This window comes from Shewanella zhangzhouensis, from assembly GCF_019457615.1.
Taxonomy (GTDB): Bacteria; Pseudomonadota; Gammaproteobacteria; order Enterobacterales; family Shewanellaceae; genus Shewanella; species Shewanella zhangzhouensis.
This window is the reverse complement of sequence record NZ_CP080414.1, coordinates 223,015-265,000: the sequence shown is the minus strand read 5'-3', so window position 1 is coordinate 265,000 and position 41,986 is coordinate 223,015. Positions and strand designations below refer to the sequence as shown.

General features: G+C 51.9%; 53 protein-coding genes and 4 tRNA genes (2 of these 57 running past the window's edge). 9 read left to right on the top strand and 48 right to left on the bottom strand.

Annotated elements, in window-relative coordinates; translation table 11 throughout:
• On the bottom strand, positions 1-1,949 hold the 5' portion of the coding sequence (locus K0H63_RS01270) for a heme lyase CcmF/NrfE family subunit (protein WP_220066383.1). Its footprint begins 28 nt before the window's first position; the window shows 1,949 of its 1,977 coding nt (coding positions 1-1,949); its start codon is at positions 1,947-1,949; its stop codon lies off the left edge, out of view.
• A gap of 388 nt (positions 1,950-2,337) precedes the next feature.
• Between K0H63_RS01270 and ccmI the strand changes: the two genes are divergently transcribed.
• Entirely contained in the window at positions 2,338-3,591 is a 1,254-nt protein-coding gene (ccmI, locus tag K0H63_RS01265) for a c-type cytochrome biogenesis protein CcmI (protein ID WP_220066382.1), read from the top strand.
• 155 nt (positions 3,592-3,746) lie between these two features.
• Here ccmI and K0H63_RS01260 read toward each other — a convergent pair whose 3' ends face one another.
• Positions 3,747-4,040: a c-type cytochrome gene (locus tag K0H63_RS01260; RefSeq protein ID WP_011758367.1), complete on the bottom strand. Its 294-nt coding sequence runs from the start codon at positions 4,038-4,040 to the stop codon at positions 3,747-3,749.
• 310 nt (positions 4,041-4,350) lie between these two features.
• Here K0H63_RS01260 and ccmA point away from each other — a divergent pair, with 310 nt between their 5' ends.
• The 7 genes from ccmA to K0H63_RS01225 all read left to right on the top strand — a co-directional run bounded on the left by ccmA (position 4,351) and on the right by K0H63_RS01225 (position 8,188).
• Entirely contained in the window at positions 4,351-5,004 is a 654-nt protein-coding gene (gene ccmA / locus K0H63_RS01255; RefSeq protein WP_220066381.1) for a cytochrome c biogenesis heme-transporting ATPase CcmA, read from the top strand.
• An 11-nt stretch (positions 5,005-5,015) separates the two neighbouring features.
• A complete protein-coding gene (gene ccmB, locus K0H63_RS01250; protein ID WP_011758365.1) occupies positions 5,016-5,702 on the top strand; it encodes a heme exporter protein CcmB in 687 nt (228 codons plus the stop codon).
• Between the two features lies 1 nt (position 5,703).
• Positions 5,704-6,450 carry a heme ABC transporter permease gene (locus K0H63_RS01245; protein WP_220066380.1) on the top strand — a complete coding sequence of 249 codons (747 nt, stop codon included), beginning with the start codon at positions 5,704-5,706 and terminating at the stop codon, positions 6,448-6,450.
• A complete protein-coding gene (gene ccmD / locus K0H63_RS01240) occupies positions 6,450-6,650 on the top strand; it encodes a heme exporter protein CcmD (RefSeq protein WP_220066379.1) in 201 nt (66 codons plus the stop codon). Before K0H63_RS01245 ends, ccmD begins: the two co-directional genes overlap by 1 nt.
• Positions 6,647-7,135, top strand: a complete 489-nt coding sequence (gene ccmE, locus K0H63_RS01235) for a cytochrome c maturation protein CcmE (RefSeq protein WP_220066378.1) — start codon at positions 6,647-6,649, stop codon at positions 7,133-7,135. Before ccmD ends, ccmE begins: the two co-directional genes overlap by 4 nt.
• A gap of 81 nt (positions 7,136-7,216) precedes the next feature.
• Positions 7,217-7,411, top strand: coding sequence for a hypothetical protein (locus K0H63_RS01230; protein WP_220066377.1), 195 nt, complete (start codon positions 7,217-7,219; stop codon positions 7,409-7,411).
• Positions 7,412-7,630: 219 nt separating this feature from the next.
• Positions 7,631-8,188, top strand: a complete 558-nt coding sequence (locus K0H63_RS01225; RefSeq protein ID WP_220066376.1) for a type 1 periplasmic-binding domain-containing protein — start codon at positions 7,631-7,633, stop codon at positions 8,186-8,188.
• A 55-nt stretch (positions 8,189-8,243) separates the two neighbouring features.
• Here K0H63_RS01225 and rplQ read toward each other — a convergent pair whose 3' ends face one another.
• The 45 genes from rplQ to K0H63_RS01000 form a co-directional block, all read right to left on the bottom strand.
• Positions 8,244-8,639 carry a 50S ribosomal protein L17 gene (gene rplQ, locus K0H63_RS01220; RefSeq protein WP_220066375.1) on the bottom strand — a complete coding sequence of 132 codons (396 nt, stop codon included), beginning with the start codon at positions 8,637-8,639 and terminating at the stop codon, positions 8,244-8,246.
• A 39-nt stretch (positions 8,640-8,678) separates the two neighbouring features.
• Positions 8,679-9,668 (bottom strand): DNA-directed RNA polymerase subunit alpha, encoded by a 990-nt coding sequence (locus K0H63_RS01215; RefSeq protein WP_011758359.1) that lies wholly within the window; start codon positions 9,666-9,668, stop codon positions 8,679-8,681.
• A gap of 24 nt (positions 9,669-9,692) precedes the next feature.
• The gene (gene rpsD, locus K0H63_RS01210; protein ID WP_011758358.1) at positions 9,693-10,313 is read right to left on the bottom strand and encodes a 30S ribosomal protein S4; all 621 of its coding nucleotides are present in this window, start codon (positions 10,311-10,313) and stop codon (positions 9,693-9,695) included.
• A gap of 31 nt (positions 10,314-10,344) precedes the next feature.
• Positions 10,345-10,737, bottom strand: coding sequence for a 30S ribosomal protein S11 (gene rpsK / locus K0H63_RS01205; protein ID WP_011758357.1), 393 nt, complete (start codon positions 10,735-10,737; stop codon positions 10,345-10,347).
• Between the two features lie 14 nt (positions 10,738-10,751).
• Entirely contained in the window at positions 10,752-11,108 is a 357-nt protein-coding gene (rpsM, locus tag K0H63_RS01200) for a 30S ribosomal protein S13 (RefSeq protein WP_126169095.1), read from the bottom strand.
• A gap of 114 nt (positions 11,109-11,222) precedes the next feature.
• Positions 11,223-11,336: a 50S ribosomal protein L36 gene (gene rpmJ / locus K0H63_RS01195; RefSeq protein WP_011758355.1), complete on the bottom strand. Its 114-nt coding sequence runs from the start codon at positions 11,334-11,336 to the stop codon at positions 11,223-11,225.
• A 21-nt stretch (positions 11,337-11,357) separates the two neighbouring features.
• On the bottom strand, positions 11,358-12,698 hold the full coding sequence (gene secY, locus K0H63_RS01190) for a preprotein translocase subunit SecY (RefSeq protein WP_011758354.1): 1,341 nt from the start codon (positions 12,696-12,698) through the stop codon (positions 11,358-11,360).
• Between the two features lie 7 nt (positions 12,699-12,705).
• Positions 12,706-13,140, bottom strand: a complete 435-nt coding sequence (gene rplO / locus K0H63_RS01185) for a 50S ribosomal protein L15 (RefSeq protein WP_011758353.1) — start codon at positions 13,138-13,140, stop codon at positions 12,706-12,708.
• A gap of 2 nt (positions 13,141-13,142) precedes the next feature.
• Positions 13,143-13,322 carry a 50S ribosomal protein L30 gene (rpmD, locus tag K0H63_RS01180; protein WP_011758352.1) on the bottom strand — a complete coding sequence of 60 codons (180 nt, stop codon included), beginning with the start codon at positions 13,320-13,322 and terminating at the stop codon, positions 13,143-13,145.
• Positions 13,323-13,328: 6 nt separating this feature from the next.
• Positions 13,329-13,835 carry a 30S ribosomal protein S5 gene (gene rpsE, locus K0H63_RS01175; protein ID WP_203325704.1) on the bottom strand — a complete coding sequence of 169 codons (507 nt, stop codon included), beginning with the start codon at positions 13,833-13,835 and terminating at the stop codon, positions 13,329-13,331.
• Between the two features lie 13 nt (positions 13,836-13,848).
• Entirely contained in the window at positions 13,849-14,199 is a 351-nt protein-coding gene (gene rplR, locus K0H63_RS01170) for a 50S ribosomal protein L18 (protein WP_220066374.1), read from the bottom strand.
• Between the two features lie 9 nt (positions 14,200-14,208).
• Entirely contained in the window at positions 14,209-14,742 is a 534-nt protein-coding gene (rplF, locus tag K0H63_RS01165) for a 50S ribosomal protein L6 (RefSeq protein ID WP_011758349.1), read from the bottom strand.
• A gap of 10 nt (positions 14,743-14,752) precedes the next feature.
• The gene (gene rpsH, locus K0H63_RS01160) at positions 14,753-15,148 is read right to left on the bottom strand and encodes a 30S ribosomal protein S8 (RefSeq protein WP_011758348.1); all 396 of its coding nucleotides are present in this window, start codon (positions 15,146-15,148) and stop codon (positions 14,753-14,755) included.
• Positions 15,149-15,172: 24 nt separating this feature from the next.
• Positions 15,173-15,478, bottom strand: a complete 306-nt coding sequence (gene rpsN / locus K0H63_RS01155) for a 30S ribosomal protein S14 (RefSeq protein WP_011758347.1) — start codon at positions 15,476-15,478, stop codon at positions 15,173-15,175.
• A gap of 11 nt (positions 15,479-15,489) precedes the next feature.
• Positions 15,490-16,029, bottom strand: a complete 540-nt coding sequence (gene rplE, locus K0H63_RS01150; protein WP_011758346.1) for a 50S ribosomal protein L5 — start codon at positions 16,027-16,029, stop codon at positions 15,490-15,492.
• Between the two features lie 12 nt (positions 16,030-16,041).
• Entirely contained in the window at positions 16,042-16,356 is a 315-nt protein-coding gene (rplX, locus tag K0H63_RS01145; RefSeq protein ID WP_011758345.1) for a 50S ribosomal protein L24, read from the bottom strand.
• Between the two features lie 11 nt (positions 16,357-16,367).
• Positions 16,368-16,736 carry a 50S ribosomal protein L14 gene (rplN, locus tag K0H63_RS01140; protein WP_011758344.1) on the bottom strand — a complete coding sequence of 123 codons (369 nt, stop codon included), beginning with the start codon at positions 16,734-16,736 and terminating at the stop codon, positions 16,368-16,370.
• A 172-nt stretch (positions 16,737-16,908) separates the two neighbouring features.
• Complete coding sequence (gene rpsQ / locus K0H63_RS01135) at positions 16,909-17,157, bottom strand: 30S ribosomal protein S17 (RefSeq protein ID WP_220066373.1); 249 nt, start codon at positions 17,155-17,157, stop codon at positions 16,909-16,911.
• Positions 17,157-17,348 carry a 50S ribosomal protein L29 gene (rpmC, locus tag K0H63_RS01130; RefSeq protein WP_011758342.1) on the bottom strand — a complete coding sequence of 64 codons (192 nt, stop codon included), beginning with the start codon at positions 17,346-17,348 and terminating at the stop codon, positions 17,157-17,159. The genes rpsQ and rpmC overlap by 1 nt, the downstream gene beginning before the upstream one ends.
• Entirely contained in the window at positions 17,348-17,758 is a 411-nt protein-coding gene (gene rplP / locus K0H63_RS01125; protein WP_011758341.1) for a 50S ribosomal protein L16, read from the bottom strand. The genes rpmC and rplP overlap by 1 nt, the downstream gene beginning before the upstream one ends.
• An 11-nt stretch (positions 17,759-17,769) precedes the next feature.
• The gene (gene rpsC, locus K0H63_RS01120; RefSeq protein WP_011758340.1) at positions 17,770-18,462 is read right to left on the bottom strand and encodes a 30S ribosomal protein S3; all 693 of its coding nucleotides are present in this window, start codon (positions 18,460-18,462) and stop codon (positions 17,770-17,772) included.
• A 13-nt stretch (positions 18,463-18,475) separates the two neighbouring features.
• Entirely contained in the window at positions 18,476-18,808 is a 333-nt protein-coding gene (rplV, locus tag K0H63_RS01115) for a 50S ribosomal protein L22 (RefSeq protein ID WP_011758339.1), read from the bottom strand.
• A gap of 15 nt (positions 18,809-18,823) precedes the next feature.
• Positions 18,824-19,102, bottom strand: a complete 279-nt coding sequence (rpsS, locus tag K0H63_RS01110; protein WP_011758338.1) for a 30S ribosomal protein S19 — start codon at positions 19,100-19,102, stop codon at positions 18,824-18,826.
• 15 nt (positions 19,103-19,117) lie between these two features.
• The gene (rplB, locus tag K0H63_RS01105; RefSeq protein WP_220066372.1) at positions 19,118-19,942 is read right to left on the bottom strand and encodes a 50S ribosomal protein L2; all 825 of its coding nucleotides are present in this window, start codon (positions 19,940-19,942) and stop codon (positions 19,118-19,120) included.
• A gap of 11 nt (positions 19,943-19,953) precedes the next feature.
• On the bottom strand, positions 19,954-20,256 hold the full coding sequence (rplW, locus tag K0H63_RS01100) for a 50S ribosomal protein L23 (protein ID WP_011758336.1): 303 nt from the start codon (positions 20,254-20,256) through the stop codon (positions 19,954-19,956).
• Positions 20,253-20,858, bottom strand: a complete 606-nt coding sequence (rplD, locus tag K0H63_RS01095; RefSeq protein ID WP_011758335.1) for a 50S ribosomal protein L4 — start codon at positions 20,856-20,858, stop codon at positions 20,253-20,255. The genes rplW and rplD overlap by 4 nt, the downstream gene beginning before the upstream one ends.
• Positions 20,859-20,875: 17 nt before the next feature.
• The gene (gene rplC, locus K0H63_RS01090) at positions 20,876-21,514 is read right to left on the bottom strand and encodes a 50S ribosomal protein L3 (RefSeq protein ID WP_011758334.1); all 639 of its coding nucleotides are present in this window, start codon (positions 21,512-21,514) and stop codon (positions 20,876-20,878) included.
• A 28-nt stretch (positions 21,515-21,542) separates the two neighbouring features.
• Positions 21,543-21,854, bottom strand: a complete 312-nt coding sequence (gene rpsJ, locus K0H63_RS01085) for a 30S ribosomal protein S10 (RefSeq protein ID WP_011758333.1) — start codon at positions 21,852-21,854, stop codon at positions 21,543-21,545.
• Between the two features lie 363 nt (positions 21,855-22,217).
• Positions 22,218-23,402 carry an elongation factor Tu gene (gene tuf / locus K0H63_RS01080; protein WP_011758321.1) on the bottom strand — a complete coding sequence of 395 codons (1,185 nt, stop codon included), beginning with the start codon at positions 23,400-23,402 and terminating at the stop codon, positions 22,218-22,220.
• Positions 23,403-23,485: 83 nt separating this feature from the next.
• Complete coding sequence (gene fusA, locus K0H63_RS01075) at positions 23,486-25,582, bottom strand: elongation factor G (RefSeq protein ID WP_011758332.1); 2,097 nt, start codon at positions 25,580-25,582, stop codon at positions 23,486-23,488.
• Positions 25,583-25,663: 81 nt separating this feature from the next.
• Entirely contained in the window at positions 25,664-26,134 is a 471-nt protein-coding gene (gene rpsG, locus K0H63_RS01070) for a 30S ribosomal protein S7 (protein WP_220066371.1), read from the bottom strand.
• Between the two features lie 79 nt (positions 26,135-26,213).
• Complete coding sequence (rpsL, locus tag K0H63_RS01065) at positions 26,214-26,588, bottom strand: 30S ribosomal protein S12 (protein ID WP_126169079.1); 375 nt, start codon at positions 26,586-26,588, stop codon at positions 26,214-26,216.
• Between the two features lie 175 nt (positions 26,589-26,763).
• Positions 26,764-30,978 carry a DNA-directed RNA polymerase subunit beta' gene (gene rpoC, locus K0H63_RS01060; RefSeq protein ID WP_220066370.1) on the bottom strand — a complete coding sequence of 1,405 codons (4,215 nt, stop codon included), beginning with the start codon at positions 30,976-30,978 and terminating at the stop codon, positions 26,764-26,766.
• A gap of 84 nt (positions 30,979-31,062) precedes the next feature.
• On the bottom strand, positions 31,063-35,091 hold the full coding sequence (rpoB, locus tag K0H63_RS01055; protein WP_220066369.1) for a DNA-directed RNA polymerase subunit beta: 4,029 nt from the start codon (positions 35,089-35,091) through the stop codon (positions 31,063-31,065).
• A 241-nt stretch (positions 35,092-35,332) separates the two neighbouring features.
• On the bottom strand, positions 35,333-35,704 hold the full coding sequence (gene rplL, locus K0H63_RS01050) for a 50S ribosomal protein L7/L12 (RefSeq protein WP_011758327.1): 372 nt from the start codon (positions 35,702-35,704) through the stop codon (positions 35,333-35,335).
• Positions 35,705-35,758: 54 nt separating this feature from the next.
• Positions 35,759-36,259 carry a 50S ribosomal protein L10 gene (gene rplJ / locus K0H63_RS01045; RefSeq protein WP_203325696.1) on the bottom strand — a complete coding sequence of 167 codons (501 nt, stop codon included), beginning with the start codon at positions 36,257-36,259 and terminating at the stop codon, positions 35,759-35,761.
• 254 nt (positions 36,260-36,513) lie between these two features.
• Complete coding sequence (gene rplA, locus K0H63_RS01040) at positions 36,514-37,215, bottom strand: 50S ribosomal protein L1 (RefSeq protein ID WP_220066368.1); 702 nt, start codon at positions 37,213-37,215, stop codon at positions 36,514-36,516.
• A gap of 4 nt (positions 37,216-37,219) precedes the next feature.
• Positions 37,220-37,648, bottom strand: a complete 429-nt coding sequence (gene rplK, locus K0H63_RS01035; protein ID WP_011758324.1) for a 50S ribosomal protein L11 — start codon at positions 37,646-37,648, stop codon at positions 37,220-37,222.
• Positions 37,649-37,771: 123 nt separating this feature from the next.
• The gene (gene nusG / locus K0H63_RS01030; protein WP_011758323.1) at positions 37,772-38,323 is read right to left on the bottom strand and encodes a transcription termination/antitermination protein NusG; all 552 of its coding nucleotides are present in this window, start codon (positions 38,321-38,323) and stop codon (positions 37,772-37,774) included.
• A 4-nt stretch (positions 38,324-38,327) separates the two neighbouring features.
• Entirely contained in the window at positions 38,328-38,699 is a 372-nt protein-coding gene (gene secE / locus K0H63_RS01025) for a preprotein translocase subunit SecE (RefSeq protein WP_011758322.1), read from the bottom strand.
• Between the two features lie 244 nt (positions 38,700-38,943).
• The gene (tuf, locus tag K0H63_RS01020; protein WP_011758321.1) at positions 38,944-40,128 is read right to left on the bottom strand and encodes an elongation factor Tu; all 1,185 of its coding nucleotides are present in this window, start codon (positions 40,126-40,128) and stop codon (positions 38,944-38,946) included.
• 116 nt (positions 40,129-40,244) lie between these two features.
• Positions 40,245-40,320, bottom strand: a tRNA-Thr gene (locus tag K0H63_RS01015).
• Positions 40,321-40,333: 13 nt separating this feature from the next.
• Positions 40,334-40,407: transfer RNA gene (locus K0H63_RS01010), tRNA-Gly, on the bottom strand.
• A 35-nt stretch (positions 40,408-40,442) separates the two neighbouring features.
• Positions 40,443-40,527: transfer RNA gene (locus K0H63_RS01005), tRNA-Tyr, on the bottom strand.
• Positions 40,528-40,534: 7 nt separating this feature from the next.
• A tRNA-Thr gene (locus K0H63_RS01000) sits at positions 40,535-40,610 on the bottom strand.
• A gap of 212 nt (positions 40,611-40,822) precedes the next feature.
• Between K0H63_RS01000 and coaA the strand changes: the two genes are divergently transcribed.
• The gene (gene coaA, locus K0H63_RS00995) at positions 40,823-41,770 is read left to right on the top strand and encodes a type I pantothenate kinase (RefSeq protein WP_220066367.1); all 948 of its coding nucleotides are present in this window, start codon (positions 40,823-40,825) and stop codon (positions 41,768-41,770) included.
• 62 nt (positions 41,771-41,832) lie between these two features.
• Here the strand turns inward: coaA and birA are convergent, their stop codons facing one another.
• Positions 41,833-41,986: the final stretch of a bifunctional biotin--[acetyl-CoA-carboxylase] ligase/biotin operon repressor BirA gene (birA, locus tag K0H63_RS00990; protein ID WP_220066366.1), read on the bottom strand. Its footprint extends 800 nt past the window's final position; only the last 154 of its 954 coding nucleotides appear in the window; its start codon lies off the right edge, out of view — the gene reads right to left on this strand; the stop codon is at positions 41,833-41,835.

The following is a 41,986-nucleotide window of genomic DNA, read 5'->3' as shown; positions in this document are numbered from 1 at the left end:
GCTTCTTTGGCTTTGTCGGAAGCCGTTGCCTTTACGCGGTAACGTTTATCCGAGGCTGCAAAGAAACCACCTACCATCATAAAGATACCGCCGAACCATAACCAACGAACGAATGGCTTGTAGTTCAAACGCACCGCGTACTCGGTGGCACTGATAGGGTCACCCATGGTGACATACAGGTCGCGGAACAGGCCCCAGTCGATACCGGCTTCGGTCATATCCATGGTACGCACGTTGTACTGACGACGATCGGGCTTGAGCAGAGTCAGGAACTTGTCTCCCTTATACACCTCAATCTGACCTTGTTGTGCGGTGTAGTTGGGACCTACCACGTTTTTGGTTTCAGTAAACTTGAAGGTATAACCGGCCAGCTCATGGCTGATACCCGGGCCCATACGCACACTCTTCTCGATGGAGTAGTTGGACACCATGGTGCCACCCACGACCGAGACCGCAATACCCAGGTGAGCGATGATCATGCCCAACTGACTGCGTCCCATACGCGCAAGACTCAGGCCTTCGTTGGTCTTGATGATGTTATAGCCTGCACGAAGTGTAGCCAGAGTGATCCACACGGCTGCGCCGATACCCAAAGCCACCCAAGCGTTGAATGCGCCACCAGCGATGAAAGGCACAGCAATACCCACCACGGCAGATACGATAGCCGGGATCAGCAGCTGACGTTTTACTTCACCGTCTTTCGCCTTCTTCCAACGGATAATGGGGCCAATACCCATGAACACAAACATCACCAGGATGATGGGCACAAACACGGCATTAAAGTATGGTGGGCCAACAGAAATCTTACCCATGCCCAGCGCATCAATCAGCAGTGGATACAGGGTACCCAGCAGCACTGTGCCACAGGCAACGGTCAGCAGCAGGTTACATACCAGCAGCATGGTTTCTTTTGACCAGAGTTCAAACTTGGCCGGACTGCTCATTTCACTGGCACGGAACGCGAACAGTGTGAGTGAGCCACCAATGGCAAGGCCAAGCAGCAAGAGAATGAACATACCGCGGCTTGGATCGGCAGCGAATGAGTGCACCGATGTCAGAACGCCGGAACGCACAATAAAGGTACCGAGCAAACTGAGCGAGAAAGCGAAGATAGACAGCAGTACCGTCCAGTTACGGAAGGTGCCACGCTTCTCGGTCACAATCAGTGAGTGCACCAGTGCGGTACCAATCAGCCATGGCATAAAGGAGGCGTTTTCGACCGGATCCCAGAACCACCAGCCACCCCAGCCGAGCTCGTAGTAAGCCCACCAGGAACCCAGCGCGATACCGCCGGTCAGGAAAATCCACGCCGCCAGTGTCCAGGGACGGCTCCAGCGAGCCCAGGCAGAATCGAGACGGCCACTGAGCAGTGCAGCAATCGCGAAGGCAAAGCTGACAGAGAAGCCCACATAACCCAGATACAGCATGGGTGGGTGGAAGATAAGGCCTACGTCCTGCAGCATGGGGTTAAGGTCGCGACCTTCCATCGGCGCAGGGAACAGGCGCTCGAACGGGCTTGAAGTCAGCAGCATAAACAGGGTGAAGCCTACGGTAATCATACCAAGCACCGCCAGTACCCGGGCGGTAAAGACTTCTTCCAGTCCTTTGCTGAACTTGGCTACGGCTGCAGCCCATACAGACAAAGAAAATACCCAAAACAGCAGGGAGCCTTCGTGACCACCCCAAACAGCGGCTATTTTGAAGAAGCTCGGCAGCTGAGAATTGGAATGGTGTGCCACGTAAGCAACAGAAAAATCATCGACCGCGAAGCTGTACGCCAGAGTCACAACAGACAGTGCAATGAACAGAAACATACCGTAAGCCAATGGCCAGGCATAACGCACCAGATACTGATCTTTGCGCGCTACCCCGATGAGCGGCACGCAGCTGAGCAGTAAGGCAAACGCCAGTCCTGTTATCAGCGCAAAGTGTCCAAGTTCCGGGATCATGGGTACTCCTCAGTCTTATTAGTCCGGGTCGACAGCCTGACAACTACTATCGACGCACAACATGAATCACACATTAGTTTTTGCGAATTTGCGCCATTTTAGTAGTTGCTATAGTTCCTGTCTGCCATTTTCGCGCAAATCTGGGTGGCCAGTCTCATTCTTACAACATTGACGAATTTCGCACCCAACCACCCTTGGGCGTACATTCTGACCCCATTTTTGCCAATTGGTTGCGGTTAAATCAGCTTTCTGTGAACCAGTGCCCAACTCTGGCGTTTCGGCTTCGGGCTTAAGCTTATATTACTGTTCAATGAATATGCTTATCGTATAATCTGACCCGCAAACCCGGCGGTATCGCCATTCAAGGCAACCAAGGTAATATAAGATAATGACCACATTCTGGATTTTGATTGCATTTGTTGTGCTGATCGGCCTTATGCTGATCTGGGTGCCCCACTTCCGGCAGCAGCGTCTGTTAGAGGCCGAAGAAGCTGGCGTGCGTAAGCAAACCAACCTTGAACTCTTTAATGAACGTTTGGCGATTCTCGAAAAAGAACTGGCTGAAGATCTGTTGGATAATCAGGAATTCGAGGCGCTGAAGAAAGAACTCGAAATTAGCCTGCTGCAAGACATCAAACAGGGCAGTGATGAGTCACTGGTCAACACAGTGAAACCCAAAGGGTTGCTGTGGCCTGTGGTGATGTCCGTTACGCTGCTTGGGATTTCCGGCTACATGTATCAGCACCTTGGCCAATACGAGAATGTGGCTAACCCTCCCCGCGCCGCCAATCCCCATGAAGGTATGACCGCCGAACAAATTATGTCGCAGCGGGTACAAATGATGGAAATGGCAGTACAGGCCGAACCCGACAACAGCCAGGCCTGGTTTAACCTGGGTCATGCCTATATTTCCGCGAACCGTTTTGATGAAGCCGTCAGCGCTTTCGATAAGGTAATGGAACTGGTAGGTACCCATGCCGAGTTGCTGGGCCCTAAAGCCACCGCACTGTACTACAAGAACAATCAGCAGATGTCGGCCGAGATCCAGGCGTTAATCGATCAGTCTCTGGCGCTCGATCCTCAGGATCCATCTACTCTGCTGTTGGTGGGTATGGATTCTTTCTTTACCGCCAACTACCAAAAGGCTATCGACGCCTGGCAGAGTATTCTGGCTACCCAGCGTACCGATATCGATAGAACTGCACTGATGAACGCCATCGAAACCGCCCGTATGAAGATGGCGGCCGAGACAGGCGAGATGCCGCAGGACAGCGTGCACCAGCCTGTCGCCAAGGCCGTGCCAACGGTAACGGTTCAAATTTCGGTATCACCGGAGTTGGCTGCCAATGTCAGCGATTCCGACATGCTGTTTATCTTTGCTCGTGCGACCGAAGGCCCGAAAGTGCCACTGGCCGCCACCAAGATCAGCGCCAAAGCACTGCCTGCCACTATCACTCTGGACGACAGCACCAATATGGGCGGCGATGTAAAGCTCAGCAGCGCCAGACAAGTTGAGATCATCGCTGTATTATCGAAGCACGGCAGCGTGAAGCCTCAGTCAGGTGATCTTAAGGGCAGTCTCAATGAGGTCGCTGTGGGTGGCGAATCTGTGAACCTGGTGCTGGATACTCTGGTGCAATAAGCCCTGGACGACAGATACACATCTTCAATTAAGCCGGCTTAACGCCGGCTTTTTATTTGCCTGAGGTCAGCCTTGCAATCTGCATCGCGGTCAAATTACAAAAAACGGGCAATAAAAAACCGGCCAGAGGGCCGGTTCTTCGAACTACATTCCAATTACTTGGACATGAACTCGATGGCGTTCTTGTAGTCTTCATCGGTACAGTCGGTGCACATACCGCCTGGAGGCATTGCGTTCAGACCGCCTTTAACGCTGGTCAGCAGCGCATCGATACCTTTGGCCAGACGAGGTTCCCACTGGGCAGCATCGTGAGCCTTAGGGGCACCGGCTACGCCCATGCTGTGACATACCTGGCAAGCCTTGTTATATACAGCTTCACCTTCTTGGGCAGATACGCTGGCAGCCATAGTCAGAGCAGCTACTGCAGTCATTGCTAACAGTTTTTTCATGTTCAATGTTCCTAATGCAAATACTTACATGCTCAACGCTGCCCTCGAAGGCAGACTGGTTTTAGCGAGCTTAGGGTACTACAAACTTCAAAAGATCTCACCTTTTTGTGAGTTCTCTCCCAGCTTGTTTTAGAGGATGAGATTTACACCACAAATTCGGCAATATATTAGCAAATATTGAAAAAGTTCCGGCATCATTGCACTTATTGGAACTGCATCAAATTGCTGATACTTAGTCCACTTCATCGGTAAACCCCGGATTTCAAGTATGTTAGTATCAGCACAGGATTACGCGGTATTAGAGGTCTCAGTGACACTACCAACAAAAACAGCCTACTCACTGGTATCCGCCGAAAAGCTAACTTGTATTCGTGAAGAAAGGATCCTCTTTGACGAACTGAGTTTCAGCGTTAACGAAGGCGATATCATCCAAATTGAAGGCCCCAATGGCGCAGGCAAAACCAGCTTGCTGCGCATCCTTGCAGGCCTCTCTCGCCCTTACGCCGGCAGTGTGTTTTACCGCAACGAAGAAATTGGCCGTTGCCGCGATGAATTTAACGAAGACCTGCTCTATTTGGGCCATTTGGCTGGTGTCAAAAGCGAGCTGACGGCCGAAGAGAACCTTAACTTCAATTTAAGGCTAAGTGGCTATGATGATTTCGACACTGGCGATATCCTCGCCAAAGTCAATCTGAAGGGATTTGAAGAAGCGCTGGCCGGGCATTTATCTGCCGGGCAGCACAGACGCACCGCACTTGCAAGGCTTTGGCACAGTAACTGTAAAGTGTGGATCTTGGATGAGCCTTTTACTGCCATCGACAAACGCGGTGTTGCAGAGCTTGAACAACTGTTTCTCAAGCATGCCGATAACGGCGGCTGTGTGATCCTGACCACTCACCAGGATATGGGACTCATCAAAGATGAGCGGCTTCGCAAACTCAAGCTTGAGTACAGGTTCGTATAAGGTTGGCTCGCATGAAAAGAGGCATTAGTTTTACCCAGGCATTTGGCACTGTACTTAAGCGGGATTTAAAAATTGCCATCCGTCACCGCGGTGATATCTTCAATCCCTTGTTGTTTTTTGTGATGGTAGTGACCCTGTTCCCATTGGGAATTGGCCCTGAACCCCAGGTATTGACCCGCATTGCCCCCGGCATTATCTGGGTAGCTGCGCTGCTGGCGTCCATGTTATCGCTGGAGCGTTTATTCAAAGCCGACTTTGTAGACGGCTCGCTGGAGCAGATGCTGCTGAGTCCTCAGCCACTGTACATCACAGTACTGGCCAAGGTGCTGGCCCACTGGCTGTTAACCGGCGTGCCGCTGATTTTGGTGTCGCCGTTGCTGGCGGTATTGCTGCACCTGGAAGACAACAGCTATGGAGCCCTGATGTCGACTCTGGCGCTGGGTACGCCTGTGCTCAGTCTGCTTGGTGCCATAGGTGTGGCACTGACGGTAGGATTACGTAAAGGCGGCGTGCTACTGAGTCTGTTGATACTGCCGCTCTATATTCCGGTACTGATTTTTGCGACCAGTGCCATTGATGCAGCGGGAATGAATTTACCCTACGATGGCCAGCTCGCTATAATAGGAGCCATGCTGGTTGGGTCTTTAACACTGGCGCCTTTTGCCGTTGGCGCCTCTTTGAGAGTGAGTACTAACTAATATGTGGAAGTGGTTACATCCTTACGCCGATCCCGAGCGTGCTTACAAGTTATCAGACAAACTCTTACCCTGGTTTGCCTTTCTGGCGTTAGCCTTTATCGCCACCGGCACCACCTGGGGACTGCTGTTTGCGCCGACGGACTATCAACAGGGCGACAGCTATCGCATCATCTTTATTCACGTGCCGGCGGCATCCATGTCGATGGCAGCATACATGGGGATGGCCACCGCCGCCTTTATTGGTCTGGTATGGCAAATCAAAGCGGCTGATTGGACCGCTGCGGCTATTGCGCCAATCGGTGCCGTAGTGACCTTTATTGCCCTGTTCACCGGCGCTACCTGGGGTAAACCCATGTGGGGCACCTGGTGGGTGTGGGACGCGCGCCTGACCTCAGAGCTGGTGCTGCTGTTCCTGTATTTGGGTGTGATTGCGCTTTACGCGTCATTCGAAGACAAGGTACTGGCCGCCAGGGCCGCTGGCATCCTGGCGATTGTGGGTGTGATTAACATCCCCATCATTAAGTATTCAGTGGAATGGTGGAGCTCACTGCATCAGCCGTCCACGATTCGAATCACCGAAAAATCCACCATGTCCAGCGACATGTTATACCCTCTGCTCATTAACATTGTGGGCTTTGGCTTGATGATCGGTGCGTTGACCCTGATTCGATTCAAGGCCGAGATCCTGGCACGCAATGCAATGCGTCCCTGGGTGCGCGAGATGGCCCTGGCTCAAGGAGTTAAATAATGCAGTTTGAATCCTTTACAGACTTTATCAACATGGGAGGCTACGCCTTCTATGTGTGGCTGGCTTATGGGGTTACCTTCACCAGCCTCGCGACCCTCATCATTCTTAGCACGCGCCAAAAAAGCAAGGTGCTCACGGAAATCGCTAAGAAAATCGCTCGGGAAGAGCGCCTGAAAGAAAGCCGGAGCAACAAAGCATGAATCCAAGACGTAAGAAAAGACTGGCCCTTGTCGTGGGTCTGATTGGTGGCGTTGCAGCCGTGGCTTCTTTGCTGCTGTATGCACTGAACACCAACCTTAACCTGTTCTACACCCCAACCGAAATCGTCCACGGTAAAGCAGACACTGGTATCAGACCTGAAGTGGGCCAGCGTATTCGCGTGGGTGGTATGGTGACTGTTGGCTCCATGATACGTGACCCCGACAGCCTGCACGTTGAGTTTGCCGTGCACGATGCCGGCGGCGGTGAAGTGATTGTGACTTATGATGACCTGCTGCCGGATCTCTTCCGTGAAGGCCAGGGCATTGTAGCCCAGGGCGTACTGACCGAAGACGGTAAACTGCAGGCCAGTGAAGTGCTCGCCAAACACGATGAGAATTACATGCCGCCTGAAGTCGCTGAAGCCATGGGTAAAAACCATGAGAAGCTGGAATATACAGAGACACAGAAAGGCGGTTCACGCTAATCTCTTCGAAAGCCTCCACCCGGAGGCTTTCCTTTTAGTGGCACGACTATACTAGGAAGAGCAATTCACGGAGATGACATCATGTGCCGCTTCTTCATATTGCTCTGCAGCATTTTGCTCTCCCCGGCCTTTGCCGCTCGCGTCGCTATCATCGAAAGCTACCACGCCGACTACGCCTGGGACCAAGCATACGTTCACGGAATTCAAGATGTGCTGACCGGCCATCAGCTGGCTCGTTTCCAGCTCGATACCAAACGCATCCAACGTGAAGACTAAGAGAGGGCTGCTGACAGGGTCTGGAACGAGCTAGAGGCCTATGACCCTGAACTCATACTGATTGGTGACGATAACGCTTTCAGACTGCTATCCGCGCGGCTAAGCAACCTGAAAGTCCCGCTGGTATTCCTGGGACTTAACGGTGCACCAAGAGACTATGGACTCGAACAGTTCAGTGCCATCACCGGGGTGTTTGAGAGACCGTTACTGAAGCGGTCAGTGCTGTTTTTGAGCGCCGTGCTCAACAAAGAAGCACCACGGATATTAGTGCTATTTGACGCGTCCACTACCTCGACGGTGTCACACGAACACCTCAGTCAGCTGGAGCCTTATATTAAGGTCGGCAATATTCATATCGATATACGTCTCGATAACCGCAGCGAAGTGTGGCGGGAACGGTTAAGCCAAGCGAAGGTGCAAGGTTACGATGCCGTTATCGTTGGCCTCTACCATACGCTCTCAGAGCATGATGGCAGCTATACCGAGCCGGATGAGATGCTTGGCTGGATCCACGACAATACCTCTGTACCATCGTTTGGCTTCTGGGATTTCTCTATCGGCCCGAGGGGTAATGTAGGCGGCTTTGTGCTGGATGGATATGCCCACGGTAAAACCGCGGCCAGAATGGCTGAGCGGATTCTAAATGGCGAACCTGCATCGAATATCTATCCTGTGATAGATGACAGTGGTCGTTGGCTGTTCAGCCGCAGTGGGATGAAAAAGTGGCAACTCAAAGTGCCTGAAGGGCTGGATGGGAAAATTGATTGGTTAGACTAGATTACAGACATAAAAAAACCGGACCCTAAGGTCCGGCTTTTTCGGTAACGCTCAATTACTCAGCGGCTTCAACTTCAACAGCTTGAGCAGTTTCTGGGCGACCAACCAGCTCGATGTAAGCCATAGGGGCTTTATCACCGGCACGCAGACCGCACTTCAGAATACGGGTGTAACCACCAGGACGCTCCTGGTAACGTGGACCCAATTCATTGAACAGTTTACCAACGACTTCTTGATCGCGGGTGCGAGCAAATGCCAAACGGCGATTTGCAACGCTATCACTCTTAGCGAGTGTAATCAGGGGCTCAACTACGCGACGCAGTTCTTTCGCCTTCACAGCGGTAGTCTTGATGATCTCGTGACGTACCAGTGAAGAAGCCATGTTGCGGAACATAGCCTGACGGTGGCTGCTGTTGCGGTTAAGTTGACGACCACTCTTACGATGGCGCATGACCTAATCCTTATAAACTATCTCTGTACCAATCCGGTATTACAGGTCGTCTGCCAAGCTGGCTGGAGGCCAGTTTTCCAGACGCATACCCAACGACAGACCGCGAGAAGCCAACACGTCCTTGATCTCGGTAAGAGATTTCTTACCCAGGTTAGGAGTCTTGAGCAGCTCAACTTCTGTGCGTTGAACCAGATCACCGATGTAATGAATCGCTTCGGCCTTCAAGCAGTTGGCCGAACGTACAGTAAGCTCTAAATCGTCGACAGGACGCAGCAGGATTGGATCGAACTCTGGCTTCTCTTCCTTCTGCTCTGGAACAGACACATCACGCAGTTCCACAAACGCATCCAGCTGTTCAGCCAGAATAGTTGCAGAGCGACGGATAGCCTCTTCAGGATCGATAGTACCGTTAGTGGTCATATCGATTACCAGCTTATCCAGGTCAGTACGCTGCTCAACACGGGCCGCTTCTACATTGTAGGCAATACGGGCAACCGGTGAGAAAGAAGCGTCAACCAGCAGACGGCCGATTGGGCGATCGTCGTCTTCGTTCTGTGCACGGGCAGAAGCCGGCACATAACCACGACCACGCTCAACGCGGATACGCATGCTGATGTCATGATTACCGGTCAGATGACAGATAACATGATCAGGGTTGGCGATAGTAACATCACCATCATGGGTGATGTCTGCTGCAGTAACAGGGCCTGCGCCGGACTTGCTCAGAGTGAGCATAGCCTCGTCTTTGCCCTCAAGAATCACTGCCAAACCTTTCAGGTTCAACAAGATCTCGAGGATGTCTTCCTGAACGCCTTCCTTGCTGCTGTATTCGTGCAGTACACCGTCGATTTCAACTTCGGTGACCGCGCAGCCAGGCATGGACGACAGAAGGATGCGACGCAACGCGTTACCTAAAGTATGACCGAAACCACGCTCAAGCGGTTCCAGGGTAACTTTGGCACGAGTTGGGCTAACCTGCTCGATGTCCACGAGACGCGGTTTAAGAAATTCTGTAACAGAACCCTGCATTGTGTCCTCTCTTGTTTGTTAGCCTTACTTAGAGTAAAGCTCGACGATCAGCTGTTCGTTAATATCCGCAGACAAATCGCTACGCTCTGGCAGACGCTTGAAAGCACCTTCCATCTTAGCGGCGTCTACTTCAACCCAAGTAGGCTTCTCACGCTGGGCAGCCACTTCCAAAGCCGCTTTGATACGGGCTTGAGTGCGTGACTTCTCACGGATGCTTACTACATCATTCGCAGACACTTTGAATGAAGGGATGTTAACAACACGACCGTTTACCATAACAGACTTATGGCTAACCAGCTGACGTGCTTCGGCACGAGTTGAGCCAAAGCCCATACGATAAACTACGTTATCCAGACGGGTTTCCAAAAGTTGCAACAGGTTTTCACCGGTGTTGCCTTTCAGACGTGCAGCTTCCTTATAGTAGTTACGGAACTGCTTTTCCAGCACACCGTAAATACGACGAACTTTTTGCTTCTCACGCAGCTGAGTACCGTATTCAGACAGACGTGGCTTGCGCGCACCGTGCTGACCTGGAGCGGTTTCCAGCTTACACTTCGAATCAATTGCTCTCACACCGCTTTTCAGGAAAAGGTCAGTACCTTCCCGGCGGCTGAGCTTGAGCTTGGGACCCAAGTATCTTGCCATGTTCTTTCTCCAACTATCCTAACTAACGGCGTTACACGCGGCGCTTCTTAGGAGGGCGACAACCGTTGTGTGGGATCGGTGTCACGTCAGTGATGTTGGTGATTTTGTAACCAACAGCGTTCAGCGCACGAATGGCTGATTCACGACCTGGACCTGGACCCTTCACAAACACTTCAAGGTTTTTCAGACCGTAGTCCTGAGCGGCAACACCTGCGCGCTCTGCTGCTACCTGAGCTGCGAATGGAGTAGACTTACGTGAACCACGGAAGCCTGAACCACCTGCAGTTGCCCAAGAAAGAGCATTACCCTGACGATCGGTGATAGTCACGATTGTGTTATTGAAAGATGCATGGATGTGAGCCATGCCATCGGCAACCTGTTTACGTACGCGCTTGCGCGGAGAACGTGATGGAACTTTAGCCATTTCTCACCTTCCCGTTACTTCTTGATAGGTTTACGTGGACCTTTGCGAGTACGCGCATTGGTCTTGGTACGTTGCCCACGCAGGGGCAGGCTGCGACGATGACGGAGGCCACGATAACAACCAAGGTCCATCAGACGCTTGATGTTCATGGAAACCTCACGACGCAAGTCACCTTCTACTGTGTATTTGGCAACTTCTTCGCGCAGGGTATCGATTTGAGCTTCGCTCAATTCCTTGATCTTGGCATCTTCAGCAATGGCAGTAGCGGCGCAAATGGCTTTTGCGCGAGTACGACCAACACCGTAGATTGCAGTCAAAGCGATGACTGCGTGCTTATGATCAGGAATGTTAATGCCAGCTATACGGGCCACTATGCACTCCTTAAGTTAAAGGCCACCTGTGAAAAGCCCGAAAGGATACTCGACAGGTGACAGTTTTGCAAACATTTTTTGGCCAGCCCTGTTGCCAGGGACTGGCCAGATTTTTTAGCCTTGACGCTGTTTGTGTTTTGGTTCAACACAGATAACGCGTACAACGCCGCTACGCTTGATGATCTTGCAGTTACGGCAGATCTTCTTCACGGAAGCTCGAACTTTCATTTCACAACTCCGTAAACTAACTTATCGGCCAAAGCGATCGAGATTCGCTTTGTTGATAAGGTTAGCTTTCTTCATTACAGACTCATATTGATGAGACATCATATGGGTCTGAACCTGAGCCATGAAGTCCATGATCACTACCACCATAATCAGCAGGGAAGTACCGCCAAAATAGAACTGTACTTTCCAGGCGATGAGCATGAACTCCGGAATCAAACAGATAAAGGTAATGTATAACGCGCCTGCCAGAGTCAGTCGGGTCATCACTTTATCAATGTAACGCGAGGTCTGTTCGCCAGGACGGATCCCGGGAATGAACGCACCACTCTTCTTCAGGTTGTCTGCTGTCTCGCGTGGGTTAAACACCAGCGCGGTATAGAAGAAGCAGAAGAAGATGATCGCTGCTGCATAAAGCAGTGAGTACAGCGGCTGCCCAGGGCTAACGGCCAGCGAAATGTCGCTGAGCCAAGACAGGGCTTCATTCTGACCGAACCACTGAGCCAGGGTTCCAGGAAACAGAATGATGCTGGACGCAAAGATTGGGGGAATTACACCCGCCATGTTCACCTTCAGCGGCAAGTGAGTGGATTGGGCAGCAAAGATTTTATTCCCTTGCTGACGCTTGGCGTAGTTCACAACGATACGACGCTGGCCACGCTCCACAAACACCACGAAATAGGTGACGGCGAATACTATCACGCCAATCAACAACAATACCAATACGTTCAAATCACCTTGACGCGCCTGTTCGGCCGTTTGGCCGATAGCTGATGGCAGGCCGGCAACGATACCTGCGAAAATCAGGATCGAAATACCGTTACCAATGCCACGCTCGGTAATCTGTTCACCCAGCCACATCAGGAACATAGTCCCGGTAACCAAGCTTACGATCGCAACGAAATAGAACCCAAAACCTGGATTCACCACCAGACCTGGAACCAGGTTTGGCAGACCGGTTGCGATACCGACCGACTGGAATGTACCCAACACCAGGGTACCCCAACGTGTGTACTGACTGATTTTGCGACGTCCGGACTCACCTTCCTTTTTCAGTTCGGCAAGTGCGGGGTGCACTACAGTCAATAACTGCATGATGATCGATGCCGAAATGTACGGCATGATTCCCAATGCGAATATTGAGGCACGCTCAAGGGCACCACCCGAGAACATGTTAAACATGCCCAGGATGGTTCCCTTCTGTTGAGCAAACAGCTCTGCTAATACAGCTGCGTCAATACCAGGAATTGGTACAAATGAACCGGCACGAAACACGATAATTGCACCAATCACGAACAGGAGACGGGCTTTCAGTTCTGACAGACCGCCCTTCGCGCTTTTTAAATCAAGTCCTGGTTTTGCCATCGACGTATTATTCCTCGATCTTTCCGCCAGCAGCTTCAATAGCTGCGCGTGCACCTTTGGTTACCTTCAGACCTTTAACGGTCACTGGGCGCTCAATGGTACCTGAAAGAACGACTTTCGCAAACTGGATGTTGCGAGTTACTACGTTCGCATCTTTCAGTGCGTTCAGGTCGATAACATCACCGTTAACTTTTGCCAGCTCGCCGAGGCGAACTTCAGCAGTTACCATAGAAACACGAGAGGTAAAGCCGAACTTAGGCAGACGGATCTTAAGTGGCATTTGACCACCCTCGAAGCCAGGGCGTACACCGCCACCGCTACGAGATTTTTGACCCTTGTGACCGCGACCAGCGGTCTTGCCCAAGCCAGAACCAATACCACGGCCTACACGCTTAGGAGCAGACTTCGCGCCTACGGCAGGAGAAAGTGTGTTCAGACGCATTATCAGTCCTCCACCTTAACCATGTAGTAGACCTTATTGATCATACCGCGAACAGCTGGAGTATCTTCCAGTTCAACGGTGTGACCAATGCGACGCAGACCCAGGCCAGTCAGAGTGGCCTTGTGCTTTGGCAGACGGCCAATGGCACTTTTGGTCTGAGTTACTTTGATAGTTTTAGCCATGATGCATTACCCCCGAATTTCTTCGACGCTCAGACCACGCTTGGCAGCAACCTGCGCTGGTGACTTCATGTGCGTCAGAGCATCAACAGTCGCGCGAACGATGTTGATCGGGTTAGTGGAACCGTAGGCTTTAGACAGTACGTTATGAACGCCTGCTACTTCCAATACGGCGCGCATCGCACCACCGGCAATAATACCGGTACCCTGAGACGCTGGCTGCATGTAAACACGCGAACCGGTGTGACGTCCCTTAACAGGGTGGTGCAGAGTGCCTGCGTTCAGTTCTACAGTCACCATGTTACGGCGAGCCTTTTCCATTGCCTTTTGAATGGCAGCTGGAACTTCACGGGCTTTGCCGTAGCCGTAGCCAACACGACCGTTACCATCACCCACTACAGTCAATGCAGTGAAGCTGAAGATACGACCGCCCTTAACTACTTTAGAAACACGGTTTACTGCAATCAGTTTCTCTTGCAGATCGTCTTTCTGCTGCTGAGCTTCTACTTTAGCCATTGTAATAAACCCCTTAGAACTGGAGGCCAGCTTCACGAGCGGCGTCTGCCAAGGCAGCAACACGACCGTGATACTTGAAGCCAGAACGATCGAACGCAACTACAGTTACGCCCTTCTCGACGGCGCGCTCGGCGATGGCTTTACCCACGGCCTTGGCGGCATCCACGTTACCGGTAGCCTTCAGAGCTTCCTTGATTGATTTCTCAACAGTAGAAGCCGCTGCAACAACCTGAGCTTCAGGATTGATCACCTGAGCGTAGATGTGACGGGGGGTACGATGTACCACCAAACGGTGCACGCCCAGCTCTTGGATCTTCTTGCGAGCGCGAGTAGCGCGGCGCAAGCGAGATGATTTCTTGTCCATAGCGTTACCTTACTTCTTCTTAGCCTCTTTACGGCGTACTTCTTCGTTAGCGTAGCGAACACCTTTGCCCTTGTAAGGCTCTGGTGGACGATAGCCACGAATCTCAGCAGCCACTTGACCAACCAGTTCTTTGTCGATAGAACGCAGAACGATTTCGGTTTGGCTTGGGCATTCAGCAGTAACGCCAGCAGGAAGTTTGTGTACCAGTGGGTGAGAGAAACCCAGAGACAGGTCGACGTCGCTACCGGCCACTTTGGCACGATAACCTACACCAACCAGCTGCAGCTTCTTCTCAAAACCCTGAGATACACCAACAACCATGTTGTTGATAAGAGCGCGGGCAGTACCAGCTTGAGCCCAGGCGTTAACAACGCCTTCTACGGGGGCAAACTTGATAGCGCCATCTTCAACAGTCACTGCAACAGCGCTGTTGATTACGCGAGTCAGAGTACCTTTGCCGCCTTTAACGGTGATTTCCTGACCATTTAAGGTCACCTCTACGCCGGCAGGAATAGATACAGGTGCTTTTGCTACACGAGACATTCCTAGCTCCTTATGCTACGTAGCAGATAACCTCACCACCCATGCCAGCGAGGCGGGCGGCACGATCAGTCATCAGGCCTTTAGAAGTGGAAACGATTGCGATACCCAGGCCACCCATCACTTTTGGCAGTTCGTCTTTACCTTTGTAAATACGAAGACCAGGACGGCTTACGCGCTGGATAGTCTCAACAACTGGACGGCCCTGGAAGTACTTCAGAGTAACTTCCAGCTCGGCTTTATTGCCTTCAGACGCAACAGCGTAGTCGGTGATGTAACCTTCGTCTTTCAGCAGCTTAGCGATAGCTACTTTCAGTTTAGCGGAAGGCATCTTCACAGATACTTTGTTAGCAGCCTGGCCGTTACGGATACGGGTCAGCATATCCGCAATAGGATCTTGCATGCTCATATTAGCTTTCTCCGTGACAAGTGCTTACCAGCTGGCCTTACGCAGACCAGGAACTTCACCACGCATGGTAGCTTCACGCAGCTTGATACGGCTCAGGCCGAACTTGCGCAGGAAACCATGTGGGCGACCAGTTTGATTACAACGGTTACGCTGACGCGCGGCGCTGGAATCACGTGGTAAAGCTTGCAGCTTCAGAACAGCGTCCCAACGAGCATCGTCGGAAGACTCTGGGCTGTTGATGATAGCTTTCAGAGCAGCACGCTTTTCAGCATACTTAGCCACGAGAGCTGCACGCTTGGCTTCGCGTGCCTTCATTGAAGTTTTTGCCATTACGCTACCCCTTATTTCTTGAATGGGAAGTTAAAAGCGTCCAGAAGAGCACGACCTTCCTCATCGTTCTTGGCGGTTGTGGTGATCACAATGTCCATACCACGAACGCGATCGATCTTGTCATAGTCGATCTCAGGGAAGATGATTTGCTCACGCACACCCATCGCGTAGTTACCACGGCCGTCGAACGACTTAGCGCTCAGACCACGGAAGTCACGGATACGAGGGATTGCGATATCCAGCAGACGCTCAAAGAATTCCCACATACGCTCACCGCGCAGGGTTACTTTGCAGCCAATAGGGTAGCCTTCACGGATTTTGAAACCAGCAACTGATTTGCGAGCAACAGTTACCACTGGCTTCTGACCAGCAATTGCAGTCATATCACGGACAGCATTTTCCATGATTTTTTTGTCAGCAACAGCTTCGCCAACACCCATGTTCAGGGTGATTTTCTCAATCCGAGGGACTTGCATGACACTGGTATAACCGAACTTTTTAGACAGTTCAGCGATAACAGTCTCTTTGTATTTATCATGCAGTTTCGCCATCGTTTACTCCAGTTACTTAACGAGTTCACCATTCGATTTGAAGAAACGTACTTTCTTACCGTCTTCAAATCGGAAACCTACACGATCCGCCTTGCCAGTAGCAGGGTTAAAGATCGCCACATTTGATACTTGAATCGCAGCTTCTTTCTCTACGATGCCACCAGTGATACCCAGTTGTGGGTTTGGCTTGGTGTGCTTCTTAACGAGATTGATGCCTTCAACAACTACCTTGCCGGTAACCAGTACGCGAGTCACTTTGCCACGCTTACCTTTGTCTTTACCGGTCAGTACAATCACTTCGTCTTCACGACGGATTTTTGCTGCCATTTTGAAGCTCCTTACAGTACTTCTGGTGCCAGCGACACAATCTTCATGAATTGCTCAGTACGCAGTTCACGTGTCACAGGTCCAAAGATACGAGTACCAATCGGCTGCAGGTTGTTGTTCAGAAGAACAGCTGCATTCCGATCGAAGCGAATGACAGAACCGTCTGGACGACGTACGCCTTTCTTAGTACGGACTACCACCGCGTTATACACATCACCTTTCTTCGCTTTAGCGCGAGGAATGGCTTCTTTAACAGAAACCTTGATGATGTCGCCGATACCGGCATAACGACGATGAGAGCCACCCAAGACCTTAATACACTGAACTCTGCGAGCGCCACTGTTACATGCGACGTCCAGAGTCGATTGCATTTGGATCATTTTAAGTGCTCCGCTATCGTTACTTCACAAACCCCTGTTCGGGGCATTAACTAACCATTTCGGTCCGAAAACAGACAAAAATGGCGCGCAAGTATAACACCGTTAAATTTGAAAGAACAGTGCTAAAAACAAACGGCCCCGAAAAGGGGCCGTTTTTCTTTCCAGGCTAAAATTAAGCCTTAGAAACTACGTCTACCAGGGTCCAGGACTTGGTCTTGGACAGAGGACGACATTCGCGAATGGTCACGATATCGCCTTCGTTGCACTGGTTCTGCTCGTCGTGGGCGTGGATCTTGGTTGTACGCTTGATGAACTTACCATAGATTGGGTGTTTCACCAGACGCTCAACAGCCACAGTAATGGACTTGTCCATCTTGTTGCTGGTCACACGACCCTGCAAAGTACGGATTTTGTCAGACATTATGCACCCGCCTTAGAAGTAATAATGGTCTTAACACGCGCAATGTTACGGCGCACTTGCTTCAGCTGGTGAGTTTGAGCCAGCTGGCCAGTGGCGTGTTGCATACGCAGGTTAAACTGCTCACGCAGCAGACCAAGTAATTCAGCGTTCAGTTCTTCAACGCTTTTTTCTCTCAGTTCGCTCGCTTTCATTACATCACCGTCTTAATTACAAAGGTAGTCTTGATAGGCAGTTTGGCAGCGGCCAGACCGAAGGCCTCACGGGCCAACTCTTCGGACACGCCATCCATCTCATAGAGCACCTTACCAGGCTGAATCTGGCATACCCAGTATTCAACGTTACCTTTACCTTTACCCATACGCACTTCGAGAGGCTTAGCGGTAATTGGCTTGTCAGGGAAGACACGGATCCAGATCTTACCTTGACGCTTAACATGACGTGTCATTGCACGACGCGCAGACTCGATCTGACGGGCTGTCAGGCGACCACGGCCAACAGCTTTCAGACCAAAAGTACCGAAACTTACTTCAGTACCTGCAGCCAGACCACGGTTGCGGCCTTTGTGCATCTTGCGGAACTTCATACGTTTTGGTTGCAGCATTGCCGGCTCTCCTATTTACCACGAGGCTTGCGCTTAGGTTGCTGCTGTTTCGGCTCTTCTACCTGAGGCAGCATGCCGTCCAGAACTTCACCTTTGAAGACCCAAACTTTAATGCCGATCACACCGTAGGTGGTGTGACTCTCAGAAGTAGCGTAGTCGATATCAGCACGCAGTGTGTGCAGAGGCACACGACCTTCACGGTACCATTCGGTACGCGCAATCTCAGCGCCGCCGAGACGGCCACTAACTTCAACTTTGATACCTTGTGCACCGATGCGCATGGCGTTCTGTACAGCGCGCTTCATAGCACGACGGAACATTACGCGACGCTCCAGCTGTTGGGCGATAGAATCGGCAACCAGCTTAGCGTCCAGCTCAGGCTTACGGATCTCAGCGATGTTAATTTGGGCAGGAGTGCCAGAAATCTTGGCAACTTCAGCGCGCAGTACTTCAACATCTTCACCCTTCTTACCAATCACAACGCCTGGACGGGCAGTGTGGATGGTAACGCGGATGCTTTTCGCTGGGCGTTCAATCACGATCTTGGAAACTGATGCGGCTTCCAGTTTCTTTTCCAGAAACTTACGCACTTCCCAGTCGCTGTGCAGGTTATTTGCATAATCTGACTTATCGGCGTACCAGGTAGAGATCCAAGGCTTGGTGATACCCAGACGGATACCATTAGGATGTACTTTCTGTCCCATTGCTCTCTATCTCCTAGCGATCTGATACAACCACAGTGATGTGGCTGGTACGCTTGATGATACGATCAGCACGGCCTTTGGCACGTGGCATGATGCGCTTCATAGTTGGGCCTTCGTCAACGAAAACCTTGGCGATTTTCAGATCGTCAATGTCAGCGCCTTCGTTGTGCTCGGCGTTGGCGATAGCAGAATCAACGACTTTCTTAACCAGTACGGCGGCCTTTTTAGGGCTGAAAGTCAGAATCTCCAGGGCCTTGGCAACAGGCAGACCGCGGATCTGATCAGCGACCAGGCGAGCCTTCTGAGGCGACGTACGGGCAAAACGATGTTTAGCTAAAACTTCCATCTTAAGTCTCCCGTATTAGCGCTTCTTCGCTTTCTTATCAGCAGCGTGGCCGCGATAAGTGCGAGTTGGTGAAAACTCACCAAGCTTGTGACCAATCATTTCGTCAGTAACGAACACAGGTACGTGCTGACGCCCATTATGGACAGCGATGGTCAACCCAATCATTTGTGGGATGATCATAGAGCGGCGAGACCAAGTCTTGATAGGCTTTTTGTCACCGGCTTCCACCGCTTTCTCTACCTTCTTCAGCAAGTGCAGGTCGATAAATGGACCTTTCTTGAGAGAACGTGGCATGGCGAATCCTCTTAATTACTTAGTACGACGACGTACAATGTACTTGTCGGTGCGTTTGTTGCTGCGAGTCTTGTAACCCTTGGTTGGAACACCCCAAGGAGTTACTGGGTGACGGCCACCAGAAGTACGGCCTTCACCACCACCGTGTGGGTGATCTACTGGGTTCATGGCAACACCACGAACTGTTGGGCGTACACCTCTCCAACGCTTGGCACCAGCTTTACCCAGCTGACGCAGCATGTGTTCGGCATTACCCACTTCGCCCAGAGTAGCGCGGCAGTCTACAGGCACTTTACGCATTTCGCCGGAGCGCAGACGCAGAGTGGCGTATTCGCCGTCACGAGCTACTACCTGAACGTAAGCACCAGCAGAACGAGCGATCTGGGCGCCTTTACCAGGCTTCATTTCCACAGCGTGAACAACAGAACCCACAGGGATGTTGCGCAGTGGCAGAGCGTTACCGGTCTTGATGTCTGCATCAACGCCAGAAACGACTTTGTCGCCAGCCTGCATGCCTTTGGCAGCCAGGATGTAACGACGCTCACCGTCGGCATACAGCACCAGAGCGATGTTGGCGGTACGGTTTGGATCGTACTCCAGACGCTCAATCTTACCTGGGATACCGTCTTTGTTACGCTTGAAATCGATCAGACGGTAGTGTTGCTTGTGACCACCACCAACGTGACGGGTAGTGATACGACCAGTGTTGTTACGACCACCGCTCTTGGACTTCTTGGCCAGCAGGCCAGCGAAAGGCTTGCCCTTGTGCAGATCGCTGTTAACGATCTTAACAACGCCACGACGACCTGGAGAAGTAGGCTTACACTTAACAATTGCCATGGGTGTTCTCCTTACGCTTCAGCGCCAACGAAGTCGATGTCAGCACCGGCAGCCAGAGTCACATAGGCTTTTTTCCAATCGCTACGACGGCCTACACGGGCACCGTGACGCTTGGTTTTGCCTTTGTTGATCAGGGTGCGCACACCAGCAACTTCAACTTCGAACAGTTTCTCAACGGCAGCTTTGATTTCACTCTTGGTGGCATCGATAGCTACACGGAAAACTACAGTGTTGGTCTTCTCAGCAACCACGGTGCTCTTTTCAGAGATGTGTGGTGCCAGGATAACTTTCAGTAAACGCTCTTCGCGGATCATGCCAGCATCTCCTCGATTTGCTTCACAGCGTCAGCAGTTACCAGAACCTTGTTGAACGCGATCAGGCTTACTGGATCCAGACCTGCTACGTCACGCACGTCAACCTTGTACAGGTTGCGGGCAGCCAGGAACAGGTTCTCATCAACTTCTGCAGTCACAATCAGCACGTCTTCCAGGTCCATAGCTTTCAGCTTGGCCTTCAGCTCTTTAGTTTTAGGAGCTTCAACGGCGAACTGTTCAACTACAACCAGACGCTCTTGACGTACCAGCTCGGACAGAATGCTCATCAGAGCGCCGCGGTACATCTTCTTGTTTACTTTTTGGCTGTGATCTTGGGTTTTAGCAGCGAATGTTACGCCACCACCACGCCACAGTGGACCTTTGATACCGCCGGCACGAGCGCGACCGGTACCTTTCTGGCGCCATGGCTTTTTGCCAGTGCCAGTGATTTCAGCGCGAGTCTTCTGAGCACGAGTGCCCTGACGCGCGTTCGCAGCGTAAGCTACAACTACCTGATGAACCAGTGCTTCGTTAAAGTCACGGCCGAAGGTAGTCTCGGAAACTTCAAGAGCGCGAGAGGCGTCTTTCAATACCAATTCCATTACTATCTCCTCAGACCTTATGCTTTAACAGCTGGCTTGATGATCAGGTCGCCGTTAGTAGCGCCTGGAACGGCACCCTTAACCAGCAGCAGGTTACGCTCAACATCTACACGTACTACGTCCAGATTTTGAGTGGTAACGCGCTCAGCGCCCATATGACCTGACATCTTTTTGCCTTTGAATACACGACCTGGCGTCTGGTTCTGACCGATAGAACCGTTAGCGCGGTGTGACAAAGAGTTACCGTGAGTCATGTCCTGAGTACGGAAGTTCCAGCGCTTAACACCGCCCTGGAAGCCTTTACCTTTGGATTGACCAGTCACGTCAACTTTCTGAACGTCAGCGAAGATCTCTACATTCAGCTCAGCACCAACTTCAATGCCTTCGCCTTCACCTTCGCCCAGACGCATTTCCCACAGACCACGGCCGGCTTCAACGCCTGCCTTGGCAAAGTGGCCAGCTTCTGGCTTAGTAACGCGATGGGCTTTTTTGGCACCAGTTGTAACTTGAAGTGCGCGATAACCGTCGTTTTCCAGAGTCTTCACCTGGGTTACGCGGTTGGCTTCTACTTCGATTACAGTAACAGGGATAGACACGCCATCTTCGGTGAAGATGCGGGTCATGCCCACTTTACGACCAATAAGACCGATAGCCATCTCTACAAACCTCTTATAAGGATCTCTGTTAACCCAAGCTAATCTGGACATCAACGCCAGCAGCGAGATCCAGACGCATCAGTGCGTCAACGGTTTTCTCAGTTGGCTCAACGATGTCAACCAGACGCTTGTGAGTACGCAGTTCGTACTGGTCACGAGCATCTTTATTAACGTGCGGAGAGATCAAAACGGTGAAACGCTCTTTGCGAGTAGGCAGTGGGATAGGACCACGAACCTGAGCGCCAGTGCGCTTAGCAGTTTCAACGATTTCCGCAGTGGACTGATCGATCAAACGATGATCAAATCCTTTCAAGCGGATACGGATTCTTTGGTTCTGCATTGACCAGAGCTCCTAAAATGAACACATAAAAAATCACCCTCTAGCCATTTCCCATCCGGGAAAGACAGAGCGAGATGATTTAACCGTTCGACCCCCAATCGGGGTCGCTGTAGTAGTTACCATGGCTTAAAGCCCGGTCAACTATGTCGCTAACCTGAGTTTGCGAGCGGCTTATTATACACGGCCGGCAGGCAGGATCAAGTCAGTTGCGCAATTCGTCGACAGTTTTCTGTCGTAACGTAAGTAGCGGGGCATTATACGGACTTTTGCACAAATTGCCAGCCTTTTATGCACAGCGCCAAACTCTGCTGAATCCCAATAAAAAAGGCGACCCTGAGGTCGCCTTCTTCCAAGTCTACGAGATTACTCGTGGATCTTGGCTACTACACCAGCACCTACTGTGCGGCCGCCTTCACGGATAGCGAAGCGCAGGCCTTCGTCCATCGCGATTGGGCAAATCAGGGTTACAACCATCTTGATGTTGTCGCCTGGCATTACCATCTCTACGCCTTCTGGCAGTTCGATGGTACCGGTCACGTCAGTTGTACGGAAGTAGAACTGTGGACGGTAGCCTTTGAAGAATGGAGTGTGACGACCACCTTCTTCTTTAGACAGTACGTATACTTCTGATTCGAACTTGGTGTGTGGCTTGATGGTGCCTGGCTTGGACAGAACCTGACCACGCTCAACTTCATCACGCTTGGTACCACGCAGCAGGATACCGCAGTTCTCACCGGCACGACCTTCGTCCAGCAGCTTACGGAACATCTCAACGCCGGTACAAGTAGTCTTGGTGGTATCTTTGATACCTACGATTTCTACTTCTTCACCAACTTTGATGATACCGCGCTCTACACGACCGGTTACTACAGTACCACGGCCAGAGATAGAGAATACGTCTTCGATTGGCATCAGGAATGCTTTGTCGATAGCACGCTCTGGCTCAGGGATGTAAGAATCCAGGGCCTCGGCCAGCTCGATGATCTTGCCTTCCCATGCAGCGTCGCCTTCCAGCGCTTTCAGAGCAGAACCCTGAATTACTGGCAGGTCATCACCTGGGAAGTCGTATTCAGACAGCAGTTCACGAACTTCCATCTCTACCAGTTCCAGCAGCTCTTCGTCATCTACCATGTCACACTTGTTCATGAACACGATGATGAAAGGTACACCTACCTGACGAGACAGCAGGATGTGCTCACGAGTCTGTGGCATTGGGCCGTCAGTCGCAGCTACTACCAGGATAGCGCCGTCCATCTGGGCAGCACCGGTGATCATGTTTTTAACATAGTCAGCGTGGCCTGGGCAGTCTACGTGGGCGTAGTGACGAGTAGGAGTGTCGTACTCGATGTGAGAGGTGTTGATGGTAATACCACGCTCACGCTCTTCTGGGGCGTTGTCGATCTGAGAGAAGTCCTTCGCCTCACCACCGTAGGTCTTAGCCAGTACGTGAGAGATAGCAGCGGTCAGAGTGGTTTTACCATGGTCAACGTGACCGATGGTGCCCACGTTTACGTGGGGTTTAGTACGTTCGAATTTAGCTTTAGCCACGATATATTCCTTTCTTTTCAGAAATACCCGTCAATACGAGCGGGCAATATCAGTTAATATAACAGTTACACCCTTGCTGGACATCAGCTGCGGGCTTCAATAACTGCCTTTGCTATGTTCTGCGGCGCGTCGGCGTACTTAAAGAACTCCATGGAGTATGACGCACGACCCTGAGTTGCAGAGCGCAAATCAGTCGCATAACCAAACATTTCAGACAGAGGCACCACGGCATGGACTATCTTAACGCCACCGACGCCATCGTCCATACCTTCAATCAGACCACGACGACGGTTCAGATCACCTACTACGTCACCCATGTAGTCTTCAGGGGTAGTTACCTCTACCTTCATGCAAGGCTCGAGCAACACAGGGTTCGCCTCGAGCGCGCCCTTTTTGAAGCCCATTGAACCTGCAACTTTGAAGGCCATTTCGTTCGAGTCCACATCGTGGTAGGAGCCATCGAACAGGGTGACCTTCACGTCCAGCACAGGGAAGCCGGCGAGTACACCGTTCTTCATCTGCTCCTGGATACCCTTGTCAACGGCAGGGATGTATTCCTTGGGAACCACACCACCCACGATTTCGTTGACAAATTCATAGCCGGCGCCATCTTCGTTGGGCTCGATACGCAACCAGACATGACCAAACTGGCCACGACCACCGGATTGACGTACGAACTTACCTTCGGCTTCGACCTTGGCACGGATAGTTTCGCGGTAAGCCACCTGAGGCTTACCCACGTTACACTCGACGTTAAATTCGCGACGCATACGGTCAACGATAATGTCCAAGTGTAGCTCACCCATACCAGAAATCAGAGTTTGACCAGACTCAGCGTCAGTCTCAACCCGGAAAGACGGATCTTCAGCAGCCAGCTTTTGCAGCGCGATACCCATCTTGTCCTGGTCGGCCTTGGAGCGCGGCTCCACGGCAATCGTGATCACAGGCTCTGGAAACTCCATACGTTCCAAGACCACCTTATTGTCTGAATCACACAGGGTATCACCCGTAGTAACTTCTTTCAGACCAATAGCGGCGGCAATATCACCGGCACGTACTTCTTTGAGTTCAGTACGATCGTTGGCGTGCATCTGCACGATACGACCAATACGCTCACGCTTTTGCTTGACCGAGTTGTACACGGAAGCGCCGGATTCCAGCACACCGGAGTACACACGGATAAAGGTCAAGGTACCCACGAATGGGTCAGTAGCAATCTTGAATGCCAGTGCGGAGAAAGGCGCGTTGTCGTCAGCGTGACGCTCAACTTCTTTCTCGTAATCATCGATACCCTTAATGGCGGGCACATCGACAGGAGCTGGCAAGTACTCAACAACGGCATCCAGCACTGCTTGCACGCCTTTATTCTTGAAGGCACTGCCACAGGTGGCCAGAACGATTTCGTTGTTGATAGTACGCTGGCGCAGTGCGGCCTTGATTTCAGCTTCGGTCAGCTCGCCTGTTTCCAGGTACTTTTCCATCAGCTCTTCAGTCGCTTCGGCGGCACTCTCTACCAGGTACTCACGCATCTCAGTGGCTTTATCCAGGAGATCCGCAGGAATATCTTCATAGGTGAAGGTCATCCCCTGGTCCGCTTCGTTCCAGTTGATGGCTTTCATCTTGATAAGGTCAATCACGCCTTTAAAGTGTTCTTCCGCACCAATGTTCAATTGGATAGGGACACAGGTCGCACCCAGACGCTTACGGATCTGGTTGCATACGCGATCGAAATCAGCACCGGCACGGTCCATCTTGTTAACGAACACCATGCGTGGCACGCCGTACTTGTTGGCCTGACGCCATACAGTCTCTGACTGAGGCTCAACGCCTGAGGCGCCACAGAAAACCACGACGGCACCGTCGAGTACGCGCAAAGAGCGCTCTACTTCAATGGTGAAGTCAACGTGTCCGGGGGTGTCGATGATGTTGATGCGGTGTTCGGTGAACTGAGCGTCCATACCGCGCCAGAAGGTGGTTACGGCAGCCGAGGTAATGGTAATACCACGTTCCTGCTCCTGAACCATCCAGTCAGTGGTCGCGGCACCATCGTGTACTTCACCGATTTTATGAGACAGGCCAGTGTAAAACAGCACACGCTCGGTGGTGGTAGTTTTGCCTGCATCAACATGAGCACAAATACCGATGTTACGGTAACGCTCAATGGGAGTTGTACGAGCCACGATAATAATCCTCTATACCGGAAAGGCTTCCGGCAAAATCCGTAGTGGCGAGGACAGCCGAGGCTGTCCTCGCCATTTTTATTACCAGCGGTAATGAGCGAACGCTTTGTTCGCTTCGGCCATGCGGTGAACGTCTTCACGTTTCTTCACTGCAGTGCCTTTGTTGTCGGATGCATCCAGCATTTCGCCGGCCAGACGCAGAGCCATAGATTTTTCACCACGCTTACGAGCAGCTTCAACCAACCAGCGCATCGCCAGAGCGTTGCGACGTACTGGACGGACTTCACAAGGAACCTGGTAAGTAGAACCACCAACACGGCGGGACTTAACTTCAACAGAAGGACGAACGTTGTCCAGAGCAGCTTCCAGGATCACCAGGTGATCGGCGCCTTTCTTCTCGGCAACTACATCCAGAGCCTTGTAAATGATTTTTTCAGCGACGGACTTCTTACCGTCTTGCATAATGACGTTGATGAACTTAGCCAGCAACTCACTATTGAACTTTGGATCAGGCAGGATCTTGCGCTGACCTACTACGCGACGTCTTGGCATAACAATTCTCCGTATGCTTCAGGTATTTCCAAAACTGGAAGTATTAAAAAAAAGCTTGGCCTTACTTAACGGATAACCATTAAGACTTAGGACGCTTGGCACCGTACTTAGAACGAGCCTGGCGGCGAGCGTTCACACCAGCACAGTCCAGAGCGCCACGAATGGTGTGATAGCGAACACCTGGCAGGTCTTTAACACGACCGCCACGGATCAGGATCACACTGTGCTCCTGCAGGTTGTGGCCTTCACCGCCGATGTATGAAGTAACTTCAAAACCGTTGGTCAAACGCACACGAGCTACTTTACGCAGTGCAGAGTTTGGTTTCTTAGGGGTGGTGGTGTACACACGAGTACAAACACCACGCTTCTGTGGGCACGCTTCCAGCGCTGGCACGTTAGTCTTGTCGACTTTAGGTGCACGTGGCTTACGTACCAACTGATTTACAGTTGCCATTTATTGCTCCGTTTAGTTGAAAAAGCTCAACGTAAGGGTGTAAAAATCTAATCCCACAGTAGTGGGACGCGGAATTTTAGAAAGGTCGAGGCAAACTGTCAAGAAATAGCCAACTATTGAGGCCTTATGGACACAAAAAAGGCGCCCGAGGGCGCCTTTTTTACAGAGTGGTAACTTACTCCTGGCTTCCGGCCAGATTCAGCAGGTCCGCCAGGTTCTGCTCAGCTTCGCTGGCAGTAATGGTCGGAGCCGCAGTTTCTTCACCGGCAGCACGCGCCTTGGCGCGATTCTTGTGGTAAGCGAAACCGGTACCGGCTGGGATCAGACGACCCACAATCACGTTCTCTTTCAGACCACGCAGGTTGTCAGACTTGCCGCCAACAGCTGCTTCGGTCAGAACGCGGGTGGTTTCCTGGAACGAGGCCGCAGAGATGAAGGACTCAGTCGCCAGAGACGCCTTGGTAATACCCAGCAGTTCGCGTTCGAACTTGGCTGGCAGCTTACCGGCAGCTTCCAGATCGCGGTTGGCAATCTTCACGCGTGCCACTTCTACCTGTTCACCTTCCAGGAACTCGGAATCACCGGCCTGGGTGATGATGCACTTACGCAGCATCTGGCGAATGATCACCTCGATGTGCTTGTCGTTGATCTTTACACCCTGCAGACGGTAAACGTCCTGTACTTCGTTCACGATGTAGTTGGCCACGTTGTGGATGCCACGCAGACGCAGAATGTCATGGGCTGACTCTGGGCCGTCGGCGATAACTTCACCACGCTCAACCTTTTCACCTTCGAACACGTTCAGGTTACGCCACTTAGGAATCATTTCCTCGTAAGCATCGCCACCGTCATTCGGGGTGATAACCAGACGGCGCTTACCCTTGGTTTCTTTACCGAAGGAGATAGTACCGCTGATTTCGGCCAGGATCGCAGGCTCTTTCGGACGACGGGCTTCGAACAGGTCAGCAACCCGTGGCAGACCACCGGTGATGTCGCGGGTCTTGGACGATTCCTGAGGAATACGTGCCAGGGCGTCACCCACGCTGATCTTGGCGTTGTCGTCCAGGTTCACGATCGCGTTGCCTGGCAGGAAGTACTGCGCAGGAACGTCTGTGCCTGGGATAGTCAGGTCGTTGCCGTTGTCATCTACCAGACGAACTGCTGGACGCATTTCTTTACCGGCAGAGGTACGCTGACCCACGTCCAGTACCACGATTGAAGACAGACCGGTCAGTTCGTCGGTCTGACGGGTAATGGTTACACCGTCAATCATGTCTACGAACTTAATGCTACCCGCCACTTCAGTGATGATTGGGTGAGTGTGCGGATCCCAGTTCGCAATGATCTGGCCGGCATTCACCTCAGCACCTTCTTTGGTGTCGAGCACGGTACCGTATGGTACCTTGTAGCGCTCTTTCTCACGACCCAGCTCATCAATGATGGCCAGCTCAGAAGAACGAGACACGATAACCAGTTTGCCGTCGCTGTTGGTAACGTACTTGGCGTTGTGCAGCTTCAGGGTACCGGCGTTCTTCACCTGTACGCTGTTTTCGGCAGACGCTCGAGACGCCGCACCACCGATGTGGAACGTACGCATCGTCAGCTGTGTACCTGGTTCACCGATTGACTGAGCGGCAACCACACCGATGGCCTCACCCATGTTGATGATGTGACCACGGGCCAGGTCACGGCCGTAACACTTGGCACACACACCAAAGTCGGTTTCACAGGTAATTACCGAGCGAACCTGTACTTCGTCAACGCTGTGCTGTTCGAGCTTGTCACACCAGGCTTCGTCCAGCAGAGTGTTGCGAGGTGCCAGCACTTCGTCAGTACCTGGGTACATCACATCTTCGGCAACCACACGGCCCAGCACGCGCTCACGCAGCGGCTCAACCACGTCACCACCTTCAATCAGCGGCTTCATGGACAGACCTTCGGTCGCGCCACAGTCGTCTTCGATGATCACCAGATCCTGAGCCACGTCTACCAGACGACGAGTCAGGTAACCGGAGTTCGCTGTCTTAAGTGCGGTATCCGCCAGACCCTTACGGGCACCGTGGGTAGAGATAAAGTACTGGAGTACGTTCAGACCTTCACGGAAGTTCGCCACGATGGGCGTTTCGATGATGGAGCCGTCTGGCTTGGCCATCAGACCACGCATACCCGCCAACTGACGGATCTGAGCGGCACTACCCCGTGCGCCTGAGTCGGCCATCATATAGATGCTGTTGAACGACTTCTGCTTTTCTTCTTCGCCATGACGGTTGATCACTGTCTCGGAAGACAGGTTTTCCATCATCGCTTTGGACACCTTCTCGTTGGCACTTGCCCAGATGTCGATGACCTTGTTGTAACGCTCACCGGCGGTTACCAGACCAGACTGGAACTGCTCCTGGATCTCGATAACTTCGGCTTCGGCATCGGCCACCAGAGAGTATTTCTCTTCTGGGATCACCATGTCGTTGATACCCACAGAGGCACCGGAGATGGTGGCGTACTGGAAACCGGTGTACATCAGTTGGTCAGCGAAGATAACGGTATCTTTCAGACCCAGCTGACGGTAACAGGTGTTCAGCAGCTTGGAGATCTGCTTCTTGCCCATGTCCTGGTTAACCAGGTCGAAAGACAGACCGGCTGGCAGGATTTGAGACAGGATGGCACGACCTACAGTGGTGTCCACGATACGACGCTGCTTGGTACGCTCACCGTTTTCACCAATGATGGTTTCGGTAATACGTACTTTCACGCGGGCGTGCAGCTCGGCAGCACCTACGCGGTAAGCTTTTTCAGCTTCAGCAACAGACTCGAACGCCATGGCTTCACCGCGACCGTTTACACGCTCACGGCTGATGTAGTACAGACCCAATACCACGTCCTGAGACGGAACGATGATTGGCTCACCGTTGGCTGGCGACAGGATGTTGTTGGTAGACATCATCAGCGCACGGGCTTCCAGCTGAGCTTCCAGAGTCAGAGGTACGTGTACCGCCATCTGGTCACCGTCGAAGTCGGCGTTGTATGCCGCACACACCAATGGGTGCAGTTGGATTGCCTTACCTTCAATCAGTACAGGTTCGAACGCCTGAATACCCAGACGGTGCAGTGTTGGTGCACGGTTGAGCATCACTGGGTGTTCGCGGATCACTTCATCCAGTACGTCCCATACCTCGGCAACTTCACGCTCTACCATCTTCTTGGCGGCTTTGATGGTGGTGGCCAGGCCACGACCTTCCAGCTTGCCGTAGATGAAGGGCTTGAACAGCTCGAGAGCCATTTTCTTCGGCAGACCGCACTGATGCAGACGCAGAGTAGGACCTACGGTAATTACCGAACGGCCTGAGTAGTCAACGCGTTTACCCAGCAGGTTCTGACGGAAACGACCTTGCTTACCCTTGATCATGTCGGCCAGGGACTTCAGAGGACGCTTGTTAGAGCCGGTGATGGCACGGCCACGACGGCCGTTGTCCAGCAGCGCATCCACAGATTCCTGCAGCATACGCTTTTCGTTGCGTACGATGATGTCTGGCGCAGCCAGATCCAGCAGACGCTTCAGACGGTTGTTACGGTTGATCACGCGGCGATACAGATCGTTCAGATCCGAAGTCGCAAAACGACCGCCGTCCAGCGGAACCAACGGACGCAGATCCGGTGGCAGAACTGGCAGCACTTTCAGGATCATCCACTCTGGCTTGTTGCCAGAGGTGTAGAAGGCTTCAATCAGCTTCAGACGCTTGGTCACTTTCTTGCGACGGGTCTCTGAGTTGATAGAAGGCAGCTCTTCGCGCATCTGCTCGATTTCTTTCTCGAGGTCGATGGCACGCAGCAGATCCAGTACGGCTTCGGCGCCCATCTTGGCTTCGAATTCGTCACCGTATTCTTCCAGCGCATCCAGGTAGTTTTCTTCGGTCAGCATCTGACCGCGCTCCAGGCTGGTCATGCCTGGCTCGATTACTACGTAAGATTCAAAATACAGCACGCGCTCGATGTCACGCAGTGTCATATCCAGCATCAGACCGATACGGGACGGCAGTGACTTCAAGAACCAGATGTGGGCAACTGGGCTGGCCAGTTCGATGTGACCCATGCGCTCACGACGCACCTTGGTCTGGGTAACTTCAACGCCACACTTCTCACAGATAACACCGCGGTGCTTCAGACGCTTGTACTTACCACACAGACACTCGTAGTCCTTCACAGGACCAAAGATACGGGCACAGAACAGACCTTCACGCTCAGGCTTGAAGGTACGGTAGTTGATGGTTTCTGGCTTTTTAACTTCACCAAAAGACCATGAACGGATCAGGTCAGGCGAAGCCAGACCAATCTTGATACCTTCAAACTCTTCGGTCTTACCCTGCTGTTTCAGAAACTTTAATAAGTCTTTCACGTTTCTCTCCTGAAGGAGTTAAACCAGGTGCCCGTCCCTGCAGACGGGACACCGTGTTAATTGCCAAACGCGCTTGGCGCCCTGTTACTCTTGATCCAGCTCGATGTTGATACCGAGCGAACGGATCTCCTTCAGCAGTACGTTGAAGGACTCAGGCATACCAGGTTGCATCTGGTGGTTTCCGTCCACGATGTTCTTATACATCTGTGTACGGCCGTTCACGTCATCGGACTTAACAGTGAGCATTTCCTGGAGGGTGTACGCAGCACCGTATGCTTCCAGGGCCCACACTTCCATCTCACCGAAACGCTGACCACCAAACTGGGCCTTACCGCCGAGTGGCTGCTGGGTAACCAGACTGTAAGAACCGGTAGAACGGGCGTGCATCTTGTCGTCGACCAAGTGGTTCAGCTTGAGCATGTACATGTAACCTACAGTTACTTCACGCTCGAAGGCATTACCAGTACGACCATCAAACAGACGCAGCTGACCAGAAGTCGGCAGGCCAGCGAGTTCGAGCATCTGCTTGATCTCTTTCTCTTTGGCGCCGTCGAACGCTGGAGTCGCAGTTGGCAGACCATCTTTCAGGTGCTTGGCCAGGCGGATAACTTCTTCGTCGGTAAAGGACTCGATATCCACTTTCTGCTGGGTTTCACCCAGATCGTAAGCCTGCTTGATATAGCCACGCAGCTCGGCCACTTCACGCTGCTCTTCGAGCATGGCTTGAATGCGGTTACCGATACCCTTGGCAGCAGCGCCCATGTGAACTTCCAGAACCTGACCGATGTTCATACGAGATGGTACACCGAGTGGGTTCAGTACGATGTCCACAGGGTTACCCTGCTCGTCGTATGGCATATCTTCGATAGGACAGATCTTGGAGATCACACCCTTGTTACCGTGACGACCGGCCATCTTGTCACCAGGCTGGATGGTACGCTTAACCGCCAGGTAAACCTTAACGATCTTGAGTACGCCTGGAGCCAGGTCATCGCCCTGGGTGATCTTGCGACGCTTGTGCTCAAACTTCTTGTCGAAGTCGGCTTTCAGCTCTTCATGCTGTTCGGCCAGTTGCTCAAGTTCAGTCTGCTTGGTCTCGTCATCGATAACCTGAGTCAGCAGTTCCTTGCGTGGAATGGCATCCAGCTGGGCCTGAGTGTAACCACCGGCAAGCAGCAGGTTACGGGCACGGCTCAGAACGCCTTCTTCGAGGATCTTGAACTCTTCGGACAGGTCCTTACGGGCCTGGGCGATGTGCATCTCTTCGATTTCGATGGCACGCTTGTCTTTCTCAACGCCGTCACGGGTAAATACCTGAACGTCGATTACGGTACCCGTCACTGAGTTAGGAACGCGCAGAGAGCTGTCCTTAACATCAGAGGCCTTTTCACCGAAGATGGCGCGCAGCAGTTTCTCTTCTGGAGTCAGCTGGGTTTCGCCTTTTGGCGTTACCTTACCAACCAGAATGTCGCCACCTTTGACTTCAGCACCGATGTAAACGATACCGGACTCATCGAGCTTAGACAGCGCAGACTCACCCACGTTTGGAATGTCAGCGGTGATCTCTTCGCTACCAAGCTTGGTATCACGGGCGATACAAGACAGTTCCTGAATGTGAATGGTGGTGAAACGGTCGTCTTGAACTACACGCTCAGAGATGAGGATGGAGTCTTCGAAGTTGTAACCGTTCCATGGCATGAACGCCACGCGCATGTTCTGACCCAGAGCCAGGTCGCCAAGGTCAGTAGAAGGACCGTCAGCCAGTACGTCACCGCGCACGATTGGGTCGCCTACCTGACAGCATGGACGCTGGTTGATACAGGTGTTCTGGTTAGAACGGGTGTATTTGGTCAGGTTGTAGATGTCGATACCGGCTTCGCCTGGGCGCAGCTCGTCTTCGTTAACCTTCACCACGATGCGGCTGGCATCAACGTAGTCAATCACACCGCCACGCTTGGCAGCGACTACTACGCCTGAGTCCACAGCCAGAGCACGTTCAATACCGGTACCTACCAGCGGCTTTTCAGAGCGCAGGGTTGGAACGGCCTGACGTTGCATGTTCGCGCCCATGAGTGCGCGGTTGGCGTCGTCGTGTTCAAGGAACGGGATCAGAGACGCTGCGACAGAGATGATCTGTTGTGGCGATACGTCCATGTACTGGATGTCAGAGGCGCGCATAAAGGTAGATTCACCCTTATGACGACAGGCAACCTGTTCTTCCAGGATGCGACCTTCGCCGTCCAGCTCGATGTTGGCCTGTGCAATCACATAGCGGCCTTCTTCGATGGCTGACAGGTATTCAACGTCGTCGGTTACAACGCCATCAACCACTTTACGGTATGGAGTTTCCAGGAAGCCGTAAGAGTTGGTGCGGGCGAAGGTAGCCAGCGAGTTGATCAGACCAATGTTTGGACCTTCAGGGGTCTCAATTGGACACAGACGACCGTAGTGAGTTGGGTGTACGTCGCGGACTTCGAAGCCGGCGCGCTCACGGGTCAGACCGCCTGGACCCAGGGCAGAAATACGGCGCTTGTGGGTTACTTCAGACAGCGGGTTGTTCTGGTCCATAAACTGAGACAGCTGAGAAGAACCGAAGAACTCTTTCACTGCAGCAGAAATTGGCTTGGCGTTGATGAGGTCCTGAGGCATCAGCTCGTTCAGGTCGCCCAGAGACAGACGCTCACGTACAGCGCGCTCAACACGTACCAGACCTACACGGAACTGGTTCTCAGCCATTTCGCCCACAGAGCGGATACGACGGTTACCCAGGTGGTCGATATCGTCCACTTCGTCGTTACCGTTACGGATTTCGATGATCTTCTTCATCACCGCAACGATATCGTCGTTAGACAGTACGCCAGTGCCCACGTCATCGGCAATTTCCAGACGACGGTTGAACTTCATACGACCTACTTTGGACAGGTCATAACGTTCTTCGCTGAAGAACAGGTTCTGGAACAGGGCTTCGGCAGCGTCCTTGGTTGGTGGCTCGCCAGGACGCATCATGCGATAGATTTCAACCAATGCCTCGAGGCGGTTGGTGGTGGAATCGATACGCAGGGTGTCGGAGATGTAGGCACCGTGGTCCAGCTCGTTGATATAGAGCGTGGAGATATCCTTGATACCGGCCAGCGACAGCTGAGCCAGATCTTCCAGACGGATTTCGTTGTTGGCAGTCACCAACACTTCACCGGTATCCGGATCGATATAGTCCTGGGCAGCAATCTTACCAACGATGTACTCAACCGGTACTTCCAGTTCAGTGGTGTTGGTTTTTTCCAGCTGGCGGATATGACGGGCAGTGATACGACGGCCCTTTTCGACCACGATGTTGCCTTCGGCATCTTTGATGTCGTAGCTGGCGGTTTCACCGCGCAGACGCTCAGGCAGCAGCTTCATCACCAAAGAATCTTTCTTGATGGTGAAGTCTACGCGCTCAAAGAAGAGATCCAGGATGTCCTGGGTAGAAAACTCCAGGGCACGCAGGATAATGGTTGCCGGCAGTTTACGACGACGGTCGATACGAACGAACAAAGCGTCCTTCGGATCGAATTCGAAGTCCAGCCAGGAACCACGGTAAGGGATAATACGCGCGTTATACAGCACCTTGCCTGAAGAGTGAGTCTTACCACGGTCGTGGTCGAAGAACACACCGGGAGAGCGGTGCAGCTGAGAAACGATAACACGCTCGGTACCGTTGATAACGAAAGTACCGTTTTCAGTCATCAGAGGGATATCCCCCATGTAGACTTCTTGTTCTTTAATGTCTTTAACCGTGCCGGGAGCGGCTTCACGGTCAAACAATACCATGCGCAGTTTTACGCGCAGGGGGGCAGAATAAGTAACGCCACGGATCTGGCATTCTTTCACATCAAATACAGGCTCACCCAGCTTATAGCTGACATATTGCAGCTCGGAGTTACCGGAAAAGCTCTTGATGGGGAAAACGCTGCGGAAGGCGGCTTCCAAACCGCGCTCACCGGTAGGATCTTGATCGGTGAACTTCTTGAAAGAATCTAACTGAATAGACAACAGGTAAGGGATGTCCAGTACTTGCGGACGCTTACCAAAGTCTTTGCGAATACGCTTCTTTTCAGAATAGGAGTAAACCATGGGTTTCCTCTTGCTTGCGAGATGTGACCAAGACTGAACTAACTCTTTGTTAATCCAGCACGTTTGCCCATCACCGTTGAAGGCAAGAACCTAACCAATAATCACTGCTAGGGACTGCAGACTTTGGCGATAAACGGTGAAAAAAAATCGCCGGCGCTTACAGCGCAAAAAAGGCCGACGGCTAAAAAACCGTCAGCCTCCATCCGGGGACTAACCCGAATGTTGTAAGCTAAAGAATAGCTTACTTGATCTCTACTTGAGCGCCAGCTTCTTCCAGCTCTTTCTTCAGAGCTTCGGCTTCTTCTTTAGAAACAGCTTCTTTAACGGCTACTGGAGCAGCTTCAGCCATAGCTTTGGCTTCTTTCAGACCCAGACCGGTAGCGCCACGGATGGCCTTGATCACGCCAACTTTGTTGTCGCCGTGAGAGGTCAGAACTACGTCGAACTCGGTCTTCTCTTCAGCAGCAGCGCCAGCATCAGCAGCACCACCGGCAACTACGGCAGCAGCGGCAGAAACACCGAACTTCTCTTCCATAGCTTCGATCAGTTCAACAACTTCCATTACAGACATAGCTGCAAAGGCTTCGAGGATTTGGTCTTTAGTGATAGACATAACAAAAATTTCCTAATGTTCTGAATTCAATTAATTCAAGCAACCAGCTTAAAATTAAGCGGCTTCTTGTTTTTGATCGCGCAGTGCAGCCAGTGTACGAACGAACTTGCCAGCAGATGCTTCCTTCATAGTCATCATCAGCTGTGCCAGTGCTTCTTCGTAAGTTGGCAGTTTTGCCAAACGATCAATGTCAGCTGCAGGGATGAAGTTCCCTTCGAAAGCTGCACCTTTAACTTCGAATTTGGCTTGCTCTTTCGCGAAGTCTTTCAGCAGACGTGCGGCGGCACCTGGGTGCTCGTTAGAGAAAGCAATCAAAGTTGGGCCAGTGAACACTTCGCTCAGGCACTCAAAAGCAGTACCTTCAACTGCGCGACGAGCCAGAGTGTTACGTACTACACGTACGTACACGCCGTTGGCGCGAGCAGTTTTACGCAGAGTGGTCATGGCGCCTACAGTAACACCGCGAGAATCGGCAACTACTGCAGACAGTGCACCTTTGGCAGCTTCGTTGACTTCAGCAACAATCGCTTTTTTGTCTTCGAGTCTTAATGCCATTGGCTATACTCCTGGATTCTACCCGGGAAAACCCGGAATTTACCTACCCACCCGAGGGTGAGTGACTTACGGTGCAGAGTATCCAGCAGAAAAAATCTAAACTGGGGACTGTCACCGTCTACGCAGGAAATTAAGTGAATCTAATGATTTACACCTGCGGTCTTGGACGGAAACCCGCGTTTGTCAGGGACAAAAAACGGGCTTCAACCCACAAAAGTGCGCGCATTATAGATTAATGCGCGCCCCTTGTAAAATTAAGCAGTGGCTTCCAGGGTGTTCTGGTCAACAGAAACACCGGCACCCATAGTGGTGGAAATGCTCACTTTCTTAACGTACTGGCCCTTGGCAGCAGCTGGCTTTTGCTTCTTCAGAGCAACCAGCAGAGCTTCCAGGTTTTCTTTCAGCTTAACAGAATCGAAATCAACCTTACCGATAGTGGTGTGGATGATACCGTTCTTGTCGTTGCGATAGCGAACCTGACCAGCTTTGGCATTCTTAACGGCTTCAGCAACGTTAGGAGTTACAGTGCCAGTCTTAGGGTTAGGCATCAGACCACGTGGGCCGAGGATTTGACCCAGCATACCTACAACGCGCATTGCATCTGGAGAAGCAATAACTACGTCGAAGTTCATTTCGCCAGCTTTCACCTGCTCAGCCAGATCTTCCATACCAACCAGCTCAGCACCAGCTTCTTTAGCGGCTTCCGCGTTGGCACCCTGAGTGAACACGGCTACACGTACGTCACGACCAGTACCGTGTGGCAGAACGATGGCGCCACGAACGTTTTGGTCAGATTTACGTGGGTCTACGCCCAGGTTTACAGCAACGTCTACGCTCTCAACGAACTTGGCAGTAGCCAGTTCTTTCAGCAGAGTGATAGCTTCGTTGATGTCGTAAGCTTTGGTAGCGTCCACTTTCTCGCGGATTACGCGCATGCGTTTAGTCAGCTTAGCCATTCTATTAGTCCTCTACTACCAAGCCCATTGAACGTGCAGTACCTTCGATTGAGCGAGTCATCGCTTCAACGTCAGCACCAGTCATGTCAGCTGCTTTCAGTTCAGCGATTTCCTGAACTTTAGCACGCTTGATAGTACCCACTTTCTGGGTGTTAGGACGGCTAGAACCTGATTTCAGGCCAGCAGCCTGCTTGAGCAGGAATGAAGCTGGAGGCGTCTTGGTTTCGAAAGTGAATGAGCGATCGCTGTACACAGTGATCACTACAGGGATAGGCATGCCCTTTTCCATTTTTTCTGTACGGGCGTTAAACGCTTTACAGAACTCCATGATGTTCACACCTTTTTGACCCAGAGCTGGACCAACTGGTGGTGAAGGGTTTGCAGATCCGGATTTTACTTGCAGCTTAATATAAGCTTCAATTTTCTTTGCCATCTGATTTTCCTCAGTTTGGGTTCAAACGCTCCAAGCAACATGCGAGGGGCTCCCCGAAAACAACGGGTGCGGATTATATAGAAATCCGCACCCGTTGCCAAACGGATTTTGTATTTTATTTAATCAGCTTTTTTCAACCTGATTAAAGTCCAATTCAACCGGTGTAGAACGACCGAAGATCATAACAGACACTTTTACGCGGCTCTTGTCATAATCCACTTCTTCTACGGTACCGTTGAAGTCAGCGAATGGGCCATCGACCACACGCACCACTTCACCGGGTTCGTACATAACGCGATGAGTCGGAGACTCGGTGGTTTCCTGCAGACGACGCAGGATGGCATCGGCTTCACGGTCAGTGATAGGCGCTGGACGGTCTGAAGTACCGCCGATAAAGCCCATCACACGTGGGATGCTCTTCACCAGGTGCCAGGAATCATCGTTCATTTCCATTTGCACCAGTACGTAGCCGGGGAAAAACTTACGCTCGCTCTTGCGACGCTGACCGGCACGCATTTCAACTACTTCTTCGGTCGGCACCAGCACTTCACCGAAATATTGCTCCATGCCGTGCATCTTGATGTGCTCGACCAGAGACTTGGCTACACGCCCCTCATAACCAGAGAAAGCCTGTACCACATACCATCTTTTCTTTGCTTCTTTAGCTTCAGTCATCGAGTTATACACCGGTGATCAAATTAACGATTTTCAGCAGCAACGCATCCAGACCCCAAAGGATCAGTGCCAGTACGGCGGTTGCGGCCAGCACGATGAAGGTGGTGTTCAAGGCTTCCTGACGGGTAGGCCAAACCACTTTTTTCACTTCGATGTGAGACTCACGGGCAAATGCCAGTGCCTGCTTTCCTTTCACGGTCTGCAGAGCAATAAATCCGGCAATAGCAAAGGCCACGATCACACCCAGAGCACGCACGACCACGCTGGCCTCGCTGTACATCTGGTTACCCACTACGGCAGCTGCCAGCAGCAGTATGGCTATGCCCCACTTTACGATATCCAGAGAACTGCCCTGGTTTTCAGTATTTGTCGTCATCGGTTAATTCCGTTACTCACTACGGCCTGAGCTAGGTATCCCCTTTCGGGATCCGCCTGTCCGAATTTCCCCTTAAAGATACCTTTTTATCGGCTCGGGGCTCAAAAATCGGCCATAGATTGTATTCTTATTCAGCTTGCTTAGCAAGGCCACAACTCCCGGTTAAGCCGCTGTGAATCAAGTTTATTGTACTTTGAAAAAACAAAAGGCGACCCTGAGGTCGCCTTCTTCCAAGTCTACGAGATTACTCGTGGATCTTGGCTACTACACCAGCACCTACTGTGCGGCCGCCTTCACGGATAGCGAAGCGCAGGCCTTCGTCCATCGCGATTGGGCAAATCAGGGTTACAACCATCTTGATGTTGTCGCCTGGCATTACCATCTCTACGCCTTCTGGCAGTTCGATGGTACCGGTCACGTCAGTTGTACGGAAGTAGAACTGTGGACGGTAGCCTTTGAAGAATGGAGTGTGACGACCACCTTCTTCTTTAGACAGTACGTATACTTCTGATTCGAACTTGGTGTGTGGCTTGATGGTGCCTGGCTTGGACAGAACCTGACCACGCTCAACTTCATCACGCTTGGTACCACGCAGCAGGATACCGCAGTTCTCACCGGCACGACCTTCGTCCAGCAGCTTACGGAACATCTCAACGCCGGTACAAGTAGTCTTGGTGGTATCTTTGATACCTACGATTTCTACTTCTTCACCAACTTTGATGATACCGCGCTCTACACGACCGGTTACTACAGTACCACGGCCAGAGATAGAGAATACGTCTTCGATTGGCATCAGGAATGCTTTGTCGATAGCACGCTCTGGCTCAGGGATGTAAGAATCCAGGGCCTCGGCCAGCTCGATGATCTTGCCTTCCCATGCAGCGTCGCCTTCCAGCGCTTTCAGAGCAGAACCCTGAATTACTGGCAGGTCATCACCTGGGAAGTCGTATTCAGACAGCAGTTCACGAACTTCCATCTCTACCAGTTCCAGCAGCTCTTCGTCATCTACCATGTCACACTTGTTCATGAACACGATGATGAAAGGTACACCTACCTGACGAGACAGCAGGATGTGCTCACGAGTCTGTGGCATTGGGCCGTCAGTCGCAGCTACTACCAGGATAGCGCCGTCCATCTGGGCAGCACCGGTGATCATGTTTTTAACATAGTCAGCGTGGCCTGGGCAGTCTACGTGGGCGTAGTGACGAGTAGGAGTGTCATACTCGATGTGAGAGGTGTTGATGGTAATACCACGCTCACGCTCTTCTGGGGCGTTGTCGATCTGAGAGAAGTCCTTCGCCTCACCACCGTAGGTCTTAGCCAGTACGTGAGAGATAGCAGCGGTCAGAGTGGTTTTACCATGGTCAACGTGACCGATGGTGCCCACGTTTACGTGGGGTTTAGTACGTTCGAATTTAGCTTTAGCCATGGTATTGCCTCAATCCAAGAGTCTTGGTGATGAAAACCTGCATATAGAAAAAATCCGATGCCATCAAATGACATCGAACCGTTTGTTTAGATAAAAGGCAGCATGTTAAGAGAGGCTGGTGCTGATAGGCAGAATCGAACTGCCGACCTCATCCTTACCAAGGATGCGCTCTACCGACTGAGCTATATCAGCATCTCTTACATTTTGGAGCGGGCAGCGGGAATCGAACCCGCGTTATCAGCTTGGAAGGCTGGAGTAATACCATTATACGATGCCCGCGCAACCTAACTGTAGGCTACCTAGTACCTAGAAAATGGTGGAGGGAGAAGGATTCGAACCTTCGAAGGCGGAGCCGTCAGATTTACAGTCTGATCCCTTTGGCCACTCGGGAACCCCTCCAAGAAAATGGTGCCGGCACCAAGAGTCGAACTCGGGACCTACTGATTACAAGTCAGTTGCTCTACCAACTGAGCTATGCCGGCATGTCATTTCGGTAGCGGATATTAGGTAAATGTGGCTTGGGTTGCAATAGAAAAATCGAATTTCAACCAAAAAAAATGCCAAGCGGCGCTTTTTTGCACGCCAATTTACACTGCCTATGACAAATTGCTTCTGTCAGTGCACAAAAGCCGTTGAACTATTGTTAAAGCACCATAGCTGTTGTACTGTGCGCAGCCTAAGGCGAGGAATTTGAATGATTAATAACCAGACGCAAGAAGCGCTTTATCTCGACTTCGACCGAGCGCGCTGGGCAGAGTTGAGAAACTCCGTTCCCCTGACACTGAGCGAAGCCGATCTGACACGGTTACGCGGTATTAACGAACGCATTTCTCTGTCTGAAGTAACCGACATCTATCTGCCCCTTAGCAGACTGCTTAATCTCATCGTCGGTGCGCGTCAGCAGCGCGGCCTGGTATTGAATCAGTTCCTGGGTAACAAGCAACCCGATAGCCCTTACGTCATCAGTATCGCCGGCAGTGTGGCCGTGGGTAAAAGCACCACCGCCCGTATTTTGCAGGCCTTGTTGAAGCAATGGCCCGAACATCCCAAAGTGGACCTGGTCACCACCGACGGTTTTCTGTATCCATTGACCGAGCTTAAGCGAAAGGGATTGCTGCAGCGTAAAGGTTTTCCCGAAAGCTATGACACCAAGATGCTGATTGACTTCGTGTCCGCGGTAAAGTCCGGCGCGGAGCGTGTTGAAGTACCACTTTATTCTCACATCATCTATGACCGTCTGCCCTATGAGCGGCAAGTCATCCAAAAGCCAGATATCCTGATCCTCGAGGGCTTGAACGTACTGCAAACCGGCCTCGACTCGCCAGTGGATATCCGCAGGCCCTTTGTATCCGACTTTGTCGACTTCTCTATTTATGTGGATGCCGATGAGTCTTTACTGAAGTCCTGGTATATTGAACGCTTCCTGCAATTCAGAAGCAGTGCCTTCGCCGATGAAAATTCTTACTTCCGCCATTACGCCAGTTTGAATGACATGCAAGCCTCCGAAACGGCATCGCAAATTTGGGACGGTATCAACGGTCCTAACCTGCGTATGAATATCCAGCCTACCCGAGAACGTGCACACTTAATCCTGCGTAAGGGTGCCGATCATTTGATGAATCAGGTACTGCTGCGTAAATGAGCCAAAAAAATGCCGACCAGCCTGTGTACAGACATGGTCGGCATTATGGGTCTGATTGCGGGTTATGCAGGCCGCAAACTGATTTCCCCACCGATATAGCTTTTCATCTCGCCGGCGACCTCCAACAGCAAGGCCCCCTGCTCATCAATACCCCGGCAAATACCGGCTTCCACCTTATCGGCCATCATCAAATTAACAGGCTTACCGATAAAGCTA

Bases quoted from the DNA above. Each gene is read 5' to 3' on its own strand.
- ccmI (WP_220066382.1), top strand. From the start codon at position 2,338: ATGACCACATTCTGGATTTTGATTGCATTTGTTGTGCTGATCGGCCTT.
- K0H63_RS01260 (WP_011758367.1), bottom strand. From the start codon at position 4,040: ATGAAAAAACTGTTAGCAATGACTGCAGTAGCTGCTCTGACTATGGCT.
- ccmB (WP_011758365.1), top strand. From the start codon at position 5,016: ATGAAAAGAGGCATTAGTTTTACCCAGGCATTTGGCACTGTACTTAAG.
- K0H63_RS01245 (WP_220066380.1), top strand. From the start codon at position 5,704: ATGTGGAAGTGGTTACATCCTTACGCCGATCCCGAGCGTGCTTACAAG.
- ccmD (WP_220066379.1), top strand. From the start codon at position 6,450: ATGCAGTTTGAATCCTTTACAGACTTTATCAACATGGGAGGCTACGCC.
- ccmE (WP_220066378.1), top strand. From the start codon at position 6,647: ATGAATCCAAGACGTAAGAAAAGACTGGCCCTTGTCGTGGGTCTGATT.
- K0H63_RS01230 (WP_220066377.1), top strand. From the start codon at position 7,217: ATGTGCCGCTTCTTCATATTGCTCTGCAGCATTTTGCTCTCCCCGGCC.
- rplQ (WP_220066375.1), bottom strand. From the start codon at position 8,639: ATGCGCCATCGTAAGAGTGGTCGTCAACTTAACCGCAACAGCAGCCAC.
- K0H63_RS01215 (WP_011758359.1), bottom strand. From the start codon at position 9,668: ATGCAGGGTTCTGTTACAGAATTTCTTAAACCGCGTCTCGTGGACATC.
- rpsD (WP_011758358.1), bottom strand. From the start codon at position 10,313: ATGGCAAGATACTTGGGTCCCAAGCTCAAGCTCAGCCGCCGGGAAGGT.
- rpsK (WP_011758357.1), bottom strand. From the start codon at position 10,737: ATGGCTAAAGTTCCATCACGTTCTCCGCGCAAGCGCGTACGTAAACAG.
- rpmJ (WP_011758355.1), bottom strand. From the start codon at position 11,336: ATGAAAGTTCGAGCTTCCGTGAAGAAGATCTGCCGTAACTGCAAGATC.
- secY (WP_011758354.1), bottom strand. From the start codon at position 12,698: ATGGCAAAACCAGGACTTGATTTAAAAAGCGCGAAGGGCGGTCTGTCA.
- rplO (WP_011758353.1), bottom strand. From the start codon at position 13,140: ATGCGTCTGAACACACTTTCTCCTGCCGTAGGCGCGAAGTCTGCTCCT.
- rpmD (WP_011758352.1), bottom strand. From the start codon at position 13,322: ATGGCTAAAACTATCAAAGTAACTCAGACCAAAAGTGCCATTGGCCGT.
- rpsE (WP_203325704.1), bottom strand. From the start codon at position 13,835: ATGGCTAAAGTAGAAGCTCAGCAGCAGAAAGACGATCTGCAAGAGAAA.
- rplR (WP_220066374.1), bottom strand. From the start codon at position 14,199: ATGGACAAGAAATCATCTCGCTTGCGCCGCGCTACTCGCGCTCGCAAG.
- rplF (WP_011758349.1), bottom strand. From the start codon at position 14,742: ATGTCTCGTGTAGCAAAAGCACCTGTATCTATTCCTGCCGGCGTAGAG.
- rpsH (WP_011758348.1), bottom strand. From the start codon at position 15,148: ATGAGCATGCAAGATCCTATTGCGGATATGCTGACCCGTATCCGTAAC.
- rpsN (WP_011758347.1), bottom strand. From the start codon at position 15,478: ATGGCAAAAACTTCAATGAAGGCACGCGAAGCCAAGCGTGCAGCTCTC.
- rplE (WP_011758346.1), bottom strand. From the start codon at position 16,029: ATGGCGAAACTGCATGATAAATACAAAGAGACTGTTATCGCTGAACTG.
- rplX (WP_011758345.1), bottom strand. From the start codon at position 16,356: ATGGCAGCAAAAATCCGTCGTGAAGACGAAGTGATTGTACTGACCGGT.
- rplN (WP_011758344.1), bottom strand. From the start codon at position 16,736: ATGATCCAAATGCAATCGACTCTGGACGTCGCATGTAACAGTGGCGCT.
- rpsQ (WP_220066373.1), bottom strand. From the start codon at position 17,157: ATGTCTGACAAAATCCGTACTTTGCAGGGTCGTGTGACCAGCAACAAG.
- rpmC (WP_011758342.1), bottom strand. From the start codon at position 17,348: ATGAAAGCGAGCGAACTGAGAGAAAAAAGCGTTGAAGAACTGAACGCT.
- rplP (WP_011758341.1), bottom strand. From the start codon at position 17,758: ATGCTGCAACCAAAACGTATGAAGTTCCGCAAGATGCACAAAGGCCGC.
- rpsC (WP_011758340.1), bottom strand. From the start codon at position 18,462: ATGGGACAGAAAGTACATCCTAATGGTATCCGTCTGGGTATCACCAAG.
- rplV (WP_011758339.1), bottom strand. From the start codon at position 18,808: ATGGAAGTTTTAGCTAAACATCGTTTTGCCCGTACGTCGCCTCAGAAG.
- rpsS (WP_011758338.1), bottom strand. From the start codon at position 19,102: ATGCCACGTTCTCTCAAGAAAGGTCCATTTATCGACCTGCACTTGCTG.
- rplB (WP_220066372.1), bottom strand. From the start codon at position 19,942: ATGGCAATTGTTAAGTGTAAGCCTACTTCTCCAGGTCGTCGTGGCGTT.
- rplW (WP_011758336.1), bottom strand. From the start codon at position 20,256: ATGATCCGCGAAGAGCGTTTACTGAAAGTTATCCTGGCACCACACATC.
- rplD (WP_011758335.1), bottom strand. From the start codon at position 20,858: ATGGAATTGGTATTGAAAGACGCCTCTCGCGCTCTTGAAGTTTCCGAG.
- rplC (WP_011758334.1), bottom strand. From the start codon at position 21,514: ATGGCTATCGGTCTTATTGGTCGTAAAGTGGGCATGACCCGCATCTTC.
- rpsJ (WP_011758333.1), bottom strand. From the start codon at position 21,854: ATGCAGAACCAAAGAATCCGTATCCGCTTGAAAGGATTTGATCATCGT.
- rpsG (WP_220066371.1), bottom strand. From the start codon at position 26,134: ATGCCAAGACGTCGCGTAGTAGGTCAGCGCAAGATCCTGCCTGATCCA.
- rpsL (WP_126169079.1), bottom strand. From the start codon at position 26,588: ATGGCAACTGTAAATCAGTTGGTACGTAAGCCACGTGCACCTAAAGTC.
- rpoB (WP_220066369.1), bottom strand. From the start codon at position 35,091: ATGGTTTACTCCTATTCTGAAAAGAAGCGTATTCGCAAAGACTTTGGT.
- rplL (WP_011758327.1), bottom strand. From the start codon at position 35,704: ATGTCTATCACTAAAGACCAAATCCTCGAAGCCTTTGCAGCTATGTCT.
- rplJ (WP_203325696.1), bottom strand. From the start codon at position 36,259: ATGGCATTAAGACTCGAAGACAAAAAAGCGATTGTTGCTGAAGTCAAC.
- rplA (WP_220066368.1), bottom strand. From the start codon at position 37,215: ATGGCTAAGCTGACTAAACGCATGCGCGTAATCCGCGAGAAAGTGGAC.
- rplK (WP_011758324.1), bottom strand. From the start codon at position 37,648: ATGGCAAAGAAAATTGAAGCTTATATTAAGCTGCAAGTAAAATCCGGA.
- nusG (WP_011758323.1), bottom strand. From the start codon at position 38,323: ATGACTGAAGCTAAAGAAGCAAAGAAAAGATGGTATGTGGTACAGGCT.
- secE (WP_011758322.1), bottom strand. From the start codon at position 38,699: ATGACGACAAATACTGAAAACCAGGGCAGTTCTCTGGATATCGTAAAG.
- tuf (WP_011758321.1), bottom strand. From the start codon at position 40,128: ATGGCTAAAGCTAAATTCGAACGTACTAAACCCCACGTAAACGTGGGC.
- coaA (WP_220066367.1), top strand. From the start codon at position 40,823: ATGATTAATAACCAGACGCAAGAAGCGCTTTATCTCGACTTCGACCGA.